The organism is Enterobacter cloacae complex sp. IR53041 (genome assembly GCF_049238285.1).
GTDB lineage: Bacteria > Pseudomonadota > Gammaproteobacteria > Enterobacterales > Enterobacteriaceae > Enterobacter > Enterobacter roggenkampii.
In genome coordinates this window covers 1-54489 of sequence record NZ_JBMKHB010000030.1, presented here as the reverse complement: position 1 = coordinate 54489, position 54489 = coordinate 1, and the positions used below count along the sequence as shown (strand labels likewise).

General features: G+C 56.3%; 55 protein-coding genes, 1 tRNA gene and 1 pseudogene. 41 read left to right on the top strand and 16 right to left on the bottom strand.

What is annotated here, in order from left to right:
- The coding region (locus tag ACOTXF_RS18905) for an IS1 family transposase (protein WP_244348894.1) at window positions 1-191 on the top strand (191 nt) is incomplete at its 5' end.
- Between the two features lie 14 nt (window positions 192-205).
- On the opposite strand, the pseudogene ACOTXF_RS18900 reads toward ACOTXF_RS18905, so the two are convergent.
- The 3 genes and pseudogenes from ACOTXF_RS18900 to ACOTXF_RS18890 form a co-directional block, all read right to left on the bottom strand.
- Window positions 206-334: pseudogene (locus tag ACOTXF_RS18900) on the bottom strand (maltose acetyltransferase domain-containing protein); the annotation flags it as partial.
- Between the two features lie 366 nt (window positions 335-700).
- Window positions 701-775: transfer RNA gene (locus ACOTXF_RS18895), tRNA-Arg, on the bottom strand.
- Between the two features lie 75 nt (window positions 776-850).
- Window positions 851-1780 carry a formate/nitrite transporter family protein gene (locus tag ACOTXF_RS18890; protein ID WP_008502620.1) on the bottom strand — a complete coding sequence of 310 codons (930 nt, stop codon included), beginning with the start codon at window positions 1778-1780 and terminating at the stop codon, window positions 851-853.
- Between the two features lie 315 nt (window positions 1781-2095).
- On the opposite strand from ACOTXF_RS18890, the gene mlaA reads away from it, so the two are divergent.
- Window positions 2096-2848 carry a phospholipid-binding lipoprotein MlaA gene (gene mlaA / locus ACOTXF_RS18885; RefSeq protein ID WP_008502619.1) on the top strand — a complete coding sequence of 251 codons (753 nt, stop codon included), beginning with the start codon at window positions 2096-2098 and terminating at the stop codon, window positions 2846-2848.
- A gap of 44 nt (window positions 2849-2892) precedes the next feature.
- Here the strand turns inward: mlaA and fadL are convergent, their stop codons facing one another.
- Window positions 2893-4215, bottom strand: coding sequence for a long-chain fatty acid transporter FadL (fadL, locus tag ACOTXF_RS18880; RefSeq protein ID WP_023344609.1), 1323 nt, complete (start codon window positions 4213-4215; stop codon window positions 2893-2895).
- A 372-nt stretch (window positions 4216-4587) separates the two neighbouring features.
- Between fadL and ACOTXF_RS18875 the strand changes: the two genes are divergently transcribed.
- The 4 genes from ACOTXF_RS18875 to sixA all read left to right on the top strand — a co-directional run bounded on the left by ACOTXF_RS18875 (window position 4588) and on the right by sixA (window position 9302).
- The gene (locus ACOTXF_RS18875) at window positions 4588-4872 is read left to right on the top strand and encodes a YfcZ/YiiS family protein (protein WP_008502617.1); all 285 of its coding nucleotides are present in this window, start codon (window positions 4588-4590) and stop codon (window positions 4870-4872) included.
- Between the two features lie 277 nt (window positions 4873-5149).
- Window positions 5150-6460, top strand: a complete 1311-nt coding sequence (gene fadI, locus ACOTXF_RS18870; protein ID WP_047747650.1) for an acetyl-CoA C-acyltransferase FadI — start codon at window positions 5150-5152, stop codon at window positions 6458-6460.
- On the top strand, window positions 6460-8607 hold the full coding sequence (gene fadJ, locus ACOTXF_RS18865) for a fatty acid oxidation complex subunit alpha FadJ (protein WP_047747649.1): 2148 nt from the start codon (window positions 6460-6462) through the stop codon (window positions 8605-8607). Before fadI ends, fadJ begins: the two co-directional genes overlap by 1 nt.
- 209 nt (window positions 8608-8816) lie before the next feature.
- Complete coding sequence (gene sixA, locus ACOTXF_RS18860; protein ID WP_014884683.1) at window positions 8817-9302, top strand: phosphohistidine phosphatase SixA; 486 nt, start codon at window positions 8817-8819, stop codon at window positions 9300-9302.
- 46 nt (window positions 9303-9348) lie between these two features.
- On the opposite strand, the gene smrB is transcribed toward sixA, so the two are convergent.
- Entirely contained in the window at window positions 9349-9900 is a 552-nt protein-coding gene (gene smrB, locus ACOTXF_RS18855; RefSeq protein WP_047747648.1) for an endonuclease SmrB, read from the bottom strand.
- Between the two features lie 145 nt (window positions 9901-10045).
- Between smrB and prmB the strand changes: the two genes are divergently transcribed.
- The 6 genes from prmB to ACOTXF_RS18825 are packed head-to-tail and all read left to right on the top strand — an operon-like array spanning window position 10046 to window position 14594.
- Complete coding sequence (gene prmB / locus ACOTXF_RS18850; RefSeq protein ID WP_008502612.1) at window positions 10046-10978, top strand: 50S ribosomal protein L3 N(5)-glutamine methyltransferase; 933 nt, start codon at window positions 10046-10048, stop codon at window positions 10976-10978.
- Window positions 10979-11038: 60 nt separating this feature from the next.
- On the top strand, window positions 11039-12124 hold the full coding sequence (aroC, locus tag ACOTXF_RS18845; protein WP_047747647.1) for a chorismate synthase: 1086 nt from the start codon (window positions 11039-11041) through the stop codon (window positions 12122-12124).
- A gap of 2 nt (window positions 12125-12126) precedes the next feature.
- Window positions 12127-12951, top strand: coding sequence for a penicillin-insensitive murein endopeptidase (gene mepA, locus ACOTXF_RS18840; protein WP_008502610.1), 825 nt, complete (start codon window positions 12127-12129; stop codon window positions 12949-12951).
- Window positions 12951-13760: a sulfite exporter TauE/SafE family protein gene (locus ACOTXF_RS18835; protein WP_047747646.1), complete on the top strand. Its 810-nt coding sequence runs from the start codon at window positions 12951-12953 to the stop codon at window positions 13758-13760. Before mepA ends, ACOTXF_RS18835 begins: the two co-directional genes overlap by 1 nt.
- Window positions 13760-14305 carry an elongation factor P hydroxylase gene (locus ACOTXF_RS18830; protein WP_008502608.1) on the top strand — a complete coding sequence of 182 codons (546 nt, stop codon included), beginning with the start codon at window positions 13760-13762 and terminating at the stop codon, window positions 14303-14305. The genes ACOTXF_RS18835 and ACOTXF_RS18830 overlap by 1 nt, the downstream gene beginning before the upstream one ends.
- Window positions 14306-14318: 13 nt before the next feature.
- Entirely contained in the window at window positions 14319-14594 is a 276-nt protein-coding gene (locus tag ACOTXF_RS18825; protein WP_008502607.1) for a YfcL family protein, read from the top strand.
- A gap of 97 nt (window positions 14595-14691) precedes the next feature.
- Here the strand turns inward: ACOTXF_RS18825 and mnmC are convergent, their stop codons facing one another.
- Window positions 14692-16689, bottom strand: coding sequence for a bifunctional tRNA (5-methylaminomethyl-2-thiouridine)(34)-methyltransferase MnmD/FAD-dependent 5-carboxymethylaminomethyl-2-thiouridine(34) oxidoreductase MnmC (gene mnmC / locus ACOTXF_RS18820; RefSeq protein WP_047747645.1), 1998 nt, complete (start codon window positions 16687-16689; stop codon window positions 14692-14694).
- Window positions 16690-16847: 158 nt separating this feature from the next.
- On the opposite strand from mnmC, the gene fabB reads away from it, so the two are divergent.
- Window positions 16848-18065, top strand: a complete 1218-nt coding sequence (gene fabB, locus ACOTXF_RS18815) for a beta-ketoacyl-ACP synthase I (protein WP_008502605.1) — start codon at window positions 16848-16850, stop codon at window positions 18063-18065.
- A gap of 207 nt (window positions 18066-18272) precedes the next feature.
- Window positions 18273-19451 (top strand): MFS transporter, encoded by a 1179-nt coding sequence (locus tag ACOTXF_RS18810; RefSeq protein ID WP_047747644.1) that lies wholly within the window; start codon window positions 18273-18275, stop codon window positions 19449-19451.
- A gap of 91 nt (window positions 19452-19542) precedes the next feature.
- Here the strand turns inward: ACOTXF_RS18810 and flk are convergent, their stop codons facing one another.
- Entirely contained in the window at window positions 19543-20547 is a 1005-nt protein-coding gene (flk, locus tag ACOTXF_RS18805; RefSeq protein ID WP_008502603.1) for a flagella biosynthesis regulator Flk, read from the bottom strand.
- Window positions 20548-20660: 113 nt separating this feature from the next.
- On the opposite strand from flk, the gene pdxB reads away from it, so the two are divergent.
- The 15 genes from pdxB to hisP all read left to right on the top strand — a co-directional run bounded on the left by pdxB (window position 20661) and on the right by hisP (window position 34682).
- Window positions 20661-21797, top strand: a complete 1137-nt coding sequence (gene pdxB / locus ACOTXF_RS18800; protein WP_047747643.1) for a 4-phosphoerythronate dehydrogenase PdxB — start codon at window positions 20661-20663, stop codon at window positions 21795-21797.
- Window positions 21798-21864: 67 nt separating this feature from the next.
- Window positions 21865-22878, top strand: coding sequence for an aspartate-semialdehyde dehydrogenase (locus tag ACOTXF_RS18795; RefSeq protein ID WP_047747642.1), 1014 nt, complete (start codon window positions 21865-21867; stop codon window positions 22876-22878).
- Window positions 22878-23690 (top strand): tRNA pseudouridine(38-40) synthase TruA, encoded by an 813-nt coding sequence (truA, locus tag ACOTXF_RS18790; protein ID WP_021241572.1) that lies wholly within the window; start codon window positions 22878-22880, stop codon window positions 23688-23690. Before ACOTXF_RS18795 ends, truA begins: the two co-directional genes overlap by 1 nt.
- Window positions 23691-23718: 28 nt before the next feature.
- Window positions 23719-24378, top strand: coding sequence for a DedA family protein (locus ACOTXF_RS18785; RefSeq protein WP_008502599.1), 660 nt, complete (start codon window positions 23719-23721; stop codon window positions 24376-24378).
- A gap of 154 nt (window positions 24379-24532) precedes the next feature.
- Complete coding sequence (gene accD / locus ACOTXF_RS18780; RefSeq protein ID WP_008502598.1) at window positions 24533-25438, top strand: acetyl-CoA carboxylase, carboxyltransferase subunit beta; 906 nt, start codon at window positions 24533-24535, stop codon at window positions 25436-25438.
- A gap of 70 nt (window positions 25439-25508) precedes the next feature.
- Window positions 25509-26777 (top strand): bifunctional tetrahydrofolate synthase/dihydrofolate synthase, encoded by a 1269-nt coding sequence (gene folC, locus ACOTXF_RS18775; protein ID WP_023325775.1) that lies wholly within the window; start codon window positions 25509-25511, stop codon window positions 26775-26777.
- A complete protein-coding gene (gene dedD / locus ACOTXF_RS18770; protein ID WP_008502596.1) occupies window positions 26767-27465 on the top strand; it encodes a cell division protein DedD in 699 nt (232 codons plus the stop codon). Before folC ends, dedD begins: the two co-directional genes overlap by 11 nt.
- 165 nt (window positions 27466-27630) lie before the next feature.
- The gene (gene cvpA, locus ACOTXF_RS18765; RefSeq protein WP_000262116.1) at window positions 27631-28119 is read left to right on the top strand and encodes a colicin V production protein; all 489 of its coding nucleotides are present in this window, start codon (window positions 27631-27633) and stop codon (window positions 28117-28119) included.
- Window positions 28120-28152: 33 nt separating this feature from the next.
- The gene (gene purF, locus ACOTXF_RS18760) at window positions 28153-29670 is read left to right on the top strand and encodes an amidophosphoribosyltransferase (RefSeq protein ID WP_021241570.1); all 1518 of its coding nucleotides are present in this window, start codon (window positions 28153-28155) and stop codon (window positions 29668-29670) included.
- 89 nt (window positions 29671-29759) lie between these two features.
- Entirely contained in the window at window positions 29760-30329 is a 570-nt protein-coding gene (locus tag ACOTXF_RS18755) for a UbiX family flavin prenyltransferase (RefSeq protein ID WP_032675249.1), read from the top strand.
- Between the two features lie 291 nt (window positions 30330-30620).
- A complete protein-coding gene (argT, locus tag ACOTXF_RS18750) occupies window positions 30621-31403 on the top strand; it encodes a lysine/arginine/ornithine ABC transporter substrate-binding protein ArgT (protein WP_008502593.1) in 783 nt (260 codons plus the stop codon).
- 226 nt (window positions 31404-31629) lie between these two features.
- Window positions 31630-32412: a histidine ABC transporter substrate-binding protein HisJ gene (hisJ, locus tag ACOTXF_RS18745; RefSeq protein ID WP_047026930.1), complete on the top strand. Its 783-nt coding sequence runs from the start codon at window positions 31630-31632 to the stop codon at window positions 32410-32412.
- A gap of 88 nt (window positions 32413-32500) precedes the next feature.
- Window positions 32501-33187 (top strand): histidine ABC transporter permease HisQ, encoded by a 687-nt coding sequence (locus ACOTXF_RS18740; RefSeq protein WP_008502591.1) that lies wholly within the window; start codon window positions 32501-32503, stop codon window positions 33185-33187.
- Window positions 33184-33900, top strand: coding sequence for an ABC transporter permease (locus ACOTXF_RS18735; RefSeq protein WP_008502590.1), 717 nt, complete (start codon window positions 33184-33186; stop codon window positions 33898-33900). Before ACOTXF_RS18740 ends, ACOTXF_RS18735 begins: the two co-directional genes overlap by 4 nt.
- Before the next feature lie 8 nt (window positions 33901-33908).
- Window positions 33909-34682 (top strand): histidine ABC transporter ATP-binding protein HisP, encoded by a 774-nt coding sequence (gene hisP / locus ACOTXF_RS18730; protein WP_014832781.1) that lies wholly within the window; start codon window positions 33909-33911, stop codon window positions 34680-34682.
- A 98-nt stretch (window positions 34683-34780) separates the two neighbouring features.
- Here the strand turns inward: hisP and ACOTXF_RS18725 are convergent, their stop codons facing one another.
- The 4 genes from ACOTXF_RS18725 to yfcG all read right to left on the bottom strand — a co-directional run bounded on the left by ACOTXF_RS18725 (window position 34781) and on the right by yfcG (window position 37315).
- On the bottom strand, window positions 34781-35290 hold the full coding sequence (locus ACOTXF_RS18725; RefSeq protein WP_234115339.1) for a GNAT family N-acetyltransferase: 510 nt from the start codon (window positions 35288-35290) through the stop codon (window positions 34781-34783).
- A 44-nt stretch (window positions 35291-35334) separates the two neighbouring features.
- Entirely contained in the window at window positions 35335-36228 is an 894-nt protein-coding gene (locus ACOTXF_RS18720; RefSeq protein WP_032652821.1) for a TIGR01777 family oxidoreductase, read from the bottom strand.
- A 13-nt stretch (window positions 36229-36241) separates the two neighbouring features.
- Window positions 36242-36610, bottom strand: coding sequence for a dihydroneopterin triphosphate 2'-epimerase (gene folX, locus ACOTXF_RS18715; RefSeq protein WP_008502586.1), 369 nt, complete (start codon window positions 36608-36610; stop codon window positions 36242-36244).
- 75 nt (window positions 36611-36685) lie between these two features.
- Window positions 36686-37315, bottom strand: coding sequence for a GSH-dependent disulfide bond oxidoreductase (gene yfcG / locus ACOTXF_RS18710; protein WP_232926990.1), 630 nt, complete (start codon window positions 37313-37315; stop codon window positions 36686-36688).
- A 140-nt stretch (window positions 37316-37455) separates the two neighbouring features.
- Here yfcG and yfcF point away from each other — a divergent pair, with 140 nt between their 5' ends.
- Genes yfcF through yfcD form a run of 3 tightly spaced genes read left to right on the top strand, consistent with a single transcriptional unit; the run spans window position 37456 to window position 39318 of the window.
- Window positions 37456-38100 carry a glutathione transferase gene (gene yfcF, locus ACOTXF_RS18705; protein WP_047747640.1) on the top strand — a complete coding sequence of 215 codons (645 nt, stop codon included), beginning with the start codon at window positions 37456-37458 and terminating at the stop codon, window positions 38098-38100.
- Between the two features lie 56 nt (window positions 38101-38156).
- Window positions 38157-38708: a phosphodiesterase gene (gene yfcE, locus ACOTXF_RS18700; protein ID WP_023325771.1), complete on the top strand. Its 552-nt coding sequence runs from the start codon at window positions 38157-38159 to the stop codon at window positions 38706-38708.
- Between the two features lie 55 nt (window positions 38709-38763).
- Window positions 38764-39318: an NUDIX hydrolase YfcD gene (yfcD, locus tag ACOTXF_RS18695; RefSeq protein WP_008502582.1), complete on the top strand. Its 555-nt coding sequence runs from the start codon at window positions 38764-38766 to the stop codon at window positions 39316-39318.
- A 3-nt stretch (window positions 39319-39321) separates the two neighbouring features.
- Here yfcD and ACOTXF_RS18690 read toward each other — a convergent pair whose 3' ends face one another.
- A complete protein-coding gene (locus ACOTXF_RS18690) occupies window positions 39322-40341 on the bottom strand; it encodes a LacI family DNA-binding transcriptional regulator (protein ID WP_021241565.1) in 1020 nt (339 codons plus the stop codon).
- A 233-nt stretch (window positions 40342-40574) separates the two neighbouring features.
- On the opposite strand from ACOTXF_RS18690, the gene ACOTXF_RS18685 reads away from it, so the two are divergent.
- From ACOTXF_RS18685 to ACOTXF_RS18665, 5 genes are all read left to right on the top strand, one after another.
- Window positions 40575-41018, top strand: a complete 444-nt coding sequence (locus ACOTXF_RS18685; protein ID WP_316937186.1) for a PTS sugar transporter subunit IIA — start codon at window positions 40575-40577, stop codon at window positions 41016-41018.
- 80 nt (window positions 41019-41098) lie between these two features.
- On the top strand, window positions 41099-41371 hold the full coding sequence (locus ACOTXF_RS18680) for a PTS sugar transporter subunit IIB (RefSeq protein ID WP_003861447.1): 273 nt from the start codon (window positions 41099-41101) through the stop codon (window positions 41369-41371).
- Between the two features lie 21 nt (window positions 41372-41392).
- Window positions 41393-42784 (top strand): PTS ascorbate transporter subunit IIC, encoded by a 1392-nt coding sequence (locus ACOTXF_RS18675; RefSeq protein ID WP_023617386.1) that lies wholly within the window; start codon window positions 41393-41395, stop codon window positions 42782-42784.
- Window positions 42781-43611: a transketolase gene (locus tag ACOTXF_RS18670; protein ID WP_032663153.1), complete on the top strand. Its 831-nt coding sequence runs from the start codon at window positions 42781-42783 to the stop codon at window positions 43609-43611. Before ACOTXF_RS18675 ends, ACOTXF_RS18670 begins: the two co-directional genes overlap by 4 nt.
- Window positions 43604-44557: a transketolase family protein gene (locus tag ACOTXF_RS18665; RefSeq protein ID WP_047747639.1), complete on the top strand. Its 954-nt coding sequence runs from the start codon at window positions 43604-43606 to the stop codon at window positions 44555-44557. The genes ACOTXF_RS18670 and ACOTXF_RS18665 overlap by 8 nt, the downstream gene beginning before the upstream one ends.
- A gap of 111 nt (window positions 44558-44668) precedes the next feature.
- On the opposite strand, the gene pta is transcribed toward ACOTXF_RS18665, so the two are convergent.
- Entirely contained in the window at window positions 44669-46810 is a 2142-nt protein-coding gene (pta, locus tag ACOTXF_RS18660) for a phosphate acetyltransferase (RefSeq protein ID WP_008502877.1), read from the bottom strand.
- Between the two features lie 76 nt (window positions 46811-46886).
- On the bottom strand, window positions 46887-48089 hold the full coding sequence (ackA, locus tag ACOTXF_RS18655; protein WP_008502876.1) for an acetate kinase: 1203 nt from the start codon (window positions 48087-48089) through the stop codon (window positions 46887-46889).
- Between the two features lie 337 nt (window positions 48090-48426).
- Here ackA and yfbV point away from each other — a divergent pair, with 337 nt between their 5' ends.
- The 4 genes from yfbV to ACOTXF_RS18635 all read left to right on the top strand — a co-directional run bounded on the left by yfbV (window position 48427) and on the right by ACOTXF_RS18635 (window position 52047).
- Window positions 48427-48882: a terminus macrodomain insulation protein YfbV gene (yfbV, locus tag ACOTXF_RS18650; protein WP_008502875.1), complete on the top strand. Its 456-nt coding sequence runs from the start codon at window positions 48427-48429 to the stop codon at window positions 48880-48882.
- Between the two features lie 91 nt (window positions 48883-48973).
- Window positions 48974-49468 (top strand): YfbU family protein, encoded by a 495-nt coding sequence (locus ACOTXF_RS18645; protein WP_008502874.1) that lies wholly within the window; start codon window positions 48974-48976, stop codon window positions 49466-49468.
- 11 nt (window positions 49469-49479) lie between these two features.
- Window positions 49480-50139 carry a sugar phosphatase gene (locus ACOTXF_RS18640; protein WP_047747638.1) on the top strand — a complete coding sequence of 220 codons (660 nt, stop codon included), beginning with the start codon at window positions 49480-49482 and terminating at the stop codon, window positions 50137-50139.
- Window positions 50140-50214: 75 nt separating this feature from the next.
- Entirely contained in the window at window positions 50215-52047 is a 1833-nt protein-coding gene (locus ACOTXF_RS18635; protein ID WP_021241559.1) for an SLC13 family permease, read from the top strand.
- Window positions 52048-52127: 80 nt separating this feature from the next.
- On the opposite strand, the gene yfbR is transcribed toward ACOTXF_RS18635, so the two are convergent.
- Window positions 52128-52727: a 5'-deoxynucleotidase gene (gene yfbR, locus ACOTXF_RS18630; RefSeq protein WP_008503531.1), complete on the bottom strand. Its 600-nt coding sequence runs from the start codon at window positions 52725-52727 to the stop codon at window positions 52128-52130.
- A gap of 118 nt (window positions 52728-52845) precedes the next feature.
- Window positions 52846-54060 carry an alanine transaminase AlaA gene (alaA, locus tag ACOTXF_RS18625; protein WP_008500204.1) on the bottom strand — a complete coding sequence of 405 codons (1215 nt, stop codon included), beginning with the start codon at window positions 54058-54060 and terminating at the stop codon, window positions 52846-52848.
- Window positions 54061-54489 lie beyond the last annotated feature (429 nt).

Genomic DNA, 54489 nt, shown 5'->3' with positions numbered 1-54489 from the left:
TTTATGAATCACGCCTGAAGGGAGAACTGCACGTTATCAGCAAGCGATATACGCAGCGCATTGAGCGGCATAACCTGAATCTGAGGCAGCATCTGTCAAGGCTGGGCAGGAAGTCACTGTCGTTCTCAAAATCGGTGGAGCTGCATGACAAAGTCATTGGGCATTATCTGAACATAAAACACTATCAATAAGTTGGAGTCATTACCCTTTTTTCAACTTCTGATGGATGCGAGTGATTGAACTCATACATTAATGTTTTCCCACGAAGTCTTTTTTCAGGTAAGCCTTCGCACATATCGGTAAATAGCTTGCCTGCTTTTATTTTTTCTGTCATCGGGTAATGATACCAACGTGTTGATTTCGTATTTTCACTGACACCAGGATCATCCTGATGTTACAAGGATTGAATGACTACAGATTAAAATAGTCATCAACAGGTTGACAGCATTACCGTAATCGGTATCTTGTGGTTTGGCATTCTCGATCTGTTTGGGTGAAAGCTCGTTTATAGCCATAAGTGGCACCCCTCAAGAGGTAATTGATGGTATCTGGGTATCGAACTACCGGGTACCATCACTTATACCATCAGAGTGCTGTAATGTCATGAAGGTAATTGAAAGCTGTGTAAGAGGGGGAGTTGCTGAAAGTCTTGGTATTACTGAGTTTTAGAAATGAACTGAAATGTTGTGAAATGACTCAATGGTGTCCCCTGCAGGAATCGAACCTGCAACTAGCCCTTAGGAGGGGCTCGTTATATCCATTTAACTAAGGGGACGAGGCGGCACGAGTATAGCCTTATTTACACTATGCGTTAAGCGCATCGCCGCCTGACTGCTCAAAGAGTCACCATTCAGGACGATTTTTTTGTCGATTTATCATCATTTTCCCGTGCCTTAAGCTCAGCTTTGCGTTTGTTCGACATGTCGTTACGGATTTGGGCATGGCTTAACAGCGCGAAGATAAACGTTCCGCCGCAGATGTTTCCTGCTAGTGTCGGCAGGGCGAACGGCCAGAAAAAGTCGCTCCAGTGAAGCGTACCGTTAAAGACCAGATACAGTATTTCTACGGTACCGACCACAATATGCGTGGTGTCAGCCAGCGCAATCAGCCAGGTCATCAATATGATCACGACAATTTTGGCGCTCCCTGCTGAAGGAAACATCCAGACCATCGTGGCGATGATCCAGCCGGAGATGATGGCATTCGAGAACATCTCGATCGGGGTGTTTTTCATCACATCCATGCCGATTTTTACAAATGCATCCCGTGTAGGTTCATCAAAAATCGGCATATATTCGAACGCCCAGGCCGCGATGCCCGTGCCGATGATATTTCCCAGCAGAACCACGCTCCAGAGCCGCATCAATAAACCGAAATTGCCGAGGGTAGGGTTTTGCATCACCGGCAGAACGGCGGTCACCGTGTTTTCGGTAAACAGCTGCTGGCGGGCCATGATGACAATCACAAAGCCGAAGGTATAGCCGAGATTCTCGAGTAAAAAACCGCCCGGCACACCTTCCAGCTGAACATGAAATATCCCTTTGGCGAGAAGAGATGCGCCCATTGAGAGCCCTGCGGCGATAGCTGACCAGAAGAGGGCCATGGCATCGCGCTCCATCTCTTTTTCACCGTCCTGGCGTATATGCTCATGGATGGCCATCGCGCGGGAAGGGAGGCGATCTTCATCAATTTCTATTTTCTCGCCACGCGCTTTCTCCTCGCTTTCAATTTCAAGTTCCTCATCGCTCTCGCCAATTTTTTCTTCGCCCACTTCTTTCATATCTGCTCCCGGAGGTTGATCTTTCTGTTAAGCGTAGCGGCTTTTATCGGGATGCCTGTGGGGATGCTCTTAAATTGGCGGCAATGACAACAAAGGTGATACATCTCTTTCAAAGACATTATAAAATTGCCAGCGAAACGAATTCCAAAAGCCAGGCTATGCTGAGATCAGAGTCACGGTGATTACTGCCCGTAATTGTGCTCATAGACATCGGTAAACGTGCTGTTACAATCGCTTGCACGTTTACAGACGGAGCATCAACGGCTCCGTTACGGATGGCAATCAACGATAGCCATACTGAACAGGGAGATATTTATGAAACTTCGGCTGTCGGCGCTTGCGCTTGGCGCGACGATGCTTGTGGGCTGCGCCAGCTCCGGGGAGCAAACGGGACGCTCCGATCCTCTCGAAGGATTTAACCGCTCCATGTATAACTTCAACTACAACGTGCTGGACCCGTATGTGGTTCGCCCGGTGGCAGTAGCATGGCGCGATTATGTTCCCCAGCCCGCGCGTAACGGGTTAAGTAATTTTACCAGCAACCTCGAAGAGCCTGCGGTAATGGTGAACTACTTCCTGCAGGGCGACCCGTATCAAGGGATGGTGCACTTTACCCGCTTCTTCCTGAACTCCATTCTGGGGATGGGCGGCTTTATTGACGTGGCAGGCATGGCGAACCCGAAACTGCAGCGTGAGCAGCCGCACCGTTTCGGCAGCACAATGGGACATTATGGCGTCGGGTACGGTCCGTACATGCAATTACCGTTCTACGGTAGTTTCACCCTTCGTGATGACGGCGGCGATATGGTTGATACGCTGTATCCGGTTCTGTCGTGGCTGACCTGGCCGCTGTCGGTGGGTAAATGGACGGTGGAAGGGATTGAAACCCGTGCGCAACTGCTCGACTCTGATGGCTTACTGCGCCAGTCTTCTGACCCGTATATTATGGTGCGAGAAGCGTACTTCCAGAATCATGACTTTATTGCTAACGGCGGTAAGCTGAAACCGGAAGAGAATCCAAACGCGAAGGCGATCGAGAACGAACTAAAAGATATCGATTCGGAGTAAATAAAAAAGGTGAGCAATGCTCACCTTTTTCAATTCCTGCGCGATTAGAACGCGTAGTTGAAGTTCATACCATACAGCCAGGCTTTACCTTCGGAAGAGAACTCATACGGGCCTTCTTTGAAGGAAACTTTTTGACCGTGCATATAAGAGATACCGGCGTCAATTGAGGCATCCTTGTTGAAGGCATAAGTAGCACCTGCGCTCAGCCAGAAACGGTCCTGATCCGGAATAGAGATGGAGCGCTTGTCGGCAGGAACCGGGCTGTCATCGAAGGCAATACCGGTACGGAACGTCCAGTTATCATCCATATAGTAGGTTGTCCCCAGCGCGATGCGGTAAGCGTCGCGGAAGCTTTCATCTTTATAGAAGAGCGTGTCGCCTTTGCTGTTGGTTGCTTTCAGCTCCTGGAACTGACTCCAGCTGGTATAGGTTAGGCTATAATGAATTGCCCACTGTGGCGCCACTTTATTATAACCTGACAGTTCCCACATTTCCGGCAGGTGCAGGCTCAGAGAACCGCCAGTGGTACTACCGTTGGTACCCATCGGCAGGCCGAAGTTGCCGAGGATCTGGTTATAGGCAGAAGGCAGGCTGCTCTTATAATCGCCATCGAAATCGATTTTAACTTCGGAACGGTAGGTAAAGCCGTAACGGTTGTTTTTATCAAGTTCATACAGGATACCGGCGTTCCAGCCAAAGCCCCACTCATCGCCCTTCAGATAAGCGATCTGAGTGTCTGCTGGGATACCCGCAACTTGACGCGCCAGGGCAGGCGGCAGTGCACCTGAGCCAGCAACGACTTTGCCCAGGTCGCCCGCGTAACGTTCGATTTTCGCTTTGGCATACACTGCATCAAAGCCAACGCCGAAGCTCCAGTGGCTATCCAGACGGTAAGCACCGCTGAGGTTTAGGTTCAGGGTTTCCAGATCGGTTTTACCGCCAAATGCCCCTGCGGCATAGTTATCACCAAACTCGGTCGCTAAACCGTAGTTAGAGGTCACGGAGGCACCCCAACCAAACTGGTCGTTAATAGGCGCCACGAAATGCATGTTTGGCACCCACGCCGTTGGCGCGATGTTATCTGAATTCAGACTGGCACCGGTAGGTGAACGGCCCGTAATATCAACGCCCGGATCAACGAAAATCGCACCGGCAGAGAAGGTCGGACGATCAAACATCATGATCAATGCGGGGTTACGACTTGCGTTACCCGCATCATCAGCAATAGCGCCTTCCCCTGAATACGCGCGGCCAAGGCCAGAGGAAGAAAATTCGTTTAACTGAAAGCCCGCTGACCATGCGGAAGTGGAGACGAGTGCCACTGCGACTGCCAGCGCAGTCTTGTTGAACAGGGTTTTCTGGCTCATGACCATAACCTCATTGAGTTATTTTTATTCAATAATTGTTACATACCGTAACAGGAGCGCGAAGTGTAGGGTCTGAGGTATGACAGACAAATCAGACCAGTGGCCAGAGTATAGGTCCGACCAGCCTGAATGTTGCAAGTTTGTTTATTAATATTTTCAAACATGTTTCGTGAAACGAGATCTGGTTGGCAAAATTGTGACCATCGCGACTCACCCAAAAGGGTGGTTTTTGTTTTAGATCATTTTTTAGTGTGATATTGGTCACTTATCCGATTTTGCGCCATTAACGGCTGGAGAGAGCCCGCGCCGGGGCGTAAAATATCAGCATCGTGTTTATCTCGCGCGCTGCGCGAATACAGAGGAAATTGAGCTATGAGTAAATGCAGTGCTGATGAAACCCCGGTTTGCTGCTGTATGGATGTTGGCACCATCATGGACAACTCCGATTGCACCGCGTCTTACAGCCGTGTGTTCACCAACCGCGCCGAAGCGGAAGAGACCTTGGCCGCGCTGAGCAAGCGTGCGCGTGATGTTGAATCCGAGCCGTGTGAAATCAAGTCGACCTTTACCGAAGTGGAAGGCGGCGTAAAGCTGGATATCGACTTTGTTTTTGCCTGCGAAGCTGAAACGCTGATTTTCCAGCTGGGTCTGCGTTAATTTCAGCGGCCTGATGCCCTCACTCCGCCCCTCTCCCACGGGAGAGGGCGCAAGCATTAAAAACGGTAACCTACGGGTTACCGTTTTGCTTTTCCTTGCGCACCCGGCAACATACCGCACAAATGCCCCTGCCATGCAGGGGCATTTTCTTTTTCTTCTCTGTGTTTTAGCTCGCACTTTTTTGTTTCCCCGATTGGCTGAATGTAAAAAAATGGTTAAGACTATTATCAGGTCAGACCACTTGGTGTTTGCGAATATGTTTTTACAGGGGAGTGTTATGAGTCAGGCATTACCGCTTATTACCCGTCAGGGCGATCGCATTGCCATAGTCAGTGGATTGCGCACGCCATTTGCGCGTCAGGCAACGGCGTTTCATGGCATACCGGCCGTCGACCTGGGGAAAATGGTAGTGGGGGAGATGCTGGCTCGCAGCGAAATTCCGCCGGAGGTCATCGAACAGCTGGTCTTCGGCCAGGTCGTGCAAATGCCCGAAGCCCCCAACATTGCGCGGGAAATCGTCCTCGGTACCGGGATGAATGTTCATACCGACGCCTACAGCGTCAGCCGCGCCTGCGCAACCAGTTTCCAGGCCGTGGCTAACGTCGCCGAAAGCCTGATGGCGGGCACCATTCGCGCCGGGATAGCGGGTGGAGCGGACTCCTCTTCGGTACTGCCGATTGGGGTCAGTAAAAAGCTGGCGCGTATCCTGGTCGATGCCAACAAAGCCCGCACGACGGGTCAGAAGCTCAAACTCTTCTCGCGTTTACGTCTGCGCGATCTGATGCCTGTTCCCCCTGCCGTCGCGGAATATTCCACCGGCCTGCGCATGGGCGACACCGCCGAGCAGATGGCCAAAACCTACGGCATTACTCGTGAACAGCAGGATGCGCTGGCGCATCGTTCACATCAGCTTGCGGCAAAAGCCTGGTCGGAAGGCAAGCTGACCGATGAGGTCATGACCGCCTATATTCCGCCCTATCGCGAACCGCTTGCGGAAGATAACAATATTCGTGGCACGTCAACGCTGGCGGATTACGCCAAACTGCGCCCGGCGTTTGACCGCAAGCACGGCACCGTGACGGCGGCGAACAGTACGCCGCTGACGGACGGGGCTGCCGCCGTGATCCTGATGACCGAATCCCGTGCGAAAGAGCTGGGCATTACTCCCCTGGGCTATTTACGCAGCTACGCTTTCACCGCCATTGACGTCTGGCAGGACATGCTGTTAGGTCCGGCATGGTCCACGCCGCTGGCGCTGGATCGCGCGGGACTGACGCTGGCTGATTTAACCCTGATTGATATGCACGAAGCGTTTGCCGCGCAAACCCTGGCAAACGTCCAGCTGCTGGCAAGCGAGCGTTTCGCACGTGATGTGCTGGGCCGCGCGCATGTCACGGGTGAAGTGGATCAGAGTAAATTCAACGTGCTGGGTGGCTCTATCGCCTACGGTCATCCGTTTGCCGCTACAGGGGCGAGGATGATCACGCAAACATTACATGAACTCCGTCGCCGTGGCGGTGGGTTTGGCCTTGTTACCGCCTGTGCGGCGGGCGGCCTTGGCGCAGCAATGGTTCTGGAGGCTGAATAATGGATATGCCATCTGCATTTAATCTGATGGTTCGCCTCGATAACGTGGCCGTTATCACTATTGATGTGCCTGATGAAAAGATGAATACCCTGAAGGCCGAATTTGGCGTTCAGGTGCGCGCGATGCTAAAGCAGATCCGCGAGAACAAAGCCATTCGCGGCCTGGTGTTTATCTCTGCCAAACCCGACAACTTTATCGCCGGGGCGGATATCAACATGATTGCCCGGGCGCAAAGCGCGCTGGAAGCCGAAGAGCTGGCGCGTCAGGGCCAGCAGGTGATGTCGGAGATCAACGGTCTCCCAATCCCGGTCATCGCAGCGATCCACGGTGCGTGTCTGGGCGGTGGGCTGGAGCTGGCGCTGGCCTGCCACAGCCGCATCTGTACTGACGATGCGAAAACCATTCTGGGCCTGCCGGAAGTGCAGCTGGGCCTGCTGCCAGGTTCTGGCGGAACGCAGCGTCTGCCGCGGCTGGTGGGCGTCAGCACGGCGCTGGAGATGATCTTAACCGGTAAACAGCTGCGTGCCCGTCAGGCGCTGAAAGCCGGTCTGGTCGATGACGTCGTGCCGCAGTCCATTTTGCTGGAGGCCGCCGTTGAGCTTGCGCTGAAAGGGCGTCAGGCAAAACGTCCTCTGCCGGTTCGCGAGCGCGTGCTGGCCGGTCCGCTGGGGAGAACGCTCCTGTTCAATATGGTGGGCAAAAAGACCGAACAAAAAACCAAAGGCAATTACCCGGCGGCAAAGCGGATCCTGGACGTGATCGAAACCGGGCTGTCGCAGGGCAGCAGCAGCGGCTATGCCGCGGAGGCCAAAGCCTTTGGTGAACTGGCGATGACGCCGCAGTCACAGGCATTGCGCAGCATCTTCTTCGCCAGCACTGACGTCAAAAAAGATCCCGGCAGCAAGGCGGAGCCTGCGCCTCTGCGTGCCATTGGCGTACTGGGTGGGGGGCTCATGGGCGGCGGTATCGCTTTTGTTACCGCCAGCAAAGGCAAATTGCCGGTACGCATCAAAGACATTAACCCTAAGGGAATCAACCACGCGCTGCAGTACAGCTGGCAGAACCTTGATCAAAAGGTCAAACGCCGCCATATCAAGGCAAGCGAGCGTGATAAAACCCTGGCGACGATCTCCGGTACGACGGATTACAGCGGTTTTGCGCACCGCGATCTGGTGATTGAAGCCGTGTTTGAAGATCTGGCGCTTAAGCAGCAGATGGTGGCAGACGTTGAGCAGCATTGCGCCCCGCACACCATTTTTGCCTCTAACACGTCGTCATTACCGATTGGCGATATCGCGGCGAAAGCCGCGCGTCCGGAGCAGGTGATCGGGCTGCACTTCTTTAGCCCGGTAGAAAAAATGCCGCTGGTGGAAGTTATTCCACACGCGACCACCAGTCCGCAAACCATCGCCACGGTAGTCAAACTTGCGAAGAAGCAGGGTAAAACGCCGATCGTGGTCGCAGATAAAGCTGGCTTCTACGTCAACCGTATTCTGGCACCCTATATTAATGAAGCCATGCGGCTGCTGACGGAAGGCGAGAAGATCGAGCACGTCGACGAGGCGCTGGTAAAGTTTGGTTTCCCCGTTGGCCCAATCCAACTTTTGGATGAGGTGGGAATAGACACCGGCACTAAAATTATACCTGTGCTGGAGGCGGCTTATGGCGATCGTTTTAGCCCGCCTGCAAACATTGTTTCTGCAATTTTGAAGGACGATCGCAAAGGCAGAAAAAATGAACGCGGTTTCTATCTTTACGGCGCGAAAGGGCGTAAAAGCAAGAAACAGGTCGACCCTTCGGTTTATGGGATTATTTCGACCACCGGTCAGGGAAAACTGTCTGCCGTTCAGTGCGCTGAACGTTGCGTGATGATGATGCTCAATGAAGCGGCGCGCTGCTTTGGTGAGCAGGTGATCAAGAGCGCACGCGATGGCGACATCGGCGCGGTATTTGGTATTGGTTTTCCGCCGTTCCTTGGCGGCCCGTTCCGCTACATGGATACACTCGGCGCGGGTGAAGTGGTTGCCATTTTGCAACGTCTGGCCTCGCAATATGGCCCACGGTTTACACCGTGTGACGAATTATTGCAGATGGCGGAACGGGGCCAGACATTTTGGCCTGCACGGGAAACTGATTTCGTAAACTGAAGTCAAAGAAGGGTAAATCCTGAGGTGAATGAACCTGTTCTGGCGATTTTGTAAACAGAGATTGACTATACTTACGCCATTGAGGTAAAAAACAGCGTTTCATTCATCGAATGGATCAGGCACAATGCCCGGCCATCGGGTTTTCTACCTCTTAGCATTTATCGCGGGTAGTTAACGCCGGTGATTCTGGTTAACAAAAGCGGTGCAATATGCAAGTTTTCATCATGCGTCACGGCGACGCGGCACTCGATGCCGCCAGTGACTCAGTACGTCCTTTAACCGTCTGTGGCTGCGACGAATCCCGTCTGATGGCAACCTGGCTTAAAGGTCAAAAAGTGGACATTGAACGCGTTCTTGTGAGTCCGTTCCTGCGTGCAGAACAGACGCTGGATGTGGTAGGGGAGTGTATGAACCTGCCGTCCAGTGTGGATGTTCTCCCCGAACTGACACCATGCGGTGATGTCGGCCTTGTCAGCGCTTATCTTCAGGCGCTGTGCAATGAAGGTGTCGCTTCCGCACTGGTCATTTCCCACCTGCCGCTGGTCGGCTATCTGGTATCTGAGCTGTGCCCGGGCGAAACGCCGCCTATGTTCACCACTTCCGCGATTGCCAACGTCACCCTCGACGAAACCGGCAAAGGGGTCTTCAACTGGCAAATGAGCCCGTGCAACCTGAAGATGGCAAAAGCGATCTGACGTGACGTGTGACAGGGCGGGGTGCTATATCTTTCCCGCCCTTCTGTCAGGGCAACTCTGGCGGCAGCCACTCCTCAACTTCAATCAATACCAGCAAGGCGGCATCTCCGCCGTACTCTTTCGGTGCCTGATGAAACGCCATTACGTGTGGGTGCTGAGCCAGCCACAGCGGCGTCTGTTGCTTGAGGATATGTTTCCCGTGGCCATGCATCACGCAGGCGCAAAAAACATGTTCGCGGCGACAGGCGGCAATCAACGCCCCCAGCTCCTGTTTCGCCTGCATTTGCGTTAAGCCGTGCAGATCCAGAAACAGCTCCGGCGAATAATCTCCCCGGCGTAACTTTTTCAGTTCGAAATGGCTGACGTCCTCGCGCACGTATTTCACCGCGCCCTGGGTATTAAGCAGCGGCTGAAACTCGTCTGAAAAGTAGTGGCTGTTATCGGCCTGCTCCTGCAGCAGTCGTTTGACCGGGACTTCGCTGATTTTTTTACGCTGCGGGCGATGAACAATCGTGTCCTGCGCGATTTTCCGCGTCCCGGTCATTAGCTGGCGGAAGAGCGCCTGATCCTCCTCGCTGAGCGATGTTTTCTTTTTCATTCGTCATTCTCATCTCGTATTTCCGATAGTGTACCCGACTAAACGCATTTTTTAACCTCAAGCGGTACGCGTCATTGCTGATTTATCGCCGTCTTCATGGCAAACTAGCCGCCGAAAATTATGCGAGCATGCCCTGGAGGAAAGAGTGGATAAAATATTTGTCGATGAAGCAGTAAACGAGCTGCATACCATACAGGACATGTTGCGCTGGTCGGTTAGCCGCTTCAGCGCCGCCAATATCTGGTACGGACACGGTACCGACAACCCGTGGGATGAAGCCGTGCAGCTGGTGCTGCCGTCCCTCTACCTGCCGCTGGATATTCCGGAAGACATGCGCACCGCGCGCCTGACCTCGAGCGAAAAACACCGCATCGTTGAGCGCGTGATCCGTCGCGTGAACGAGCGTATTCCGGTCGCCTATCTGACCAACAAAGCCTGGTTCTGCGGCCACGAGTTCTATGTCGATGAACGCGTGCTGGTGCCGCGCTCGCCGATTGGTGAGCTGATCAACAACCACTTTGAAGGCCTGATCGGCCATCAGCCGCAGCACATTCTGGATATGTGTACCGGGAGCGGCTGTATCGCCATTGCCTGCGCTTACGCCTTCCCGGAAGCGGAAGTGGACGCGGTTGATATCTCCACCGACGCGCTGGCCGTGACCGAGCATAACATTGAAGAGCACGGTCTGATCCATCACGTTACACCAATTCGCTCTGACCTGTTCCGCGATCTGCCGACGCTGCAGTACGATCTGATCGTCACTAACCCGCCGTACGTCGATGCGGAAGACATGTCCGATCTGCCAAACGAATACCGTCACGAGCCGGAGCTGGGTCTGGCGTCAGGCTCTGACGGCCTGAAGCTGACCCGCCGCATTCTGGCCTGCGCGCCGGATTATCTGACCGACGACGGCGTTCTGATTTGTGAAGTGGGCAACAGCATGGTACATCTGATAGAGCAGTATCCGGATGTGCCGTTCACCTGGCTTGAGTTCGACAACGGCGGTGACGGCGTCTTTATGCTGACCAAAGCGCAGCTGCTCGACGCGCGCGAACACTTCAGCATCTATAAAGATTAATCCAGCGGGCTTCGGCCCGTTTCACAACGCTCAAACACAAACAACAACATCGGAGCCGTGATGGCAGGAAACAGTATTGGACAGTTATTCCGCGTGACCACCTTTGGCGAGTCGCACGGGCTGGCGCTGGGCTGTATCGTTGATGGCGTACCGCCAGGCATCGAACTGACCGAAGCCGATTTGCAGCATGACCTCGACCGTCGTCGTCCGGGCACCTCTCGCTACACCACGCAGCGTCGCGAGCCGGACCAGGTCAAAATTCTCTCCGGCGTCTTTGAAGGCCGTACCACCGGCACCAGCATTGGTCTGCTAATTGAAAACACCGATCAGCGCTCCCAGGACTACGGCGCCATCAAGGACGTGTTCCGTCCAGGCCATGCCGACTACACCTACGAACAAAAGTACGGCTTTCGCGACTATCGCGGCGGCGGGCGTTCTTCTGCGCGTGAAACCGCGATGCGCGTGGCGGCTGGCGCCATTGCTAAGAAATACCTGCAGCAAAAATTTGGCATCGTGATCCGCGGCTGTCTGACCCAGATGGGCGACATTCCGCTGGCGATCAAAGACTGGGATCAGGTCGAGCAAAACCCGTTCTTCTGTGCGGATGCCGACAAGCTGGACGCGCTGGACGAACTGATGCGCGGTCTGAAAAAAGAGGGCGACTCCATTGGGGCGAAAGTCACCGTCGTGGCCGACGGCGTCCCGCCAGGCTGGGGCGAGCCGGTATTTGACCGTCTCGACGCCGACATCGCGCACGCGCTGATGAGCATCAACGCGGTGAAGGGCATTGAGATTGGCGACGGTTTTGACGTGGTATCCCTGCGCGGCAGCCAGAATCGCGACGAAATCACGAAAGCGGGCTTCCAGAGCAACCACGCGGGCGGCATTCTGGGCGGGATCAGCAGCGGGCAGCAGATTATTGCCAATATCGCGCTGAAACCAACTTCAAGCATTACCGTGCCGGGCCATACGATTAACCGCGATGGCGAAGAAGTTGAGATGATCACTAAAGGACGTCACGATCCGTGCGTGGGGATCCGCGCGGTACCGATCGCAGAAGCGATGCTGGCGATCGTGCTGATGGATCACTTCCTGCGCCAGCGCGCGCAGAATGCGGATGTGACGACCACCATTCCACGCTGGTAAACATGAAAAAAACCGCAATTGCTCTGCTGGCGCTGCTTGCCAGTGGAGCCAGTCTGGCCGCCACGCCGTGGCAAAAAATCACCCATCCGGTGGCGGGGAGCGCGCAGTCCATCGGCGCCTTTTCTAACGGCTGTATCGTGGGGGCTCAGGAACTTCCGCTGCAATCGGATACCTATCAGGTGATGCGTACCGACCAGCGTCGTTACTTCGGCCACCCGGATCTGGTGCTGTTCATCCAGCGGCTGGGAAACCAGGTGCATAATCTGGGGCTAGGCACGATGCTGATCGGCGATATGGGGATGCCTGCGGGCGGGCGTTTTAACGGTGGACACGCCAGTCACCAGACCGGACTGGATGTCGATATCTTCCTGCAGCTGCCTAAAGCGCGCTGGAGTTCAGCCCAGTTGCTGAAACCGCAGGCGCTGGATCTGGTGTCGAGCGACGGTAAGCGCGTTGTGCCCTCACTGTGGACGCCGGATATCTTCAGCCTGATTAAGCTGGCGGCAAAAGATAACGACGTCACGCGGATCTTCGTCAACCCGGCTATCAAGCAACAGCTCTGCCTCGATGAGGGAACCGATCGCGACTGGTTGCGCAAAGTGCGCCCGTGGTTCCAGCATCGTGCGCACATGCACGTTCGTCTGCGCTGCCCGGCGAACAGCCTGGAATGCGAAGATCAGCCGCTACCGCCGCCAGGCGATGGCTGTGGTGCGGAACTGCAAAGCTGGTTTGAACCGGCAAAACCTGGAACCTCTAAGCCTGAGAAGAAGACACCGCCTCCGTTGCCGCCTTCCTGCCAGGCGCTACTGGATGAGCATGTACTTTAATGGATAATTTCGTCGATCTGTTTATGGTGTCACCGCTGCTGCTGGTGGTGCTGTTCTTTGTGGCTATGCTGGCCGGTTTTATTGATGCCCTTGCGGGCGGCGGCGGGCTATTAACCGTACCCGCGCTGCTGGCGGCGGGCATGAGCCCGGCGCAGGCGCTTGCCACCAACAAGCTGCAGGCCTGCGGCGGCTCGCTTTCGGCGTCGCTCTATTTTATCCGCCGCAAGGTGGTGAGCCTGGCCGATCAAAAGCTCAATATTCTGATGACCTTTATCGGTTCCACGTCGGGCGCGCTGCTGGTGCAGCACGTGCAGTCGGATATTTTGCGCCAGATCCTGCCGGTTCTGGTCATCTGCATCGGGCTTTATTTCCTGCTGATGCCGAAGCTCGGCGAGGAAGACCGTCAGCGTCGTCTGCACGGCCTGCCGTTTGCGCTGATTGCCGGGGGCTGCGTCGGTTTTTACGACGGTTTCTTCGGCCCGGGGGCAGGCTCGTTTTACGCGCTGGCGTTTGTGACGCTGGCCGGATTTAACCTCGCCAAGTCGACCGCCCATGCCAAAGTGCTCAACGCGACCTCGAACGTCGGCGGCCTGCTGCTGTTTATCATTGGCGGCAAGGTCATCTGGGCAACCGGGTTTGTGATGATGGCAGGGCAGTTCCTGGGCGCGCGCGCAGGCTCGCGCCTGGTATTAAGCAAAGGGCAAAGGCTGATCCGTCCGATGATCGTTATCGTCTCGGCCGTGATGAGCGCCAAACTTCTTTATGACAGCCATGGACAGGAGATCCTCACCTGGTTGGGGATGCACTAATGAACAGTACGCATAAATATGAACAGCTGATTGAGATCTTTGACGGCTGTTTTGCTGACGATTTTAATACCCGTCTGATTAAAGGCGACGACGAACCGATCTATCTTCCTGCTGATGACGAGGTTCCGTATAACCGCATCGTCTTTGCCCACGGCTTTTACGCCAGCGGTTTGCACGAAATTTCGCACTGGTGCATCGCCGGAAAAGCGCGTCGCGAGCTGGTGGACTTCGGTTACTGGTATTGCCCGGACGGGCGAGACGCCGCGACGCAGGGGCAGTTTGAGGATGTGGAAGTGAAGCCGCAGGCGCTGGAATGGCTGTTCTGCGTGGCGGCGGGTTTCCCGTTCAACGTCAGCTGCGACAACCTCGAAGGCGACTTCGAGCCAGACCGTATTGTCTTCCAGCGCCGCGTGCATGCGCAGGTGATGGAATACCTTGAGAAAGGCATCCCGGCACGTCCGGCGCGCCTGATCGAGGCCTTACAGAATTATTACCACACGCCGGCGATTGCGGCGGAAAGCTTCCCTTGGCCGGAAGATCTTTAACAGAGGAAAGAAGATGATCGCAGAATTTGAATCACGCATTCTGGCGTTAATTGATGACATGGTGGAACACGCCAGCGATGATGAGCTGTTCGCCAGCGGTTATCTGCGTGGTCACCTGACGCTCGCGGTAGCCGAGCTGGAAGCAGGTGACGATCACTCTGCCGACGCTGTTCATGAGGAAGTGACCCGCAGTCTGGAGAAAGCCATTCAGGCCGGGGAGCTCTCTCCGCGCGACCAGTCACTGGTGCTGGGCATGTGGGACAACCTGTTCCAGCAGGCTAAACGCTAAGTCATTGTTTTTCGCCCGGTGGCGCTGCGCTTACCGGGCCTACTAATTTTCCCTCTCCCTGTGGGAGAGGGTTAGGGTGAGGGCACCAGGCCGCACCTTACTTAACCATTTTCCCCTTCAGCAGTTTCCTTACCCACAAGCGATTCGGATTCAGTCCCGCAAGCGTAACCCTGTCCAGCGGAATTGGCTCGTCGCTCATTTGCGCGGCTAATACTTCAGCCAGCAGCGGCGCAGAGCACAGCCCACGGGAACCCAGCCCGCCCAGCATAAACAGCTCCGGATACACCGGTGCGGCCACCGCCGTTTCCTTGTTTTCAGCCAGATCTTCATAGGCCGCAAGCGTCGCGTCATAGTCCGGCGCGTTGCCCGCCATCGGCAGATGATCGCGGGTGGCGCAGCGCACGCCGCAGCGCGCGTCACCCTCGCTGACGTCAACCTCTTTCGCCCACGCCGCATCCGGGAAACAGTCAATCAGGCGCTGGCGGTTTTGCGCCTGATCCGCTTCGCTATAGCGCATATCCGTTTCGCCACGATGATAGCTGGCCCCGATGCAGTGATGGCCGTTAGACGGATTTTGCGGTGTCAGATAGCCGTCATAGCACAGCACCTGGCGCAGTTTGCCGAGCGCAGGCGCGGTGGGGATATGGCTTACCTGGCCGCCGACCGGATAAACCGGCAACGCTGCTGTCTGGATAAACTGGCTGATGTGATGCCCGTTGGCCAGCACAACGCTGGCATGGCTCGCCTCCTTGCCATCAACAAAACGCAGATCCCAGCGTTCTGTCCGGCTGAGCGATTCCACCTTGTGGGCATAATGCGTCGTCAGCCCGCGCGACTGCGCCAGGGCAATGACCGCCGCGGTCAGTTCAGCCGGACACAGCCAGCCGCCGAGCGGGTACTGAATGCCCCCCCACCCGGTTTCCACGCCAGCGGTGTCCGCCACCTCTTGCGCACTGACCGCGCGGGCAATTTCTTCCGGCAGGCCCAGCGACAGCATCTGCGCGATCTTCTGCTGGCTCTTCTCATCCCAGCCGAGCTGCGTCACGCCACACCAGTCGTGGTCGAATGCCACTGGCAGCGCGTCGTACAGGCGGCGGGCGAAGGTAAAGGCCGCGGGGAAAAACTGGAACAGGGCCGGATCGTGTGCGCTTAAAAGCGGATAGAGCGCCCCCTGACGGTTGCCGGATGCGCCGCTGGCGGGCGCGTCGTCAGCGCAGTAGAGCGTGACCTGCCAGCCACGCTGGAGAAGGGCGAGCGAGAGCAGGGCGCTGGCGATCCCACCGCCAACGATCGCTACGTCGCGCGATGCGCTGGCGCGGCGCGCAAACCAGGGCGTCTGAGCGGGGATGTCCAGCGTCTGCTCCATCCTGCCGACCAGCATGTCGCGCTTGCGGCCAAAGCCTTTGGTCTTCTGCATGGTAAAGCCCGCCTCCTGCAGCCCACGGCGGACAAAACCCGCCGAGGTGAAGGTGGCAAGGGTAGCCCCAGGGCGCGCCAGCCGCGCCATCGCGTTAAACAGATGCTGGCTCCACATGTCCGGGTTTTTGGCAGGGGCAAAACCGTCCAGAAACCACGCGTCGACCTTCTGATTCATCGAATCATCGAGCCTGTCGGTCAGGTCGTTGATGTCGCCGAGCCATAGGTCCAGCGTGACGCGTCCACCGTCCAGAATCAGACGGTGACAGCCGCCGATGTGGGGCGGCCACTGCGCCTGAAGCTGTTCTGCCCAGGGCGCAAGCTCCGGCCAGCGCTGGTGGGCAAGCCGCAGATCGTGCGCGGTGAGCGGGAATTTTTCGAAACTGATGAAATGTAATCTTTGTAGCGTAGCCTCAGGGTGAGCAGCGTGGAACTGATTAAACGCCTGCCAGAGGGTTAAAAAATTCAGCCCGGTGCCGAATCCACTTTCCGCGACCACAAACAGGCTCCGCGGGTGCGCCGGGAAGCGGGTGCTGAGCTGGTTTCCGTCGAGGAAAACATAGCGAGTTTCTTCGAGTCCGTTATCATTAGAAAAATAGACGTCATCAAAATCTCGGGAAACAGGTGTACCCTCAGCGTTGAATTCGAGGTTGGCGGGTTGTATAGCGTTTTGTTTCACGTAAGTTACTCGTCTGACAGGCAGTGGCACGATCTTAACGATGTGAGTCCATCGGTGCAAATTTCCGCAGAAAATGTCTGATCGGACTTGTTCGGCGTACAAGTGTACGCTATTGTGCGACTCGAAACTTACTATAGTGCGACTTACAGAGGTATTGAATGAAACGTGCAGTGATTACTGGCCTGGGCATTGTTTCCAGCATCGGTAATAACCAGCAGGAAGTCCTGGCATCTCTGCGTGAAGGACGCTCCGGGATCACTTTCTCTGAAGAGTTTAAAGATTCAGGTATGCGTAGCCACGTATGGGGTAACGTCAAACTGGACACCACCGGTTTGATCGACCGCAAAGTGGTTCGTTTCATGAACGATGCCTCTATTTATGCTTATCTCTCCATGCAGGAAGCGATCAAAGATTCTGGCCTGAGCGAAGAGGTTTATCAGAACAACCCGCGCGTGGGTCTGATCGCCGGTTCTGGCGGCTCATCTAAAGCGCAGGTATTCGGTGCTGACGCCATGCGTAGCCCGCGTGGTCTGAAAGCGGTAGGTCCGTACGTGGTCACGAAAGCCATGGGTTCTGCGGTTTCCGCGTGCCTGGCGACCCCGTTCAAAATCCACGGTGTGAACTACTCCATCAGCTCCGCGTGTGCGACCTCCGCACACTGTATCGGTAACGCTGTTGAGCAGATCCAGCTGGGTAAGCAGGACATCGTATTTGCTGGCGGCGGCGAAGAGCTGGGCTGGGAAATGGCCTGTGAATTCGACGCGATGGGCGCACTGTCCACCAAGTACAATGAGACCCCGGACAAAGCCTCCCGTACCTACGATGCGCACCGTGACGGTTTCGTTATCGCGGGCGGCGGCGGTATGGTTGTGGTTGAAGAGCTGGAGCACGCGCTGGCACGTGGCGCGCACATCTATGCTGAGATCGTGGGCTACGGTGCAACGTCTGACGGCGCCGACATGGTTGCGCCATCCGGTGAAGGCGCGGTGCGCTGCATGAAGATGGCGATGCACGGCGTTGACACCCCAATCGACTACCTGAACTCTCACGGTACTTCTACGCCGGTAGGCGACGTGAAAGAGCTGGGTGCGATCCGTGAAGTCTTCGGCGACAACAGCCCGGCAATCTCCGCGACCAAAGCCATGACCGGTCACTCTCTGGGTGCGGCTGGCGTACAGGAAGCGATCTACTCTCTGCTGATGCTGGAAAACGGCTTTATCGCGCCAAGCATCAACATCGAAGAGATGGACGAGCAGGCTGCTGGCCTGAACATCGTGACCAAACCAACGGACGCGACGCTGACTACCGTCATGTCCAACAGCTTCGGTTTCGGCGGCACCAACGCCACGCTGGTCATGCGTAAGCTGAAAGCATAAGTTTTATGTTTGATTCGAAAGGGGAGCCATAAGGCTCCCTTTTTTATGCATTGACAAGCGGCTGATCTCACAGGCAAACTTCACCACTCAACATTATCCTCACGATAATGCGTAAGCGTTTAACGTCAACCAACGCACCTTAATCCTGATAATCAGGTAGAGGGGGCGTGGCATTTCCCCGCCTTACTCTTCATTTCGGAGTAAAGCATGACTGCAGTAACTCAAACAGAAACAACCCCTTCAGCGAACGTCTCGCTGTTCCGTATCGCCTTTGCGGTATTCCTGACCTATATGACCGTTGGCCTGCCGCTGCCGGTGATCCCGCTGTTCGTACACCAGGAGCTGGGCTATGGCAACACCATGGTCGGCATCGCCGTGGGTATCCAGTTTTTAGCGACGGTTTTAACCCGCGGCTACGCCGGACGGCTGGCGGACCAGCACGGTGCCAAACGTTCGGCGCTGCAGGGCATGTTTGCCTGCGGCCTGGCGGGCGGCGCATGGCTGCTGGCGGCTCTTCTGCCGGTCGACGCGGCGTATAAATTTGCGCTGCTGGTGCTGGGCCGTTTAATCCTGGGCTTTGGTGAAAGCCAGCTGCTGACCGGCACCCTGACCTGGGGAATGGGGCTGGTGGGGCCAGCACGTTCCGGCAAGGTGATGTCCTGGAACGGCATGGCCATCTACGGCGCGCTGGCCGCCGGGGCACCGCTTGGGCTGCTGATCAACAGCCAGTTCGGTTTTGCGGCGCTGGCTGCCACCACCATGGCGCTGCCGCTGGCGGCATGGGCGTTTAACGGCTCGGTGCGTAAGGTGCCCGCGCACAAAGGCGAGCGTCCTTCCCTGTGGAGCGTGGTCGGCCAAATCTGGCAGCCGGGCCTGGGCCTGGCGCTGCAGGGCGTGGGTTTTGCGGTGATTGGGACGTTCGTCTCGCTCTATTTTATGAGCCGCGGCTGGGCGATGGCCGGTTTTACGCTTACCGCGTTTGGCGGCGCGTTTGTGCTGATGCGCGTCTTCTTCGGCTGGATGCCGGATCGCTTTGGTGGCGTGAAGGTGGCGGTGGCGTCGCTGGTCATTGAAACCATCGGTCTTCTGCTGTTGTGGAATGCACCCGTGGCATCCGTTGCGCTGCTTGGTGCGGCGCTGACCGGCTGCGGCTGTTCTCTGATCTTTCCGGCGCTGGGCGTTGAAGTGGTGAAGCGCGTGGCTCCGCAGGTGCGCGGGACGGCGCTCGGCGGCTATGCGGCGTTTCAGGATATCTCATACGGGGTAACCGGGCCGCTGGCCGGGGTGTTAGCCACCTCGTTTGGCTATCCGTCCGTCTTCCTGGCCGGTGCGGTTTCCGCGGTGGTGGGGATCGTGGTGACGCTGGTGGCGTTTCGCAGAACGTGAGTCGTTGTTGCCGGGTGGCGGCTGCGCCTTACCCGGCCTACGGTTCAAGCCGTTGTAGGCCCGGTAAGGCGCAGCGCCACCGGGCAAAATATCAGGCAACCAGCCAGAAAATCGCCAGCGCAATCAGTAATGCAATAAACATCAATCCCGGACGCGCAGAAAGTGTTCTGAAGGTCTCCACGACCGGCGCAAACAGCGGGCTGTAGATCGGCTGAATATTTCTCACCTCCGGTACGCCTCCTTCGCGCTCGGCGCGGCGAACAAAGATCTGGTTGAGCAGATCCTGCACCTGCGCGGTAGTCAGTACCGTTTGTGGCGTGGCCTGCCAGTTCTGCTGGGCATAATCCCGAATCACCTCGAACTCGTGCGGCTCAAGCGGCTGTTTCAGCGCGGCCTGCACAGTATGCAGGGTAGGGGCGCTCTGGGTGCTGAGCGTCTGGCGTGCCTGGAGCCAGGTCACCAGATGGGTAAACTGTTTGGCCGGGATCAGCTCGCCTGCCTTCACGCCCGACAGCTCCAGCATGGATTGCCAGATAAGCTTCGTCGGCTCGCCGGTGGCCGCGGCCAGCTTTGTCACCATCTGCTTGAGCGTATTGTGCTCGGCGGGCAGCAGCGGGCGCTCGGTCGCCGGGCGCACCTGCGGCTGCGGAATCGACAGCTCATTGTTCTGCAGCAGCGTCAGCACGGTTTTGAGCTGGTCGGGCGTCAGTTGGCCCAGCGCGGTCTGACCATACTGCTGGCGAATAAAATCACTCACCGCCTGGCGGTTATTTCCCTGGCCCAGCAGCTCCGTCAGCTGAGAAACAATCTGGCGCGTGGTGTGGTTCTGCTGCGCGGTTGTAATACGCTGGTTCAGATTTTGCTCGGCAGCGGGGAAATGGCGCGACTGCAGCGGTGCGTCGTTCCTCACGCCTAAATCATGCTTCACCCCGGCCCAGACTTCCGCGTTTTGCTGTGAAGTCAGCGCAATCAGGCGCGTGATCAGTCGCTCCAGCACGGTGCGCTGTTGCGTGGATAGCGGTTGTTCACCGGCAACGTTTGGCGTGACGGGGCCTTCACCCGGAGGGCGTGGCGGCGTACCTGAAATGGGCTGCATCGTCAAAAATCCTTAAAGTCAAAACTCAGCGTAAACCTGGCAGACGTATATGCCTGGCGGCCAGATTATGGCACACTTGGCAGGTTTTCTTCCTCTCAAACAGGTACTCAGACGTGAAAATCCTCGTTGATGAAAATATGCCTTACGCCCGTGAGCTGTTTAGCCGCCTGGGTAACGTTAAGGCTGTTCCTGGTCGCCCGATCCCGGTCAACGAACTGGACGATGCCGACGCCCTGATGGTGCGCTCGGTGACCAAAGTAAATGAGGCGTTGCTCACCGGTAAGGCGATTAAGTTCGTTGGGACCGCAACGGCAGGGACCGATCATGTGGATGATAAATGGCTGAAGCAGGCCGGAATCGGTTTCTCCGCCGCGCCGGGCTGTAACGCGATTGCCGTCGTGGAATACGTTTTCTCCTCGCTGCTGATGCTGGCCGAGCGCGACGGGTTTGCGCTGAAAGACCGCACCGTGGGGATTGTCGGCGTGGGTAACGTCGGCGGACGCCTGCAAAAGCGCCTGGAAGCGTTAGGGATCCGCACGTTGCTGTGCGATCCGCCGCGCAAAGACAACGGCGATGATGGGGATTTCCGTTCGCTGGACGAGCTGGTTGAACAGTGCGACGTGCTGACGTTCCACACGCCGCTGTTTAAAGAGGGGCCGTATAAGTCTCTGCATCTGGCCGATGAGGCGTTAATTCGCCGTCTGAAGGCTGGCACTATTCTGATAAATGCCTGCCGTGGTCCGGTAGTCGATAACGCCGCGCTGCTGACGTGTCTGAACGAAGGACAAGACCTCAGCGTGGTGTTGGACGTCTGGGAGCCGGAGCCGGACCTCAACGTTGAACTGCTAAATAAGGTTGATGTGGGCACGGCGCATATCGCTGGTTATACCCTCGAAGGGAAAGCCCGCGGTACGACGCAGGTCTTCGAAGCCTACAGCGCCTTTATCGGCCATCCGCAGCAGGTGGCGCTGGATACCTTACTCCCCGCGCCTGAATTTGGCCGCATTACCCTTCACGGCCCGCTCGATCAGGCAACGCTGAAAAGGCTGGTGCATTTGGTGTATGATGTGCGCCGCGATGATGCGCTGCTGCGTAAAGTGGCGGGGATCCCGGGTGAGTTTGATAAGCTGCGCAAGAACTACGTTGAGCGCCGCGAGTGGTCTTCCCTCTATGTGATGTGCGACGACGCGTCGGCGGCGACGCTGCTGCACAAGCTGGGGTTTAACGCCGTTCATCACCCGGCGCATTAATGTCTTCTTAATGCTCCCTGTCGGATACTCCGACAGGGACGCTTTTTTATTTCTGGAGTAAACCACCATGTCTGAAGGCTGGAACATTGCCATTTTAGGTGCCACGGGTGCCGTGGGCGAAGCCCTGCTCGAAACGCTTGCTGAGCGTCAGTTCCCGGTGGGCGATATCTATGCGCTGGCGCGAACGGATAGCGCGGGTGAGCATCTGCGTTTTAACAATAAATCCGTCATTGTTCAGGATGCGGCGGCGTTCGACTGGACGCAGGCGCAGCTGGCGTTTTTCGCCGCGGGCGCTGAAGCCACTGCGGCGTACGTTGAAGAGGCGACCAACGCAGGCTGTCTGGTCATCGATCTGAGCGGTCTGTTCTCCATGGAGCCGGATGTGCCGCTGGTGGTGCCGGACGTGAACCCGTTTGTACTGGCTGACTACCGCAACCGTAACGTCATTGCGGTACCGAACAGCCTGACCAGCCAGCTGCTGACCGCCCTGAAACCGCTGATCGACGACGGCGGCCTGTCGCGCATTACCGTGACCAGCCTGCTGTCCGCGTCCGCAAACGGCAAAAAGGCCGTTGACGCGCTGGCCGGGCAGAGCGCGAAGCTGCTGAACGGTATCCCGATTGACGAAGATGATTTCTTTGGCCGCCAGCTGGCGTTCAATATGCTGCCGCTGCTGCCGGACCGCGAGGGTTCCGTACGCGAAGAGCGTCGTATCGTCGATGAGGTGCGTAAAATTCTGCAGGACGATGGCCTGATGATCTCCGCAAGCGTCGTGCAGTCCCCGGTCTTCTACGGTCACGCGCAGATGGTCGGCTTTGAAGCGCTGCGTCCCCTGGCGGCAGAAGAGGCGCGCGATGCGTTTGGCCGTGGGGAAGACATCGTCCTCTCTGAAGAGAGCGAGTTCCCGACGCAGGTAGGCGACGCCACCGGTAGCGCGCATCTTTCCGTGGGCTGCGTGCGTAACGACTACGGTATGCCGGAGCAGGTTCAGTTCTGGTCCGTTGCCGACAACGTTCGTTTCGGTGGCGCGCTGATGGCGGTCAAGATCGCCGAGAAACTGGTGCAGGAGTACCTGTACTGATGTCAGACGTGGAACAAAAGCCGGTTCATAAAATTGCCCTCGGTATTGAGTACGACGGCAGTAAATATTATGGCTGGCAGCGTCAGAATGAGGTGCGCAGCGTCCAGGAGAAACTGGAGAAAGCGCTCTCTCAGGTGGCAAACGAGCCGATTAACGTCCTGTGCGCAGGCCGTACGGACGCGGGCGTTCACGGTACGGGGCAGGTGGTGCACTTTGAGACCACCGCCGTGCGTAAGGATGCCGCCTGGACGCTGGGTGTAAATGCGAATTTGCCTGGTGACATTGCGGTGCGCTGGGTGAAAGCTGTGCCGGATGATTTTCATGCGCGTTTCAGCGCCACCGCGCGTCGTTACCGTTATGTCATCTACAACCAGCGTCTGCGTCCGGCGGTGTTAAGCCAGGGCGTGACGCATTTTTATGAACCGCTCGATGCGGAACGCATGCATCGCGCGGCGCAGTGTCTGATTGGTGAAAATGACTTTACCTCGTTTCGTGCGGTGCAGTGTCAGTCCCGCACGCCGTGGCGTAATGTCATGCACATTCACGTCAGCCGTTTTGGCGCGTATGTGGTGGTGGATATCAAAGCCAATGCCTTTGTACATCATATGGTGCGGAATATTGTGGGCAGCCTGATGGAAGTGGGTGCCGGACACCAGCCGGAGAGCTGGATTGCAGACCTGCTGGCAGCGAAGGACAGAACGCTTGCGGCAGCCACGGCGAAAGCGGAAGGGCTGTATCTGGTCTCGGTAGACTATCCGGATCGGTTTGACCTGCCGAAACCGCCAATGGGGCCGCTGTTTTTAGCGGACTAAACAAAGGTGCAATTAAGGCTTAGACAATATGGACGTAATTCGTTTTTTGATTGATTTCATCCTGCATATTGATGTTCACCTGGCAGAGCTGGTCGCGCAGTATGGCGTCTGGGTTTATGCCATTCTGTTCCTCATTCTGTTCTGTGAAACCGGGCTGGTTGTCACGCCGTTCCTGCCGGGCGATTCACTGCTGTTTGTCGCCGGGGCGTTATCGGCGCTGCCCACCAACGATCTGAATGTGCATCTTATGGTGGTGCTGATGGTGATTGCCGCCATCGTCGGTGATGCGGTCAACTACACGATTGGACGCGTATTCGGTGAGCGGCTGTTCAGCAATCCGGATTCAAAAATTTTCCGTCGCAGCTATTTAGATAAAACGCATGCGTTTTATGAACGCCATGGCGGAAAAACCATTATCCTTGCGCGCTTTGTGCCTATTGTGCGTACATTTGCACCGTTTGTGGCGGGAATGGGACATATGTCCTATCGTCATTTTGCCATGTATAACGTCGTGGGGGCGCTGCTTTGGGTACTGCTGTTTACCTATGCAGGCTACCTGTTTGGCGATCTCCCTGTGGTTCAGGAAAATCTTAAGTTACTGATTGTAGCGATTATTGTGCTTTCCGTACTGCCGGGCGTTATCGAAATCATTCGTCATAAACGTGCGGCGGCAAAGCAAGCGAAGTAAATGCACACTGGCGGTTCGACCACTTTTTTATCCAAAGTTTCGGGCTGTTATGTTTTAATGTGCAACATTCATGGTCTGTTGGAGGCAAAAATGGCATTATTCGCCTCTTATAGCAAAACTGGCATACGACCAGGTTCAGGCAGAAAGGTTATCAATGAGCTGGATTGAACGAATTAAAAGCAACATTACCCCAACGCGTAAAGCGAGCATTCCTGAAGGGGTATGGACGAAGTGTGATAGCTGCGGCCAGGTTCTGTATCGCGCAGAGCTGGAGCGCAACCTTGAGGTGTGTCCGAAGTGTGACCACCATATGCGTATGTCGGCGCGCAACCGCCTGCATAGCCTGCTGGACGAAGGTTCTCTGGTAGAACTGGGCAGCGAGCTTGAGCCAAAAGACGTGCTGAAGTTCCGCGACTCCAAAAAATATAAAGATCGTCTGGCCTCCGCACAGAAAGAGACCGGTGAGAAAGACGCGCTGGTCGTCATGAAAGGTACCCTGCATGGGATGCCGGTTGTTGCCGCTGCGTTTGAGTTCTCCTTTATGGGTGGCTCAATGGGCTCCGTGGTCGGTGCGCGCTTCGTGCGTGCCGTTGAGCAGGCGCTGGAAGACAACTGTCCGCTGATCTGCTTCTCTGCCTCCGGCGGAGCACGTATGCAGGAAGCCCTGATGTCCCTGATGCAGATGGCTAAAACCTCTGCAGCGCTGGCGAAGATGCAGGAGCGCGGTCTGCCGTACATCTCCGTGCTGACCGACCCAACCATGGGCGGCGTCTCCGCGAGCTTCGCGATGCTGGGCGACCTGAACGTCGCTGAGCCAAAAGCGCTGATCGGCTTTGCGGGTCCTCGCGTTATCGAGCAGACCGTTCGTGAAAAACTGCCGCCGGGATTCCAGCGCAGTGAGTTCCTCATTGAGAAAGGCGCCATCGACATGATCGTCCGCCGTCCGGAAATGCGCCTAAAGCTGGCGCGCATCCTGGCGAAGCTGATGAATCTGCCAGCGCCGAACCCGGATGAGCCGCGTGAAGGCGTGGTGGTACCGGATCAGGAACCCGAGGCCTGATAACTGAAAAGGGCAGGGCCGGTTGGCGCTGCCCTTTTGCTTTCTAATCTGTTAATGACAACCGGGCATTATGGAAAATAAAAGCATTCCCCAAGCCACGTCGCCCCTGGCCGCGTGGCTTTCTTATCTGGAAAACCTGCACAGTAAAACCATCGATATGGGGCTTGAGCGCGTAAGCCAGGTTGCCGCGCGTCTTGATGTGCTGAAACCGGCGCCTTTCGTGTTCACCGTCGCAGGCACCAACGGCAAAGGTACCACCTGCCGCACGCTGGAATCCGTCCTGATGGCGGCGGGCTATAGGGTCGGCGTGTACAGCTCGCCACATCTGGTACGCTACACCGAGCGGGTTCGTGTGCAGAACCGCGAGCTGCCGGAATCCGCGCATACGGCATCGTTCGCGGAAATTGAAGCCGCGCGCGGAGAGACCTCATTAACCTATTTTGAATACGGCACTCTGTCGGCCCTGTGGCTGTTCAAACAGGCCCAGCTGGACGTGGTGATCCTTGAGGTTGGTCTTGGCGGACGTCTTGATGCGACCAATATCGTCGATGCAGACGTGGCGGTAGTGACCAGCATCGCGCTGGATCATATCGACTGGCTGGGGCCCGATCGTGAAAGCATTGGCCGCGAGAAGGCCGGTATTTTCCGGGCAAATAAACCTGCCGTGGTGGGCGAGCCGGACATGCCGCACACCATTGCTGACGTGGCGAACGAAAAGGGCGCACAGCTGCTGCGCCGCGGCGTTGACTGGCAGTATGAGGTTCAGGACAACGGCTGGCGCTTTAGCGACGCGCAGGGGGCGCTGGATAACCTGCCGCTGCCGCAGGTCCCGCAGCCAAATGCGGCAACCGCGCTGGCGGCACTGCGCGCCAGCGGCCTCGTGGTCAGCGAACAGGCGATCCGCGAGGGTATACAAAACGCGATTCTGCCAGGACGTTTCCAGATTGTGAGCGAGTCACCGCGCCTGATTCTGGATGTGGCGCACAACCCCCACGCGGCGGCGTATCTCGCGGGACGTCTCAAATCGTTACCAAAAACCGGGCGCGTGCTGGCGGTTATCGGTATGCTTCATGATAAAGATATCGGCGGGACGCTGGCCTGCATGGAGAGTGTGGTCGATAGCTGGTATTGTGCTCCTCTGGAGGGGCCACGCGGCGCGACGGCTGAGCAACTGATGGAACATCTCGGCAAAGGCGCAATCTACAGTAGCGTGGCGCAGGCCTGGCATGCCGCGATGGCGGAGGCTAAACCAGAAGATACCGTGCTGGTGTGTGGTTCATTCCACACGGTGGCACATGTCATGGAAGTGATGGACGCGGGGAGAACCGGTGGCGAGTAAGTTTCAGAACCGTTTAACAGGAACCATTGTGCTGGTCGCGCTCGGGGTGATTATTCTTCCCGGGCTGCTCGACGGGCAGAAAAAGCATTATCAGGATGAGTTTGCCGCGATTCCGCTGGTGCCGAAACCGGGCGACCGCGATGAGCCGGATATGCTGCCCGCGGCGACGCAGGCGCTGCCTGCTCAGCCTCCGGAAGGGGCGGCGGAAGAGGTGCGCGCGGGCGATGCCGCCGCACCGTCGCTCGATCCGTCTCGCCTGGCGGCCACGAGCAACAGCGATATCGATCCTGTGCCGGTCGAGCAGCCTAAACCGGTTGAAAAACCGAAGCCGGTTGAGAAGCCGCAGCCGAAACCGCAGCGTGATAAAGCGGCAGAACAGCTCGCCGCAGCGTCAGAGACGCCTCCGCCAGCAAAACCGACGCAGCAGGACGCTGCTGCCCCAACGGGCAAAGCCTACGTGGTGCAGCTCGGTGCGCTGAAAAATGCGGACAAGGTGAATGAGGTGGTGGGTAAACTGCGCAGTGCGGGATATCGTGTTTACACTTCACCTTCCACGCCGGTGCAGGGTAAAATTACCCGTATCCTCGTGGGGCCAGAAGCGTCTAAAGACAAACTGAAAGGGTCGCTGGGTGAGCTGAAGCAGATCTCCGGCCTGAGCGGTGTGGTGATGGGCTACAGCGCGAACTAAGTACGACCTGCTCCTGTAAGAGAGAGGCGATAAGCCACGGCGTTGAACATTTTTTCAGCGCCTTTTTTATTTACGCGCGGGAAGGAAATCCCTACGCAAACGTTTTCTTTTTCTGTTAGAATTCGCCCCGAACTGGATGACAGGGCGTTTAATCGTGGGACACATATGGTCTGGATTGATTACGCCATCATTGCGGTGATTGGTTTTTCCTGTCTGGTTAGCCTGATCCGTGGCTTTGTTCGTGAAGCGTTATCGCTGGTGACCTGGGGTTGTGCTTTCTTTGTCGCCAGTCATTACTACACTTACCTGTCTGTCTGGTTCACGGGCTTTGAAGATGAACTGGTCCGAAATGGAATCGCCATCGCGGTGCTGTTTATCGCGACGCTGATTGTTGGCGCTATCGTCAATTACGTGATAGGTCAGCTGGTCGAGAAAACCGGTCTGTCAGGAACGGACAGGGTACTCGGGATCTGTTTCGGGGCGTTGCGAGGCGTGCTGATTGTGGCCGCGATCCTGTTCTTCCTGGATACCTTTACCGGGTTCTCCAAAAGTGAAGACTGGCAGAAATCGCAGCTCATTCCAGAGTTCAGCTTCATCATCAGATGGTTCTTTGACTATCTGCAAAGCTCGTCGAGTTTTTTGCCCAGGGCATAAACCCTGAGATGTGGCTTAACGAGGAAAAGACGAATGTGCGGTATTGTCGGTATCGCCGGTTTCATGCCGGTAAACCAGTCGATTTATGACGCGTTAACGGTGCTTCAGCACCGTGGGCAGGATGCTGCGGGTATCATCACCATTGATGCAAACAACTGCTTCCGTTTACGCAAGGCGAATGGCCTGGTAAACGATGTGTTTGAAGCCCGCCATATGCAGCGTCTGCAAGGTAATATGGGGATCGGTCACGTTCGTTATCCTACCGCTGGCAGTTCCAGCGCCTCTGAGGCACAGCCTTTCTACGTCAACTCACCGTATGGCATCACCCTTGCCCATAACGGCAACCTGACCAACGCGCATGAGCTGCGTAAAAAGCTGTTCGAAGAGAAACGTCGCCACATTAACACCACCTCTGATTCTGAAATCCTGCTCAACGTGTTCGCCAGCGAGCTGGATAACTTCCGTCACTATCCGCTGGAAGCGGACAACATTTTTGCCGCGATTGCCGCGACCAACCGTCAGATCCGCGGTGCGTACGCCTGCGTGGCGATGATCATCGGTCACGGCATGGTGGCCTTCCGCGATCCAAACGGCATTCGTCCGCTGGTGCTCGGCAAGCGCGACCTCGGCGATGGCCGTACCGAATATATGGTTGCCTCGGAGAGCGTGGCGCTGGATACCCTGGGCTTCGAATTCCTGCGCGACGTTGCGCCGGGCGAAGCGGTCTACATCACCGAGAAGGGCCAGCTGTTCACCCGTCAGTGTGCCGACAACCCGGTCAGCAACCCGTGCCTGTTTGAATACGTCTATTTTGCACGTCCGGATTCGTTCATCGACAAGATTTCCGTCTACAGCGCGCGCGTCAACATGGGCACGAAGCTCGGCGAGAAGATTGCCCGCGAGTGGGACGATCTCGACATCGACGTGGTGATTCCTATCCCGGAAACCTCCTGCGATATCGCGCTGGAGATCGCCCGCATTCTGGATAAGCCATACCGTCAGGGCTTCGTGAAGAACCGCTACGTTGGCCGCACCTTTATCATGCCTGGGCAACATCTGCGCCGTAAGTCCGTGCGCCGCAAGCTGAACGCTAACCGCGCGGAATTCCGCGACAAGAATGTTCTGCTGGTGGATGACTCCATCGTTCGCGGTACCACCTCTGAGCAGATTATCGAGATGGCCCGCGAAGCGGGTGCGAAGAAAGTCTATCTGGCCTCTGCTGCGCCGGAGATTCGCTTCCCGAACGTGTACGGTATTGATATGCCAACCGCCAACGAGCTGATCGCTCATGGTCGTGAAGTGGATGAAATTCGCCAGATCATCGGCGCTGACGGCCTGATTTTCCAGGATCTGAACGACCTCATCGACGCGGTGCGTGCCGAGAATCCGGAAATTCAGCAGTTTGAATGCTCCGTGTTCAACGGCATTTACGTGACCAAAGACGTTGACCAGCAGTACCTCGACTATCTTGATTCGCTGCGCAACGACGACGCCAAAGCCGTCCAGCTGCAAAACGATCTCGAAAGCCTAGAGATGCACAACGAAGGTTGATGTTCCGGCAGGTGAGGGCGTATGCCCTCACTTGCAACTCCCCGCAAAATCCTGCACAGTCTGCCCTGAAATCAGTAAGGGCGAAAATCATGAAACGACTCATAGTTGGGCTCAGCGGTGCCAGCGGCGCGATTTACGGCGTACGTTTGCTACAGGTTCTGCGTAACGTGGCGGACGTCGAAACCCATCTGGTGATGAGCCAGGCGGCGCGGCAGACCCTCTCTCTGGAAACCGATCTCACCCTGCGCGATGTTCAGGCGCTTGCGGATGTCGTTCACGATGCCCGTGATATCGCCGCCAGCATCTCCTCAGGCTCGTTTAAAACCGCCGGCATGGTGATCCTGCCCTGTTCAATCAAAACGCTCTCCGGCATTGTGAACAGCTACACCGACACCCTGGTGACGCGTGCGGCGGATGTGGTGCTGAAGGAGCGGCGTCCTCTGGTGCTGTGCGTGCGGGAAACGCCGCTGCACCTGGGCCATCTGCGCTTAATGACGCAGGCTGCTGAGCTGGGGGCTGTGATCATGCCGCCGGTGCCCGCGTTCTACCATCGTCCGCAAACGCTGGACGACGTTATCAACCAGACCGTTAACCGCGTACTCGATCAGTTCGACATCGACCTGCCCGAGGATCTCTTCACCCGCTGGCAGGGTGCCTGAATCTGTGCACATAGCCGGTGCATAAAAAGACACGTTGCCCTGTTTCAGGGCAATTATGCAACGGCGATCATATCCTCGACATTTAATTCGTTTTTTCCCTTTTTCTCTCTCCGGTTCGTTCGGCAGACCTGCTATCTTTCACCATTAAGGCAGTATCGCAACGTTTTATTAACATATTTAACGTCGAAGTTTTAACCAGACGGCAATGTGGCATAAGACCTGCAAGATGAAGCCTGCAACACAACACACAACACAATACATAATAAAATCACGGTACTTGAGGGTAAATGTATGAAGAAGACGGTTCTGGCTCTGTCTTTGCTGGTGGGGTTAAGTGCGGCAGCAGGTAGCTACGCAGCGCTTCCACAGACGGTTCGTATCGGTACAGACGCAACCTACGCGCCATTCTCTTCCAAGGATGCGAAAGGCGATTTCGTGGGGTTTGATATCGATCTGGGTAATGAAATGTGCAAACGCATTGCGGTGAAATGCACATGGGTGGGCAGCGACTTTGACGCGTTAATCCCGTCGCTGAAAGCCAAGAAAATCGACGCCATTATCTCTTCTCTTTCCATCACTGAAAAACGCCAGCAGGAGATTGCCTTCTCTGACAAGCTCTACGCCGCGGATTCTCGCCTGATTGCGCCTAAAGGCTCCCCGATTAAGCCCACCATCGACTCGCTGAAGGGCAAGCATGTCGGCGTGCTTCAGGGCTCGACGCAGGAAGGCTATGCCAATGCTAACTGGCGTGAGAAGGGCGTAGACGTGGTGGCTTACCAGAACCAGGATCTGATTTACTCTGACCTGGCGGCAGGCCGTCTGGATGCGGCATTCCAGGATGAAGTCGCTGCGAGCGAAGGCTTCCTGAAGCAGCCTGCGGGTAAAGACTACGCGTTTGCAGGCCCGTCGGTGAAAGACAAAAAGTACTTTGGCGACGGCACCGGGATTGGCCTGCGTAAGGATGATACCGAGCTGAAAGCCGCCTTCGACAAAGCCTTTGCAGAGCTGCGTAAAGACGGTACTTACGACAAACTGGCGAAGAAATACTTCGACTTCAACGTATACGGTGAATAACACCTGGCGGTGACGCACCGGAAAGGTGCGTTACGGGAGCGGTTGACCCAATACGGTGCATTTGATGCACTGTATTGGATCGCTGTGTGCATACTTACGCATTAATAATGCAAAAATTCCCGCTGGAAAGGCATTAATCTTTGCCTGACTGAGGGGATTAATGGCACATTAGCACCACCCCGTCGTCGTAAAAATCCCGTATGAAGACAGTTTGTTGAGGACAAATATGAAAAAACTCGTGTTGTCATTATCACTGGTACTGGCCTTTTCCAGCGCCACCGTGGCATTCGCAGCTATTCCGCAGAAAATTCGAATTGGTACCGACCCTACCTATGCGCCGTTCGAATCGAAGAATTCAAAGGGTGAACTGGTCGGTTTTGACATCGATCTGGCCAATGAGCTGTGCAAACGCATCAAAGCACAGTGTACCTACGTTGAGAACCCGCTGGATGCGCTGATCCCGTCCCTGAAAGCGAAAAAAATCGACGTAATCATGTCCTCCCTCTCCATCACTGAAAAACGCCAGCAGGAGATTGCCTTCACCGACAAACTCTACGCGGCCGATTCACGTCTGGTGGTGGCGAAATCGTCTGATATTCAGCCTACGCTGGAATCGCTGAAGGGCAAACGCGTGGGCGTGCTGCAGGGCACCACTCAGGAAACCTACGGCAACGAGCACTGGGCACCGAAGGGGATTGAAATTGTCTCCTATCAGGGCCAGGAAAATATCTACGCTGACCTGACGGCAGGCCGTATTGATGCCGCATTCCAGGATGAAGTCGCGGCTAGCGAAGGCTTCCTGAAAACGCCGGTAGGTAAAGATTACAAGTTTGGCGGCCCGTCCATTAAGGATGTGAAGCTGTTTGGTGTGGGCACCGGTATGGGCCTGCGCAAAGAAGACAACGAGCTGCGTGAGGCGCTGAACAAGGCGTTCGCTGAAATGCGCGCAGACGGCACGTACGACAAGCTGGCGAAAAAGTACTTTGATTTTAATGTTTACGGCGGCTAATCGCCCCGTCATATAACGTGCGGCCCCTCCCACGGCGGGAGGGGAAAAGACACGGTTCCACCACTCACGATACGACAGGGCTCGCGGTATGCTGTACGGATTTTCTGGCGTTATTTTACAGGGCGCGCTTGTCACCCTTGAGCTGGCTATCAGCTCCGTGGTGCTGGCGGTGCTGATAGGTCTGGCAGGCGCAGGGGCGAAGCTTTCAGCTAACAAACCGCTGGCGCTAATCTTTGAAGGCTATACCACGCTCATTCGCGGCGTTCCCGATCTGGTGCTGATGCTGCTGATCTTTTACGGTCTGCAGATTGCGCTTAACGGCATAACAGACGCGATGGGCATGGGACAAATTGATATCGACCCGATGGTGGCCGGTATTATTACCCTCGGTTTTATCTACGGCGCCTACTTCACTGAAACCTTCCGCGGTGCTTACATGGCCGTGCCGAAAGGTCACATTGAGGCGGCAACCGCATTTGGTTTTACCTCATCACAAACGTTTCGTCGGATTATGTTCCCGGCCATGATGCGCTACGCGCTGCCGGGCATCGGGAACAACTGGCAGGTTATCCTCAAAGCAACAGCGCTGGTCTCGCTGCTCGGTCTGGAAGACGTCGTGAAAGCGACTCAGCTGGCGGGTAAGAGCACCTGGGAGCCGTTCTATTTTGCGGTGGTCTGTGGCGTGATTTATCTGGTCTTTACGACCGTCTCCAATGGTGTGCTGCTTCTGCTGGAGCGTCGCTACTCCGTGGGTGTGAAGAGGGCTGACCTGTGATTGAGATTATTCAGGAATACTGGAAATCGCTGCTGTGGACAGATGGCTACCGCTTTACCGGCGTGGCGATTACGCTCTGGCTGCTGATCTCCTCCGTGGTAATGGGCGGTATTCTGGCGGTGTTTCTCGCCATTGGCCGCGTCTCGAACAATAAATTTATCCAGTTCCCGATTTGGCTGTTCACCTACGTCTTTCGCGGTACGCCGCTGTACGTGCAGCTGCTGGTGTTCTACTCGGGAATGTATACGCTGGAGATCGTAAAAGGCACTGAGATGCTGAATGCGTTCTTCCGCAGCGGTCTGAACTGTACGGTGCTGGCGTTGACGCTCAACACCTGCGCCTACACCACGGAGATTTTCGCGGGGGCGATTCGTTCTGTTCCTTACGGTGAAATTGAAGCTGCCCGGGCCTACGGCTTCTCGTCGGTGAAACTCTACCGCTGCATCATTCTGCCATCGGCCCTGCGTATCGCGTTACCAGCCTACAGTAACGAAGTGATTTTGATGCTGCACTCGACTGCGCTCGCCTTTACCGCGACGGTGCCGGACCTGCTCAAAATCGCGCGCGATATTAACTCCGCAACCTATCAGCCGTTTACCGCGTTTGGCATTGCGGCGGTGCTCTATTTAATTATCTCTTATGTTCTGATTAGCCTGTTCCGTAAGGCTGAAAAACGCTGGTTGCAGCATATAAAACCTTCTTCGACGCACTGAGAAAGATGATGGCTGAGAACAAATTAAACGTAATTGATTTGCACAAACGCTACGGCGAACATGAAGTGCTAAAAGGGGTGTCGCTGCAGGCGAATGCGGGCGACGTGATCAGTATCATCGGCTCATCCGGCTCGGGAAAAAGTACCTTCCTGCGCTGCATTAACTTCCTCGAAAAACCGAGCGAAGGCTCGATTGTGGTGAGCGGGCAGAATATTAACCTGGTCCGTGACAAAGACGGACAGCTGAAGGTTGCGGATAAAAATCAGCTACGCCTGCTGCGTACCCGCCTGACGATGGTTTTCCAGCACTTCAACCTCTGGAGCCACATGACGGTGCTGGAGAACGTGATGGAAGCGCCGGTTCAGGTGCTGGGCCTGAGCAAGCATGAAGCCCGCGAGCGCGCGGTGAAATACCTGGCGAAAGTGGGTATCGACGAACGCCAGCAGATGAAATACCCGGTGCATCTCTCCGGCGGTCAGCAGCAGCGTGTCTCTATCGCCCGCGCGCTGGCGATGGAGCCCGAGGTGCTGCTGTTCGACGAACCGACCTCCGCACTGGACCCTGAACTCGTTGGCGAAGTGCTGCGCATCATGCAGAAGCTGGCCGAAGAGGGCAAAACGATGGTGGTGGTGACGCACGAGATGGGCTTCGCCCGTAACGTCTCGAACCACGTGATTTTCCTGCATCAGGGGAAAATTGAAGAGCAGGGCCACCCGGACGAGGTGCTGGCAAACCCGCAAAGCCCGCGTTTGCAGCAGTTCCTTAAAGGCTCCCTGAAGTAAGAGGGCATCAGACCGCAGTGCAGCCCAATCGCCCGGTGGCGCTTCGCTTACCGGGCCTACAAAACCGTAGGCCGGGCAAACGCAGTGCCGCCCGGCATTCAGGCCGCACTACACTCCAGCCGGTACACCCAGTCGTCATAGCGCACGCCGTCAATCTCATACGCCTTTTCCAGTACCTGCATACGCACAAACCCGGCTTTCTCCAGCACCCGTTTCGACCCGCCGTTGTCCGCCAGCACGTACGCATTAATCGCCTTCACGCCGGTCTGGTTAAAGGCGTAATCACACACCGCGCGCAGCGCTTCGCTGGCGATACCTTTCCCCTGCGCGGCAGGCACAACCGTATAGCCGATGTCGGCCTCTTCACGATTCTCAGCGCTGATTTGCAGGCCGATATCGCCCAGCGGCGTATCATCATCCCGGGCGCGAATGACAAACACATGAGCAGCAGCGAGTCGCGCGGCAAACACGCGTCGGGTCTCTTTTTCCGGGGCGATGGCGGCCATATAGCGCATGATGCGGCGATCTTCACGCAGCGAGCGGAAGAAGGCCCAGTCAGTGGGTTCAAAAGGGGTGAGGTAAAGCCGGGGAGTGGTGATGGTTGCCATTGTTACGCCATTTCTTCGGAACATGGCCTGTCACTGTACCATATTCACCGCACCACATCCCCCAGCGCCTCTTCTAATTCATACCAGCGGAACGCAAACCCGGCCGCTTCCAGCCGTTTTGGCAGCGCTCTCTGTCCGCCCAGAACCAGAACAGACGCTTCACCCATCAGCAGCCGAATCGCCGTCGCAGGCACGCGCAATATCGCCGGGCGGTGCAGGGCATGTCCCAGCGCGTGGGCAAACTGTTCATTTCGCACCGGATACGGCGCAACCATGTTAAACGGCCCGCGCAGATCGTTATCCAGCAGCCAGAGAATCCCGTTGACCATATCGTCGATATGGATCCACGCCATATACTGACGGCCATTACCGATGGGGCCACCGAGTCCTAGCCTGAAAGGGGGAAGCATCTTCGCCAGAATGCCGCCTTTCGGCGCGAGGACGACACCGGTCCGCAGCAGGCAGACGCGGGTCCGATCGCTCTGCGCCGCGCAGGCGATACGCTCCCACTGGGCGCAGAGCTTATGGGTAAACTCGTTATGGGGAGGCTCTTCCTCGGTCACCACCACCTCGCCGAGATCGCCGTAATAGCCCACTGCTGAACCCGAAATCAGCACGGCAGGCGGCGTATGGCTGTTGCGGATCAGCTCGACCAGCTTTTCGGTAATGTTCCACCGGCTGCTGCATAACAGCTGTTTTTGCTCTTCCGTCCAGCGCTTATCGGCGATGGGTTCTCCCGCGAGGTTAATAACGGCGTCGAAACCGTCCAGATTTTGCTGCTCGGCCAGATTTTTCCAGATATCAACACCTGCCCCCAGCACCTGACGCGCTTTTTCCGGGCTGCGCGAGACCACGGTGATGTCGTGGTGCAAGGCCTGCAGACGCGCAATGAGGTGACGACCAATCAGGCCAGTACCGCCGGTCAGCAAAATCTTCATACAACCTCCAGGTTTACGCCTGGCGTTTCCAGCTTAACGTCATAGAGACGGAGTCGGCGTAACGCAGGGCGTGAAGTTTATCGATCTCAACTTCAGCATAAGTGACCCAGTGATGTTCGCGTGCGATATCAAGCACATCCTGAGTTAATTTTTCCAGCAGAGAGAAACGGTTATTCTCCACAAACTGGATAATGTTCTTGGTGATTGTGCGGTAGTTCAGCGCGTCATTGATGTCTTCGCTGGCGCGCGCTTTGTCTGCGGGGTAGTGAATCACCACGTTAATAACAATATCCTGACGGTTGGCGATCTCTTCCTCTTTGATACCGATGAAGGTACGCAGGCGTAAATTTTTTATACGAATAATGGCGTCTGGCTGTGACATTGCAGGTCTTCTCCGTGTCAGTATTTCCTGCCCATAATACATGAGAGCCTCACAGGCACCCAGCCTCATACCGGGTTAAATTTGCTGGATTTTTTGCATCGCTCGCTCGGTCGCCGGGCGGATCCGGATGCGCTCAAACCAGTTGTTCACCGCCGGGTAAGCGGCCAGGTCAATTCGGTGTTTTTCATGCGTATTCACCCACGGCCAGCAGGCGATGTCGGCAATACTGTAATGATCGCCCCCGAGCCACGGCGTTTTCTCCAGCCGACGGTTCAGAACGTCATAGAGCCGCTGCGTCTCAACCTGATAGCGTTCTATCGCGTAAGGAATGGGTTGCGGGGCGTAAGCGGTAAAATGATGATTTTGTCCCAGCATGGGGCCCAGCCCGCTTGCCTGCCAGAAAAGCCATTGCAGCGTATGGTGGCGCTCGCGCAGTTCGCCGCTCAGCAGCTTGCCGGTTTTCTCCGCCAGGTAGAGCAAAATTTCACCGGATTCAAACAGGCTCAACGGTCTGCCCCCGTCCGCCGGCTGGTTATCAATGATGGCCGGGATTTTATTATTCGGCGAGATAGCCAGAAAGAGAGGGCTGAACTGCTCGCCTTTGCTGATATCCACGCGAATGATCCTGTAATCCAGCTCGGCTTCTTCAAGAAAGAGGGTGATCTTATGGCCGTTTGGGGTAGGGGCATAATAAAGGTCGATCATTCTCAACTCCTGTCCATGCGAATAGTGGTGCCATGACAAATGAGTATAGGTGGTTGTTGTAAATCGTGAGTTTTCATCAAGTGACAGCGAGGCAAAGAGATTATATGTTGAGTAAAAACCGATCAGCCTATGAGGATGTTATGAACCAGCCCGTCATCACGTTGTGGTCCGATGCGAACTTCTTTTCTCCCTATGTCATGAGCGTTTACGTTGCGCTGGCCGAAAAAGGACTCGCTTTTACCCTGAAGACCGTTGATCTCGACGGCGGTGAACATCTCAAGCCGCAGTGGCAGGGTTACGACCTGACCCGTCGCGTGCCGGTGCTGGAGATTGACGGATTTGCCCTGAGCGAATCGTCGGCGATCGATGAATACCTGGAAGATCGGTTCGCCCCCCCGGAGTGGGAGCGTATCTATCCTCACGATCTGCAAAAGCGCGCCCGGGCGCGGCAGATCCAGGCGTGGCTGCGCAGCGATCTGGTGTCGATTCGCGTCGAACGCTCCACGGATGTCGTGTTTGCCGGGGTGAAAAAGCCCGCCCTCAGCGCAGAAGGCCAGGAAAGCGCGCAGAAGCTGATTGAAACCGCCTCCTTACTGCTCGCCCATGGCAACCCAAACCTGTTCGGCGAGTGGTGCATTGCGGATGCCGATCTGGCGTTGATGCTAAACCGCCTGATCCTCAACGGTGACGAGGTGCCGCAGCTGCTGGTGGATTATGCCGCGTTCCAGTGGCAGCGTGCCTCCGTGCAGCGCTATGTGGCACTCTCGGCCAAGCGCGCGGGCTGATAAGCCCTGACGCTTCAGGTATGATGGGGGCAGTCTGTTTTCCCGAGGAGTGACTGATGAAACTGATGTTTGCGTCGGATATCCATGGATCGCTGCCCGCGACCGAGCGTGTCCTTTCTCTGTTTGAGAAAAGCGGTGCGAAGTGGCTGATTATTCTGGGTGACGTGTTGAATCACGGCCCACGCAACGCGCTGCCGGAAGGCTATGACCCTGCGCAGGTCGCGGAAAAACTCAACCCGTATGCCTCGCGCATCATCGCCGTTCGCGGCAACTGTGACAGCGAAGTGGACCAGATGCTGCTGCATTTTCCCATTACCGCGCCGTGGCAGCAGGTGCTGCTCGAACAACACCGTCTGTTCCTGACCCACGGGCATCTTTTCAGCCCGGATAATCTCCCGGCGCTCGCGGCTGGCGATGTCCTGGTTTACGGTCATACTCATATTCCGGTTGCGGAAAAACGCGGTGAGATTTATCACTTTAATCCGGGCTCGGTCAGCATCCCAAAAGGCGGGTATCCTGCGAGCTACGGCATGCTGGAAGGAAATACCCTGAGCGTTATCGCACTTAATGATCAGCAAGTTATTGCGCAGGTAGCGATTAATCCGTAAGTTACACCTCAACTGCAAACGCGCCGAAAGAGCGCTTAGAAAAGAAGGTTTCCCGATGGTGGAGCAGAGTCATTTGGCAAGTACAGAGTGGGTTGACATTGTCAACGAAGAGAATGAAGTGATCGCGCAGGCCAGCCGCGAGCAAATGCGTGCGGAGCGCCTGCGTCACCGTGCGACATATATCGTTGTGCATGACGGTATGGGTAAAATTCTGGTTCAGCGCCGCACGGACACCAAAGATTTTCTCCCGGGTATGCTGGATGCCACTGCAGGCGGCGTCGTCCAGGCGGATGAAGTGCTGCTGGATTCTGCGCGTCGTGAAGCGGAAGAGGAGTTAGGCATCGCCGGCGTGCCGTTTGCCGAGCACGGTCAGTTCTATTTCGAAGACGAGAACTGCCGCGTCTGGGGCGGGCTGTTTAGCTGCGTCTCCCACGGCCCGTTCGCCCTGCAGGAAGAAGAAGTGAGTGAAGTCAGCTGGATGACGCCGGAAGAGATCACCGCGCGCTGCGACGAGTTCACGCCGGATTCGTTAAAAGCGCTGGCGCTGTGGATGACCCGCAACGCCAAAAACGAATCGACCAAATCAGAAAAAGAGGAAGAGGCTGAGTAATCGTCAGCAGCTCTCTCTCAGACACAGGCTGGACGCGATGGGCTTTTGATCGCGCCAGTCTCCGCCATTCAGGCGCTCCAGTAGCGCTTTCCCGGCTTCGATCCCAATCTTACGATGCGGCACCGCCATGGTCGTCAGCGGCGGCTGACAGACGCGGCTCACGTCGCTATCGCCAAACCCTACCACTGCCAGATCGTCCGGCACTTTGATTCGCCTGCGCTGGCACTCGTACAGCGCGCCGCAGGCCAGCTCGTCAGAGACGCACACCAGCGCATCCAGCTCAGGCCATGCCAGCAGGAATTCGGGCAGCTGCGCCGCGCCGGTCGAGAAGCTCGGCGGCATCGCCGCGTTAATGACCCGGTTAGGCGACATATGGTGGCGAAGCATGGCTTTATACCAGCCCTGCAGATGCTGCTGGAAAATCCACTGCTCCTGGTTGGCGCACAGCAGGCCAATGTTTTGATAGCCGCGCTTAATGACCATCTCCGTGAGCTCAAACATGGCCGCCACGTTATCAATCCCGATGTTCATATCAATCGGATCGGCGCGCATGGCGCCCATCTCCATCACCGGAATCGAGGCGTTTTTCAGCCAGTGGCGAACGGTGTCGGTATGTTCAACGCTGAGCAAAATCGCTGCGGCGATATTTGACGCCAGCAGCGTCTCCAGCAACTTCTCCTCCTGCTCAAGACGATGCTGGGATTCTGCCAGCATGATCTGATATCCGGCAGGCTGCAGCACCTGCTGTAGCCCGGCGAACATCTCCGAGCAGCCGGCTTCGGAGAGGTTGGGCACCACCATGGCTATCGTCCATGACGACGCCGAGGCAAGGGCACTGGCTGCAAGATTGGGCATATAGCCTAACTCTTGTACCGCGGCTTCTATTTTTTCTCGTAGTTTATCGGAAACCTGTTCGGGCGTGCGAAGCGCACGGGACACGGTCATCGTGCCCACACCGGCAAGCTGTGCGACATCGGCGAGTGTCACTTTACCAGTACTGCGCCGTTTTCGGGTTAGAGACATACACCTTCCTGCTGACCAGACGCGTTCTTTTTTCCTTCGTTTCACGTGACAGGCAGTATACGCCTTAAATCCCTTTTTTTGCTGTGATTTAGCAACGTGATTGCAATTTGATAGCGCTATCACATTTCTGCATGTTAATGATTGGTAGCGCTATCTTTGTGATCGCGATCGCAGTCAATCCGCGATGCGTTGAATAAAGTTTGCTCATCTTAAACGTGTGGCGGGAGTGAAAAGTGCTCAAAAAATGGATATATGATACAACCATCACGCTGCAGGAGAGCGTGGAAGACTGGCCGCAGGCGCTGAAGCTGTGCGCGAAGCCGCTGCTGTATTTGCAGGTGATTGAGCCTGACTACGTCACGGCCATCATCAAGCAGCACCACGCGTTAGGACCTTATTATGTGCTGGCACCAGGGCTGGCGATGCCGCATGCGCGGCCGGAGGAAGGCGCCAAAGGACTGGGGTTGTCGTTATTAAAACTAAAACAGGGCGTCTCGTTTGGTGCCGGTGAGTTTGACCCTGTCGATGTGATTATCATGCTTGCGGCACCTGACAAACATAGTCATATCGAAATGATATCCGCACTCGCAGAATTATTTTCCAGCGACGAGGAGATGGAGAAACTGCATCAGGCGAATACCCTGGAGGAAATTAAAACAATTATTAACCGCTTCTGATTTAATTCTGTAATCCGGTTTTTCACTACATTACGCGTCAGCGTGATGGGGCGTACTCTACTCAAAATAAGGGGACAACAATGAAAATCATGGCTATTTGCGGTTCTGGCCTGGGCAGCAGTTTTATGGTCGAAATGAATATTAAAAAGGTGCTCAAAAAGCTGGAGATTGAGGCTGAGGTTGAACACTCCGATCTCTCCTCGGCGACGCCGGGCGCGGCCGATCTGTTCGTGATGGCAAAAGACATTGCGGCCAGCGCCAGCGTGCCGGAGAGCCAGCTGGTGGTGATCAACAACATCATCGACATCAACGAACTTGAAGCGCAGCTGCGCGCCTGGTTCGAAAGACAATAACCCTGATAAGGCGAGGTGGATATGTTTATCCTTGAAACGCTGAATTTCGTTGTTGATATTTTAAAAGTCCCTTCGGTGCTGGTGGGTTTAATTGCGTTAATCGGTCTGGTTGCGCAGAAAAAAGCGTTTTCAGACGTGGTGAAAGGGACCATTAAAACTATTCTGGGCTTTATTGTACTGGGCGGCGGTGCCACCGTGCTGGTCGGATCGTTAAATCCGTTAGGCGGCATGTTTGAACACGCTTTTACTATTCAGGGCATTATTCCAAACAATGAAGCCATTGTGTCCATTGCGCTCGAAAAATACGGTGCAGCGACCGCGCTGATTATGGCCTTCGGGATGGTGGCGAATATTATCGTCGCCCGCTTTACCCGCCTGAAGTATATCTTCCTGACCGGACACCACACGTTTTATATGGCGTGCATGATTGGCGTGATCCTGACGGTGGCGGGCTTTGAAGGCGTAGGGCTGGTCTTTACCGGGTCGCTGATCCTCGGCCTGATCATGGCTTTCTTCCCGGCGATTGCGCAGCGCTACATGAAGCGCATTACCGGCAACGATGAGATTGCCTTCGGCCACTTCGGCACGCTGGGCTACGTGCTGTCCGGCTGGATTGGCAGCAAGGTAGGTAAAGGTTCCCGCTCAACCGAAGAGATGAACCTGCCGAAGAACCTGAGCTTCCTGCGCGACAGCTCAATCTCCATCTCCCTGACCATGATGATTATCTACCTGATTATGGCGGTGAGCGCCGGGCGCGAGTACGTCGAGGCCACCTTCAGCGCCGGTCAGAACTACCTCGTGTACGCCATCATCATGGCTATCACTTTCGCGGCAGGCGTGTTCATCATCCTTCAGGGCGTACGCCTGATTCTGGCGGAAATCGTCCCGGCTTTTACCGGCTTCTCGGAAAAACTGGTGCCGAACGCGCGTCCTGCGCTGGACTGCCCGGTGGTGTATCCCTATGCACCTAACGCGGTGCTGATTGGCTTCCTGTTCAGCTTCCTCGGCGGGATTGTGGGGTTGTTCATCTGCGGTCAGTTTAGCTGGGTGCTGATCCTCCCGGGCGTGGTGCCGCACTTCTTCACCGGCGCAACGGCGGGCGTGTTCGGTAACGCCACCGGCGGACGTCGTGGGGCGATGATTGGCGCCTTTGCCAACGGCCTGCTGATTACCTTCCTGCCGGTCCTGCTGCTGCCGGTACTGGGCGCCATTGGCTTTGCCAACACCACCTTCTCTGACGCCGACTTCGGCGCGGTTGGGATTGTGCTCGGCAACCTGGCGCGCTTCCTGTCGCCGCTGGCCATCACCGGGCTGGTCGTGGCGCTGTTCGCGCTGCTGGTGGCGTACAACGTCTTCGCGAAAAACAAACCTGCAGGCGGTAACGCGCAGGAAAACACCGGAGCCAAATCATGAATGAGAAAGAGATAACCGAACTCGCGCGTCAGATCCGTCTTGAGACGCTGAAATCCCTGACGCAGCTGGGATTTGGCCACTACGGCGGTAGCATGTCGGTGGTTGAAACCCTGGCCGTGCTGTACGGCGCGGTGATGAAAATCGACCCGGCGGACCCGGACTGGCCGGAGCGAGACTACTTTGTGCTGTCAAAAGGCCATGCGGGCCCGGCGCTCTACAGCACCCTGGCGATCAAGGGCTACTTCCCGATAGAAGAGCTGAGCACGCTTAACCAGAACGGTACGCGCCTGCCCAGCCACCCGGACCGCCTGAAAACGCGCGGCGTAGATGCTACCACCGGTTCGCTGGGACAGGGGATTTCCATCGCCGGCGGCATGGCGCTGTCGCACAGGCTGGCAGGGCGGCCGAATCGGGTCTTCTGCATCGTCGGCGACGGCGAGCTGAACGAGGGGCAGTGCTGGGAAGCGTTCCAGTTTATTGCCCATCATCGCCTGAACAACCTGACGGTGTTTGTCGACTGGAATAAACAGCAGCTCGACGGCGAGCTGGACGAGATCATCTGCGCGTTCGACCTCGAGGGCAAATTCCGCGCCTTTGGCTTTGACGTGGTGACGGTGAAGGGGGACGACATTCCGGCGCTGCTGGCGGTGACGTCGCGGGTCCCGGCTGCCGATGCGCGTCCGTTAGTCGTCATCCTCGATAGCATTAAGGGGCAGGGTGTGCCGTACCTGGAGCAGCTCAGCAACTCGCATCACCTGCGATTGACCGCGGAGAGCAAAGCGGCCCTCAACGAGACGATTCGCCAACTGGAGGCTTCACATGATTAAGGTTGCACCGGCAGGACAGAAAGACGCCGTTGAGATGCGTAAAGTTTACGCGGGCTTCGTGGCAAAGCAAATTGAGGCCGGAAGCGACATCATTGCGCTTGAAGCCGACCTGATGAGCTCGATGGCGATGGACGGCGTGGCGCGCGATTATCCGCAGCACGTGATTAACTGCGGCATTATGGAAGCCAACGTCATCGGCACGGCAGCCGGGCTGTCGCTTACCGGCCGCAAGCCGTTCGTTCACACCTTCACCGCCTTTGCCAGTCGCCGCTGCTTTGACCAGCTGTTTATGTCCCTGGACTATCAGCGCAACAACGTGAAGGTGATTGCCTCAGACGCGGGCGTGACGGCCTGCCACAACGGCGGAACGCATATGTCATTTGAGGATATGGGCATTGTGCGCGGGCTGGCGCATTCGGTGGTGCTGGAAGTCACCGATGCGGTGATGTTTGAGGACGTGCTGCGCCAGCTTATCGATCTCGACGGCTTCTACTGGGTGCGGACCATTCGTAAGCAGGCGCCGAGCGTGTATGCGCCGGGCTCCACCTTCACCATTGGAAAAGGTAACGTGCTGCGCGAGGGGAGCGATATTACGCTGATTGCCAACGGCATCATGGTTGCAGAAACCCTTGAGGCGGCACGGCAGCTTGAGCAGGAGGGCGTCAGCGCGGCGGTCATCGACATGTTTACCCTGAAGCCCATCGACCGGATGCTGGTGAAAAACTACGCCGAGAAAACCGGGCGCATCGTGACCTGTGAAAACCACAGCATTCACAACGGGCTGGGGTCGGCGGTAGCGGAAGTGCTGGTGGAAACCTGCCCGGTGCCGATGCGGCGGGTCGGGGTCAAGGAGCGTTACGGCCAGGTGGGAACGCAGGATTTCCTGCAGAAAGAGTATGGCCTGACGGCACATGACATTGTATCGGCGGCGCGCGAGCTGCTGTAAATAAAAAAGGCGACCGGTTAAGTGGTCGCCTTTTTGTTGCCCGGTGGCGCTAGCGCTTACCGGGCCTACGGTTTTGTAGGCCGGATAAGCGAAGCGCCATCCGGCAATACATTACTGCTGCTGCGAAGACTGGATCGCTGTCAGCGCGATGGTGTAAACGATATCGTCTACCAGTGCGCCACGAGACAGGTCGTTCACAGGTTTGCGCATGCCCTGCAGCATTGGCCCGATGGAGATCAGGTCGGCAGAACGCTGTACCGCTTTGTAGGTGGTGTTACCGGTGTTCAGATCCGGGAAGATGAACACGGTAGCGCGACCTGCAACCGGCGAGTTCGGCGCTTTGGATTTTGCAACGTCAGCCATGACTGCGGCATCGTACTGCAGCGGGCCGTCGATCATCAGATCAGGGCGTTTTTCCTGCGCAATACGGGTCGCTTCACGCACTTTCTCTACGTCGCTACCTGCACCAGATGTGCCGGTGGAGTAGGAGAGCATCGCCACGCGTGGCTCGATACCGAAAGCGGTCGCGGAGTCTGCGGACTGGATAGCGATCTCTGCCAGCTGCTCTGCGGTTGGATCCGGGTTGATCGCGCAGTCGCCGTAAACGTAAACCTGTTCAGGCAGCAGCATGAAGAACACGGAAGACACCAGAGAGCTGCCTGGCGCGGTTTTGATCAGCTGCAGCGGTGGACGGATGGTGTTCGCCGTGGTGTGAACCGCACCGGAAACCAGACCGTCAACTTCGTCCTGCTCCAGCATCAGCGTGCCCAGCACCACGTTGTCTTCCAGCTGCTCACGCGCAACGGCTTCGGTCATGCCCTTGCTCTTACGCAGCTCAACCAGACGGGCAACGTAGCTTTCGCGAACCACTTCCGGGTCAACGATTTCGATGCCAGCGCCCAGCTCAACGCCCTGAGAGGCCGCTACGCGGTTGATCTCATCCGGGTTACCCAGCAGCACACAGGTCGCGATGCCGCGCTCTGCACAGATAGCCGCCGCTTTAACGGTACGTGGTTCGTCGCCTTCTGGCAGCACAACGCGTTTGCCCGCTTTACGCGCCAGCTCGGTCAGCTGGTAACGGAAGGCTGGCGGAGACAGACGGCGGCTGCGCTCGGAGGTCGCGGTCAGGGATTCGATCCAGTCTGCGTTGATGTAGCCCGCAACGTATTCCTGAACTTTCTCGATACGCTCGTGGTCATCAACCGGCACTTCCAGGTTGAAGCTCTGCAGGCTCAGGGAGGTCTGCCAGGTGTTGGTGTTCACCATGAAGACCGGCAGGCCGGTCGCGAACGCGCGTTCGCACAGCTTGCTGACGCGTGGGTCCATCTCGTAGGCACCGGTCAGCAGGATCGCACCGATTTCCACGCCGTTCATTGCGGCCAGGCAGGCTGCAACCAGCACGTCAGGACGGTCTGCGGAGGTCACCAGCAGGGAACCTGCGCGGAAGTGTTCCAGCATGTGCGGAATGCTACGCGCACAGAAGGTCACGGACTTCACGCGACGGGTGTTAATGTCGCCTTCGTTAATCACGGTCGCGTTCAGGTGACGCGCCATGTCGATTGCACGGGTGGCAATCAGATCGAAGCTCCATGGCACCGCGCCCAGAACCGGAAGCGGGCTGGATTCCTGCAGCTTAGCCGGGTCAACTTTGATGACTTTCGCTTTGGACGAGTCGTCGAAGATCTCGGACAGGTCAGGGCGAGTACGGCCCTGCTCATCCACTGGCGCGTTCAGCTTGTTGACGATCACGCCGGTGATGTTGGTATTTTTCGCGCCGCCGAAGCTGCTGCGCGTCAGTTCGATACGCTCGTTCAGCTGTTCCGGGGTGTCAGTGCCCTGAGACATCACGAAAACGATCTCTGCGTTCAGGGTTTTCGCGATTTCGAAGTTCAGAGACTGGGCAAACTGGTGTTTGCGGGTTGGAACCAGACCTTCAACCAGCACCACTTCCGCGTCTTGCGCGTTAGCATGGTAGTTGGCGATGATCTCTTCCATCAGCACGTCTTTCTGGTTGCTGGAGAGCAGAGACTCAACGTGGCTCATCTTCAGCGGTTCAGCCGCCGGCAGATTGGAGTTCTTGCGAACGATGGTGGTGGTCTGGTCTGGTGCATCGCCACCGGCACGTGGCTGGGCGATTGGCTTAAAGACGCTCAGACGAACGCCTTTGCGTTCCATAGCACGGATAACGCCAAGGCTGACGCTGGTCAGGCCGACGCTGGTTCCGGTAGGGATCAGCATAATAGTACGGGACACGGTTTATCCTCTTTCGTTACCGCCCAAATCGGGCGGGTTACAAAACAGCACCGCCAGCATTGCTGGCGGTGTGGAATCAGGCAGTCAGGCGGTGCGCGTCTTGCGCGATGACCAGTTCTTCGTTAGTTGGGATAACGAGAGCAGGGCGGGTGCCTTCTTTGTTGATGAAGCCAGACTTGCCGAAGCGGGCAGCCAGGTTACGCTCGTGATCAACGTCGAAGCCCAGAACGCCCAGTTTGCCCAGGGACAGTTCACGAACCATTGCCGCGTTCTCACCGATACCACCGGTGAAGATAACCGCGTCCAGACGGCCTTCCATCAGCGCAGTGTAAGAGCCGATGTATTTCGCCAGACGGTGGCAGTAAACGTCCATTGCACGTTTAGCGTCTTCTTTCTCTGCGTAGTTGTCTTCAACGTAACGGCAGTCGCTGGTGACTTCGGTCAGACCCAGCAGGCCAGACTCTTTGGTCAGCATTTTGTTGATCTGGTCAACGCTCATGCCCAGGGTGTCGTGCAGGTGGAAGATGATCGCCGGGTCGATGTCACCGGAACGGGTACCCATCACCAGACCTTCCAGCGGGGTCAGACCCATGGACGTATCAACACATTTACCGTTGCGGATAGCAGAAACAGAACCACCGTTGCCCAGGTGGCAGGTGATGATGTTCAGTTCTTCAACCGGCTTGTTCAGCACTTTTGCCGCTTCCTGAGTCACATAGAAGTGGCTGGTGCCGTGCGCGCCGTAACGACGTACGCCGTGCTCTTTGTACAGGCTGTATGGCAGGGCATAGAGGTAAGACTCTTCCGGCATGGTCTGATGGAACGCGGTGTCGAATACGGCCACGTTTTTGTCTTTCAGATTCGGGAAGGATTTCAGCGCTTCAGCGATACCGATCAGGTGAGCCGGGTTGTGCAGCGGTGCGAAAGAGGCAGAGTCTTTGATGCCCTGGATCACAGAGTCGTCGATCACCACGGAGCTGGTGTATTTTTCGCCGCCGTGGACGATACGGTGACCAATCGCAGTCAGCTGAGCAGACAGTTCTGGTTTTTGTGCCAGAATAGTGTTAACGATAAAGTTCAGCGCTTCACTGTGAGCGGCGCCTGCACCTAAAGCCGCTTCTTGTTTGCTGCCGTCCATCTTCCACTTGATACGTGCTTCAGGCAGATGGAAACATTCGGCCAAACCAGAGAGGTATTCGTCACCGTTGAGCGCATCGATGATGGCGAATTTCAGTGAGGAGCTACCGCAGTTCAGAACCAGTACTAACTTACTCGACATGGAAGTACCTATTATTGATACGTGGCTAAAAAAACGTCAGTGAGTCTAACAGCGTAACGCATGATGACCCGGACATTTATGATTAACATCATGCCAAACGAACATTGTGGCATGATGGAAGAAATAACTATGATTTTATGCCATTTTGCACAATTTTCAGCCAATGGCATAATATGCAATAATTTGACGAGCTAATGATTCTCGTCTAAGGCCCTATCAGGCTGGCACAGGATACCCGATACGGGGTAGTGATGACAAAATATTTTGAACGTTGTCATAGCTTGTTGTGGTTTTGCACGAAAATTTTAATTTTTATATGTGAAGTTGAGGTACAGCCATGTCGACACCAGAGAACCCGTCCGTTAATTTCTTTAGCCTGTTTCGTCGGGGACAGCATTACGCAAAGACGTGGCCGATGGAAAAGCGCCTTGCGCCGATGTTTATTGAGAATCGCACCATCCGCGCCACGCGCTATGCGATTCGCTTTATGCCGCCTGTCGCTATCTTTACGCTGTGCTGGCAGATTGCGTTGGGTGGACAGCTTGGTCCTGCCGTTGCCACGGCGCTCTTCGCATTAAGCCTGCCAATGCAGGGCCTGTGGTGGTTAGGTAAACGCTCCATCACGCCACTTCCCCCTTCTATTTTACACTGGTTTTATGAAGTGCGCGGTAAACTGGAAGAGGCCGGACAGGCGCTCGCCCCGGTGGAAGGCAAGCCGGATTACCAGGCGCTGGCGGACACGTTAAAGCGTGCATTTAAGCAACTGGATAAAACATTCCTCGATGACTTGTGATTGATCATCGAAACGACCAAGAAAAGAGGGCACAGTAACAATCAGTTACCGTGTCTTTTTTTTAAGTGCAATGCGCTACAGGAGTCGAAAGATGGAAATGACCCATGCCCAACGTCTGATTTTGTCTAACCAGTACAAGATGATGACTATGCTTGATCCCGATAACGCTGCGCGCTACAGCCGCCTGCAAACCATCGTCGAACGCGGCTTTGGTCTACAAATGCGCGAACTGGACCGCGAGTTTGGCGAGCTGAAAGAAGAAACCTGTCGCATCGTGATCGACATTATGGAGATGTATCACGCCCTGCATGTGTCTTGGACGAATCTCAAAGATCAGCAGTCCATTGACGAGCGCCGCGTGACCTTCTTAGGTTTTGATGCCGCAACGGAAGCGCGTTATCTCAGCTATGTGCGCTTCATGGTGAATACGGAAGGGCGTTATACCCACTTTGACGCGGGCACCCACGGCTTCAACGCGCAGACCCCGATGTGGGATAAATATCAGCGTATGCTGAGCGCGTGGCACGCCTGCCCGCGTCAGTACCATTTAAGCAGCAACGAAATTCAACAAATCATTAATGCCTGACGGAGGTGCGTGTGCAGTGTAGAGGTTTTCTGTTTGATCTGGACGGTACGCTGGTGGACTCGCTGCCGGTTGTGGAACGTTCCTGGCGCCATTGGGCTGACAGACATGGCATCGACCATCAGGACGTGCTGAATTTTATCCATGGCAAACAGGCCATTACCTCGCTACGGCACTTCCTGGCCGGACGCTCTGAGGAGGACATTCAGGCGGAGTTCAAGTACCTGGAACACATTGAAGCCACCGATACGGACGGCATCACCGCGTTACCGGGCGCGCGCGAACTGCTTGAGCATCTGAACGAGGCGCAGATTCCGTGGGCTATCGTCACCTCCGGTTCCGTGCCGGTGGCCCACGCCCGGCACAAGGCTGCAGGGTTGCCAACGCCGGACGTGTTTATCACGGCGGAGCGCGTGAAGCGGGGTAAACCGGAGCCTGACGCATTTTTACTGGGCGCTGAACTGCTGGGCCTGGACCCTGCAGAGTGCGTGGTGGTCGAAGATGCGGCGGCTGGCGTACTGGCCGGGCTGAACGCAGGAAGCCACGTCATCGCCGTTAACGTTCCGGCGGAATCTCCCCGCCTGGACGAGGCAGACCTGGTGCTGGATTCACTGACGGCACTGTCTGTTTCAAAAGCCTCTGACGGAGTTGTAACCGTCTCGCTAAAAATGTAATCCCATGATATGGCCCCACATTGCTGGGGCTTTTTTATGGCAAAATTTCTCATCTTCCACTGACAAGGATAGGTTGTGAACGGTGAACTGATTTGGGTCCTGAGCCTGCTTTTAATCGCCATCATTCTTTTTGCCACGGGCAAGGTACGCATGGACGCCGTCGCCCTGTTTGTTATCGTCGCATTTGTGCTCAGCGGAACGCTGACGCTGCCGGAAGCCTTCTCCGGATTTAGCGATCCCAACGTTATCCTGATTGCCGCCCTGTTTATCATCGGGGATGGTCTGGTGCGCACCGGCGTAGCGACCATCATGGGGGCGTGGCTGGTAAAAGTGGCGGGCAGCAGCGAAACCAAGATGCTGATCTACCTGATGGTGACCGTCGCCGGGCTGGGGGCGTTTATGAGCTCCACGGGCGTGGTCGCTATCTTTATCCCGGTGGTGCTGAGTGTCTCCATGCGGATGCAGAGCTCGCCTTCTCGCCTGATGATGCCCCTGAGCTTTGCCGGGCTTATCAGCGGCATGATGACCCTGGTGGCCACGCCGCCGAACCTGGTGGTCAACAGCGAACTGATCCGGGAAGGATTTGAGGGCTTTAGCTTTTTCAGCGTCACCCCGCTTGGGCTGGTCATTCTGGTCATGGGCGTGGTCTACATGCTGCTGACCCGTTTTGCCCTGAAAGGTGAAAAACAGGACAAAAATAAAGAAGGATGGAAGCGACGCACCTTCCGCGATCTGATTAAGGAGTACCGCCTTACCGGGCGCGCGCGCCGTCTGGCGATCCGGCCCGGCTCGCCGATGGTGGGGCAGCGGCTGGATGACCTGAAGCTGCGTGAGCGCTATGGCGCGAATGTGATCGGCGTAGAGCGCTGGCGACGGTTTCGCCGGGTGATCGTCAACGTCAACGGGGTGTCGGAATTCCGCGCGCGTGACGTCCTGCTGATTGATATGTCCACCGCGGATGTGGACCTGCGCGAGTTCTGCAGTGAACAGCTGCTGGAGCCGATGGTGCTCCGCGGGGAGTATTTCTCCGATCAGGCGCTGGATGTCGGCATGGCCGAGGTGTCGCTGATCCCGGAGTCGGAACTGCTGGGTAAAACCGTGCGGGAGATGGGGTTCCGCACCCGCTATGGTCTGAACGTCGTGGGGCTGAAGCGCGATGGCGTGGCGATGGAAGGGGCGGTGGTGGATGAGCCGATCCTGCTGGGCGATATTTTTCTCGTCGTCGGTAACTGGAAGCTGATTAGCCAGCTCGGGCAAAAAGGGCGTGATTTTGTGGTGCTCAACATGCCCGTTGAGGAGAGCGACGCCTCCCCGGCCCACAGCCAGGCGCCCCATGCGATTTTTTGCCTGGTATTGATGGTGGCGCTGATGCTGACCGATGAGATCCCCAATCCGGTCGCCGCAATCATCGCCTGCCTGTTGATGGGTAAATTCCGCTGCATTGACGCCGAAAGCGCCTATAAGGCCATTCACTGGCCGAGCATCATTCTCATTGTCGGGATGATGCCCTTCGCCCTGGCGCTGCAAAAAACCGGCGGGGTAGATCTGATCGTTAAAGGCTTAATGGACGTGGGCGGCGGGTATGGGCCGTACATGATGATGGTCTGCCTGTTTATCATGTGCGCCACCATCGGCCTGTTTATCTCGAATACCGCGACGGCGGTACTGATGGCACCTATCGCCCTGGCGATGGCGAAGTCCATGGGCGTATCGCCGTATCCGTTTGCGATGATGGTGGCGATGGCCGCTTCCGCGGCGTTTATGACGCCGGTCTCTTCACCCGTGAACACGCTGGTGCTGGGACCGGGGAACTACCGGTTCAGTGATTTCGTTAAGCTGGGCGTGCCGTTCACCGTGCTGGTGATGGTGGTGTGCGTGGTATTGATACCGGTCCTGTTTCCGTTCTGAGCATTTTGCCGGGTGGCGGCTGCGCCTTACCCGGCCAACAAGCCAGCAGGCCCTGCAAGCGCAGCGCCGCTGGGCGTAAATCAGAGGGGAGAATCCTGGCTAATCTCATCCAGCGATAAATGGAAGCTCGGTACAAACACCTGCATAAAGTAATCCATCTCTTCGCTGCGGCGGGATTCCAGCGTTTTTTCCAGGCGCGTTTTCGCCAGCAAGAATTCATTATTCCCTGCGGACAGCTCTTCGAGACACTTCAGATAGGCACACAGCGCGTCGGCCTGTTTGACCAGCGACTTTTCATCTTCCGTGTACTGATGCTCGTTGATAAGCGGCTCGAAGATATCACGCAGTTCTTCGGGCACCATCTCAATCAGCTTCTGCTGGGCAATTTTCTCAATGGCCTTATATTCCTGCGCAATTTGCGAGTTGAAATATTTCACCGGCGTAGGCAGATCGCCGGTGAGCACTTCTGACGCATCGTGGTACATCGCCAGCAGGGCGATGCGCTCTGGATTGACCTGACCGTTGAATTTGCGATTTTTAATCGCGGCCAGCGCGTGAGCGACCATCGCAACCTGCAGGCTGTGCTCTGACACATTTTCCGTGCGGACATTGCGCATCAGCGGCCAGCGGTTGATGAGTTTCAGGCGGGAGAGGTGGGCAAAGAAATGACTCTGACTCATAGGTTACCTTTTGTCTTCACTGCGACAGGCGTTCATTGTGCGGGGAGGGGAGGCAAGATGCAAATTTGCGGATTTTGCAGGCCGGGTGAGCGCAGCGCCACCCGGCAGAAAGGCAACGTTACTGATGGTATCCGGAGAGGAAGCGGCCGAAACGGCTGATGGCCATTTCCAGGTCATCTTCGCGCGGCAGCGTCACGATACGCACGTGATCCGGCCACGGCCAGTTAAACGCCGTGCCCTGGACCAACAGCACTTTTTCCTGCAGCAGGAAATCGAGCACCATTTTCTGGTCGTCGTGGATATTGAAGCGCTTTGCGTCAATTTTCGGGAACATATAGAGCGCCCCGTTCGGCTTCACGCAGGAGACGCCCGGGATATCGTTGATCAGCTCCCACGCGCGGTTACGCTGTTCGTACAGGCGTCCACCGGGCACGATAAACTCGCTAATGCTCTGATAGCCGCCGAGCGCGGTCTGGATCGCGTGCTGCGCCGGCACGTTGGCGCATAAACGCATGGAGGCCAGCATCTCCAGCCCTTCAATATAGCCTTTGGCGTGTTTTTTAGGACCGTTTAACACCATCCAGCCCTGGCGGAAACCGGCCACGCGGTAGGTTTTGGACAGGCCGTTAAAGGTGACGGTCAGCAGGTCCGGGGCCAGCGCGGCGATGGAATGGTGCTGCGCCGCGTCGTAGAGGATCTTGTCGTAAATTTCGTCTGCAAAGATGATCAGGTTGTGCTGGCGGGCCAGCTCGACGATCTCCATCAGCAGCTCTTTTGAGTAAACCGCGCCCGTCGGGTTGTTGGGGTTAATAATGACGATACCGCGCGTGCGGGGCGTAATTTTTGCGCGTATATCATCCAGGTCCGGGAACCAGTCAGAGGATTCGTCGCACAGATAATGCACTGCTTTACCGCTGGACAGTGATACGGCAGCCGTCCACAGCGGATAGTCCGGCGCGGGTACCAGCATTTCGTCCCCGCTGTTCAGCAGGGCCTGCATTGCCTGCACAATCAGTTCGGAGACGCCGTTGCCGATATAGATATCTTCAACGGTAACATCACGCATACCGCGTGCCTGGTAGTGCTGCATAATGGCTTTACGTGCGGAGTAAAGTCCTTTTGAATCGCAATAGCCTTGTGCAGTCGGAAGGTTGCGGATCACATCAACCAGAATTTCATCCGGCGCTTCAAAACCAAATGGCGCAGGGTTACCAATGTTGAGTTTCAGAACCTTGTTGCCTTCTTCTTCAAGGCGTTTTGCCTCTTTCAGAACCGGGCCGCGGATGTCATAACAGACGTTATCTAGCTTGCTGGATTTTTCGATAGGGGACATGAACCTTTAACCTTTTCGCTATTATTGCCGCTCCCTGCCGTGGAAGTCAGCACGGAATAATGTACTCCCCCCTCGCTTCGTTTTGAAGGGTGTGCAGGAGAAGATTTTGTGCCCGGAGCAAATTATTGATGAATCTTTTTCGCTGCGCGTGCGCTTTTTCACTGTCTTAAAGTTGCGCGCTTAGCGAGAGGTTAGGTTAAATGTGCTATCCATTTGCCAAAATACTGTATAATGTGCTGTTAAAAATAAGTAGTAAGCTGGACAGAGGTGGCAATCACCCTGAGTGACTTTTCGTAAAACCTGAATGCTTGATGCCTGTTTCTGTAATAGCATACTGGGTAATGGTGCCAACTTACTGATTTAGTGTATGATGGTGTTTTTGAGGTGCGCCAGTGGCTTCTGTTTCTATCAGCTGTCCCTCCTGTTCAG

Bases quoted from the DNA above. Each gene is read 5' to 3' on its own strand.
- ACOTXF_RS18890 (WP_008502620.1), bottom strand. From the start codon at position 1,780: ATGAAAGAAGTGGGCGAAGAAAAAATTGGCGAGAGCGATGAGGAACTT.
- mlaA (WP_008502619.1), top strand. From the start codon at position 2,096: ATGAAACTTCGGCTGTCGGCGCTTGCGCTTGGCGCGACGATGCTTGTG.
- fadL (WP_023344609.1), bottom strand. From the start codon at position 4,215: ATGAGCCAGAAAACCCTGTTCAACAAGACTGCGCTGGCAGTCGCAGTG.
- ACOTXF_RS18875 (WP_008502617.1), top strand. From the start codon at position 4,588: ATGAGTAAATGCAGTGCTGATGAAACCCCGGTTTGCTGCTGTATGGAT.
- fadI (WP_047747650.1), top strand. From the start codon at position 5,150: ATGAGTCAGGCATTACCGCTTATTACCCGTCAGGGCGATCGCATTGCC.
- fadJ (WP_047747649.1), top strand. From the start codon at position 6,460: ATGGATATGCCATCTGCATTTAATCTGATGGTTCGCCTCGATAACGTG.
- sixA (WP_014884683.1), top strand. From the start codon at position 8,817: ATGCAAGTTTTCATCATGCGTCACGGCGACGCGGCACTCGATGCCGCC.
- smrB (WP_047747648.1), bottom strand. From the start codon at position 9,900: ATGAAAAAGAAAACATCGCTCAGCGAGGAGGATCAGGCGCTCTTCCGC.
- aroC (WP_047747647.1), top strand. From the start codon at position 11,039: ATGGCAGGAAACAGTATTGGACAGTTATTCCGCGTGACCACCTTTGGC.
- mepA (WP_008502610.1), top strand. From the start codon at position 12,127: ATGAAAAAAACCGCAATTGCTCTGCTGGCGCTGCTTGCCAGTGGAGCC.
- ACOTXF_RS18835 (WP_047747646.1), top strand. From the start codon at position 12,951: ATGGATAATTTCGTCGATCTGTTTATGGTGTCACCGCTGCTGCTGGTG.
- ACOTXF_RS18830 (WP_008502608.1), top strand. From the start codon at position 13,760: ATGAACAGTACGCATAAATATGAACAGCTGATTGAGATCTTTGACGGC.
- ACOTXF_RS18825 (WP_008502607.1), top strand. From the start codon at position 14,319: ATGATCGCAGAATTTGAATCACGCATTCTGGCGTTAATTGATGACATG.
- fabB (WP_008502605.1), top strand. From the start codon at position 16,848: ATGAAACGTGCAGTGATTACTGGCCTGGGCATTGTTTCCAGCATCGGT.
- ACOTXF_RS18810 (WP_047747644.1), top strand. From the start codon at position 18,273: ATGACTGCAGTAACTCAAACAGAAACAACCCCTTCAGCGAACGTCTCG.
- flk (WP_008502603.1), bottom strand. From the start codon at position 20,547: ATGCAGCCCATTTCAGGTACGCCGCCACGCCCTCCGGGTGAAGGCCCC.
- ACOTXF_RS18795 (WP_047747642.1), top strand. From the start codon at position 21,865: ATGTCTGAAGGCTGGAACATTGCCATTTTAGGTGCCACGGGTGCCGTG.
- truA (WP_021241572.1), top strand. From the start codon at position 22,878: ATGTCAGACGTGGAACAAAAGCCGGTTCATAAAATTGCCCTCGGTATT.
- ACOTXF_RS18785 (WP_008502599.1), top strand. From the start codon at position 23,719: ATGGACGTAATTCGTTTTTTGATTGATTTCATCCTGCATATTGATGTT.
- accD (WP_008502598.1), top strand. From the start codon at position 24,533: ATGAGCTGGATTGAACGAATTAAAAGCAACATTACCCCAACGCGTAAA.
- folC (WP_023325775.1), top strand. From the start codon at position 25,509: ATGGAAAATAAAAGCATTCCCCAAGCCACGTCGCCCCTGGCCGCGTGG.
- cvpA (WP_000262116.1), top strand. From the start codon at position 27,631: ATGGTCTGGATTGATTACGCCATCATTGCGGTGATTGGTTTTTCCTGT.
- purF (WP_021241570.1), top strand. From the start codon at position 28,153: ATGTGCGGTATTGTCGGTATCGCCGGTTTCATGCCGGTAAACCAGTCG.
- ACOTXF_RS18755 (WP_032675249.1), top strand. From the start codon at position 29,760: ATGAAACGACTCATAGTTGGGCTCAGCGGTGCCAGCGGCGCGATTTAC.
- argT (WP_008502593.1), top strand. From the start codon at position 30,621: ATGAAGAAGACGGTTCTGGCTCTGTCTTTGCTGGTGGGGTTAAGTGCG.
- hisJ (WP_047026930.1), top strand. From the start codon at position 31,630: ATGAAAAAACTCGTGTTGTCATTATCACTGGTACTGGCCTTTTCCAGC.
- ACOTXF_RS18740 (WP_008502591.1), top strand. From the start codon at position 32,501: ATGCTGTACGGATTTTCTGGCGTTATTTTACAGGGCGCGCTTGTCACC.
- hisP (WP_014832781.1), top strand. From the start codon at position 33,909: ATGGCTGAGAACAAATTAAACGTAATTGATTTGCACAAACGCTACGGC.
- ACOTXF_RS18725 (WP_234115339.1), bottom strand. From the start codon at position 35,290: ATGGCAACCATCACCACTCCCCGGCTTTACCTCACCCCTTTTGAACCC.
- ACOTXF_RS18720 (WP_032652821.1), bottom strand. From the start codon at position 36,228: ATGAAGATTTTGCTGACCGGCGGTACTGGCCTGATTGGTCGTCACCTC.
- folX (WP_008502586.1), bottom strand. From the start codon at position 36,610: ATGTCACAGCCAGACGCCATTATTCGTATAAAAAATTTACGCCTGCGT.
- yfcG (WP_232926990.1), bottom strand. From the start codon at position 37,315: ATGATCGACCTTTATTATGCCCCTACCCCAAACGGCCATAAGATCACC.
- yfcF (WP_047747640.1), top strand. From the start codon at position 37,456: ATGAACCAGCCCGTCATCACGTTGTGGTCCGATGCGAACTTCTTTTCT.
- yfcE (WP_023325771.1), top strand. From the start codon at position 38,157: ATGAAACTGATGTTTGCGTCGGATATCCATGGATCGCTGCCCGCGACC.
- yfcD (WP_008502582.1), top strand. From the start codon at position 38,764: ATGGTGGAGCAGAGTCATTTGGCAAGTACAGAGTGGGTTGACATTGTC.
- ACOTXF_RS18690 (WP_021241565.1), bottom strand. From the start codon at position 40,341: ATGTCTCTAACCCGAAAACGGCGCAGTACTGGTAAAGTGACACTCGCC.
- ACOTXF_RS18680 (WP_003861447.1), top strand. From the start codon at position 41,099: ATGAAAATCATGGCTATTTGCGGTTCTGGCCTGGGCAGCAGTTTTATG.
- ACOTXF_RS18675 (WP_023617386.1), top strand. From the start codon at position 41,393: ATGTTTATCCTTGAAACGCTGAATTTCGTTGTTGATATTTTAAAAGTC.
- ACOTXF_RS18670 (WP_032663153.1), top strand. From the start codon at position 42,781: ATGAATGAGAAAGAGATAACCGAACTCGCGCGTCAGATCCGTCTTGAG.
- ACOTXF_RS18665 (WP_047747639.1), top strand. From the start codon at position 43,604: ATGATTAAGGTTGCACCGGCAGGACAGAAAGACGCCGTTGAGATGCGT.
- ackA (WP_008502876.1), bottom strand. From the start codon at position 48,089: ATGTCGAGTAAGTTAGTACTGGTTCTGAACTGCGGTAGCTCCTCACTG.
- yfbV (WP_008502875.1), top strand. From the start codon at position 48,427: ATGTCGACACCAGAGAACCCGTCCGTTAATTTCTTTAGCCTGTTTCGT.
- ACOTXF_RS18645 (WP_008502874.1), top strand. From the start codon at position 48,974: ATGGAAATGACCCATGCCCAACGTCTGATTTTGTCTAACCAGTACAAG.
- yfbR (WP_008503531.1), bottom strand. From the start codon at position 52,727: ATGAGTCAGAGTCATTTCTTTGCCCACCTCTCCCGCCTGAAACTCATC.
- alaA (WP_008500204.1), bottom strand. From the start codon at position 54,060: ATGTCCCCTATCGAAAAATCCAGCAAGCTAGATAACGTCTGTTATGAC.